The sequence below is a fragment of the Desertibaculum subflavum genome, assembly GCA_003576705.1.
GTDB classification, from domain to species: Bacteria; Pseudomonadota; Alphaproteobacteria; order Ferrovibrionales; family Ferrovibrionaceae; genus Desertibaculum; species Desertibaculum subflavum.
The window spans coordinates 1-57,031 of the sequence record QOZS01000036.1; the positions used below are offsets into that span (position 1 = coordinate 1).

The 57,031-nt window shown below is 68.6% G+C and carries 46 protein-coding genes (1 of these 46 cut by a window edge); 30 read left to right on the forward strand and 16 right to left on the reverse strand.

The features are described from left to right. Positions 1-217, forward strand: a 217-nt coding sequence (locus DT074_RS18205; protein ID WP_162914991.1) for a hypothetical protein, incomplete at its 5' end; no start/stop codon positions are given. 337 nt (positions 218-554) lie between these two features. Then, positions 555-3,224 (forward strand): alanine--tRNA ligase, encoded by a 2,670-nt coding sequence (gene alaS, locus DT074_RS18210; protein WP_119421291.1) that lies wholly within the window; start codon positions 555-557, stop codon positions 3,222-3,224. Positions 3,225-3,234: 10 nt separating this feature from the next. Here the strand turns inward: alaS and DT074_RS18215 are convergent, their stop codons facing one another. Beyond that, positions 3,235-3,954 (reverse strand): dienelactone hydrolase family protein, encoded by a 720-nt coding sequence (locus DT074_RS18215; RefSeq protein WP_162914992.1) that lies wholly within the window; start codon positions 3,952-3,954, stop codon positions 3,235-3,237. A 142-nt stretch (positions 3,955-4,096) separates the two neighbouring features. Here DT074_RS18215 and DT074_RS18220 point away from each other — a divergent pair, with 142 nt between their 5' ends. Beyond that, complete coding sequence (locus tag DT074_RS18220; RefSeq protein ID WP_162914993.1) at positions 4,097-5,500, forward strand: MFS transporter; 1,404 nt, start codon at positions 4,097-4,099, stop codon at positions 5,498-5,500. Here the strand turns inward: DT074_RS18220 and DT074_RS18225 are convergent. The 3 genes from DT074_RS18225 to DT074_RS18235 form a co-directional block, all read right to left on the reverse strand. Next, positions 5,497-5,931, reverse strand: coding sequence for an SRPBCC family protein (locus DT074_RS18225; RefSeq protein ID WP_119421294.1), 435 nt, complete (start codon positions 5,929-5,931; stop codon positions 5,497-5,499). The two genes, DT074_RS18220 and DT074_RS18225, sit on opposite strands and share 4 nt — an antisense overlap. 58 nt (positions 5,932-5,989) lie before the next feature. Beyond that, entirely contained in the window at positions 5,990-7,207 is a 1,218-nt protein-coding gene (locus tag DT074_RS18230; protein WP_119421295.1) for an NADP-dependent isocitrate dehydrogenase, read from the reverse strand. A 100-nt stretch (positions 7,208-7,307) separates the two neighbouring features. Further along, positions 7,308-8,231 carry a LysR substrate-binding domain-containing protein gene (locus tag DT074_RS18235; protein ID WP_119421296.1) on the reverse strand — a complete coding sequence of 308 codons (924 nt, stop codon included), beginning with the start codon at positions 8,229-8,231 and terminating at the stop codon, positions 7,308-7,310. Positions 8,232-8,306: 75 nt separating this feature from the next. On the opposite strand from DT074_RS18235, the gene DT074_RS18240 reads away from it, so the two are divergent. Beyond that, positions 8,307-9,092 (forward strand): 2-keto-4-pentenoate hydratase, encoded by a 786-nt coding sequence (locus DT074_RS18240; protein ID WP_119421297.1) that lies wholly within the window; start codon positions 8,307-8,309, stop codon positions 9,090-9,092. A 24-nt stretch (positions 9,093-9,116) separates the two neighbouring features. Next, positions 9,117-10,925 (forward strand): acyl-CoA dehydrogenase family protein, encoded by a 1,809-nt coding sequence (locus DT074_RS18245; protein WP_368744758.1) that lies wholly within the window; start codon positions 9,117-9,119, stop codon positions 10,923-10,925. 4 nt (positions 10,926-10,929) lie between these two features. Here DT074_RS18245 and DT074_RS18250 read toward each other — a convergent pair whose 3' ends face one another. Beyond that, entirely contained in the window at positions 10,930-11,547 is a 618-nt protein-coding gene (locus DT074_RS18250; RefSeq protein WP_119421298.1) for an LOG family protein, read from the reverse strand. Positions 11,548-11,789: 242 nt separating this feature from the next. On the opposite strand from DT074_RS18250, the gene DT074_RS18255 reads away from it, so the two are divergent. Then, a complete protein-coding gene (locus tag DT074_RS18255) occupies positions 11,790-12,233 on the forward strand; it encodes a c-type cytochrome (RefSeq protein WP_119421299.1) in 444 nt (147 codons plus the stop codon). A 73-nt stretch (positions 12,234-12,306) separates the two neighbouring features. Here DT074_RS18255 and DT074_RS18260 read toward each other — a convergent pair whose 3' ends face one another. Further along, positions 12,307-12,996 (reverse strand): cytochrome b/b6 domain-containing protein, encoded by a 690-nt coding sequence (locus DT074_RS18260; protein ID WP_119421300.1) that lies wholly within the window; start codon positions 12,994-12,996, stop codon positions 12,307-12,309. A 149-nt stretch (positions 12,997-13,145) separates the two neighbouring features. Here DT074_RS18260 and DT074_RS18265 point away from each other — a divergent pair, with 149 nt between their 5' ends. Then, entirely contained in the window at positions 13,146-14,354 is a 1,209-nt protein-coding gene (locus tag DT074_RS18265) for an MFS transporter (RefSeq protein ID WP_119421301.1), read from the forward strand. Positions 14,355-14,360: 6 nt separating this feature from the next. Here DT074_RS18265 and htpX read toward each other — a convergent pair whose 3' ends face one another. Beyond that, a complete protein-coding gene (htpX, locus tag DT074_RS18270) occupies positions 14,361-15,320 on the reverse strand; it encodes a zinc metalloprotease HtpX (RefSeq protein WP_119421302.1) in 960 nt (319 codons plus the stop codon). A gap of 74 nt (positions 15,321-15,394) precedes the next feature. Between htpX and DT074_RS18275 the strand changes: the two genes are divergently transcribed. Together DT074_RS18275 and DT074_RS18280 are read left to right on the forward strand one after the other, a co-directional pair. Further along, a complete protein-coding gene (locus DT074_RS18275) occupies positions 15,395-15,577 on the forward strand; it encodes a DUF1674 domain-containing protein (RefSeq protein ID WP_119421303.1) in 183 nt (60 codons plus the stop codon). Positions 15,578-15,640: 63 nt separating this feature from the next. Next, the gene (locus DT074_RS18280) at positions 15,641-16,960 is read left to right on the forward strand and encodes a Rieske 2Fe-2S domain-containing protein (RefSeq protein ID WP_119421304.1); all 1,320 of its coding nucleotides are present in this window, start codon (positions 15,641-15,643) and stop codon (positions 16,958-16,960) included. Between the two features lie 128 nt (positions 16,961-17,088). On the opposite strand, the gene DT074_RS18285 is transcribed toward DT074_RS18280, so the two are convergent. Together DT074_RS18285 and DT074_RS18290 are read right to left on the reverse strand one after the other, a co-directional pair. Further along, positions 17,089-17,493 (reverse strand): nuclear transport factor 2 family protein, encoded by a 405-nt coding sequence (locus DT074_RS18285; protein WP_119421305.1) that lies wholly within the window; start codon positions 17,491-17,493, stop codon positions 17,089-17,091. A gap of 79 nt (positions 17,494-17,572) precedes the next feature. After that, positions 17,573-18,409, reverse strand: a complete 837-nt coding sequence (locus tag DT074_RS18290) for a TauD/TfdA dioxygenase family protein (protein ID WP_119421306.1) — start codon at positions 18,407-18,409, stop codon at positions 17,573-17,575. 105 nt (positions 18,410-18,514) lie between these two features. Here DT074_RS18290 and DT074_RS18295 point away from each other — a divergent pair, with 105 nt between their 5' ends. From DT074_RS18295 to DT074_RS18305, 3 genes are all read left to right on the forward strand, one after another. Beyond that, positions 18,515-19,294, forward strand: a complete 780-nt coding sequence (locus DT074_RS18295) for a helix-turn-helix domain-containing protein (RefSeq protein WP_119421307.1) — start codon at positions 18,515-18,517, stop codon at positions 19,292-19,294. Positions 19,295-19,366: 72 nt separating this feature from the next. After that, entirely contained in the window at positions 19,367-19,618 is a 252-nt protein-coding gene (locus DT074_RS18300; RefSeq protein WP_162914994.1) for a type II toxin-antitoxin system Phd/YefM family antitoxin, read from the forward strand. A gap of 219 nt (positions 19,619-19,837) precedes the next feature. After that, a complete protein-coding gene (locus DT074_RS18305; protein WP_119421309.1) occupies positions 19,838-21,556 on the forward strand; it encodes a long-chain-fatty-acid--CoA ligase in 1,719 nt (572 codons plus the stop codon). Between the two features lie 171 nt (positions 21,557-21,727). Here the strand turns inward: DT074_RS18305 and gstA are convergent, their stop codons facing one another. After that, positions 21,728-22,339, reverse strand: coding sequence for a glutathione transferase GstA (gstA, locus tag DT074_RS18310; protein ID WP_119421310.1), 612 nt, complete (start codon positions 22,337-22,339; stop codon positions 21,728-21,730). 153 nt (positions 22,340-22,492) lie between these two features. Here gstA and DT074_RS18315 point away from each other — a divergent pair, with 153 nt between their 5' ends. The 6 genes from DT074_RS18315 to DT074_RS18340 all read left to right on the forward strand — a co-directional run bounded on the left by DT074_RS18315 (position 22,493) and on the right by DT074_RS18340 (position 28,660). Continuing rightward, a complete protein-coding gene (locus tag DT074_RS18315; RefSeq protein ID WP_119421334.1) occupies positions 22,493-23,461 on the forward strand; it encodes a Bug family tripartite tricarboxylate transporter substrate binding protein in 969 nt (322 codons plus the stop codon). 15 nt (positions 23,462-23,476) lie between these two features. Then, complete coding sequence (locus DT074_RS18320) at positions 23,477-23,950, forward strand: tripartite tricarboxylate transporter TctB family protein (protein ID WP_119421311.1); 474 nt, start codon at positions 23,477-23,479, stop codon at positions 23,948-23,950. Position 23,951: 1 nt separating this feature from the next. After that, on the forward strand, positions 23,952-25,439 hold the full coding sequence (locus tag DT074_RS18325; protein ID WP_119421312.1) for a tripartite tricarboxylate transporter permease: 1,488 nt from the start codon (positions 23,952-23,954) through the stop codon (positions 25,437-25,439). Positions 25,440-25,532: 93 nt separating this feature from the next. Beyond that, complete coding sequence (locus DT074_RS18330; RefSeq protein ID WP_119421313.1) at positions 25,533-26,018, forward strand: phasin family protein; 486 nt, start codon at positions 25,533-25,535, stop codon at positions 26,016-26,018. Positions 26,019-26,102: 84 nt separating this feature from the next. Next, the gene (locus DT074_RS18335; RefSeq protein ID WP_119421314.1) at positions 26,103-27,074 is read left to right on the forward strand and encodes a glycosyltransferase family 2 protein; all 972 of its coding nucleotides are present in this window, start codon (positions 26,103-26,105) and stop codon (positions 27,072-27,074) included. Further along, positions 27,071-28,660 (forward strand): ArnT family glycosyltransferase, encoded by a 1,590-nt coding sequence (locus tag DT074_RS18340; RefSeq protein ID WP_119421315.1) that lies wholly within the window; start codon positions 27,071-27,073, stop codon positions 28,658-28,660. The genes DT074_RS18335 and DT074_RS18340 overlap by 4 nt, the downstream gene beginning before the upstream one ends. Before the next feature lie 86 nt (positions 28,661-28,746). Here DT074_RS18340 and DT074_RS18345 read toward each other — a convergent pair whose 3' ends face one another. Both DT074_RS18345 and recG read right to left on the reverse strand, forming a co-directional pair. Continuing rightward, positions 28,747-33,267 (reverse strand): RIFT barrel domain-containing protein, encoded by a 4,521-nt coding sequence (locus tag DT074_RS18345; protein WP_119421316.1) that lies wholly within the window; start codon positions 33,265-33,267, stop codon positions 28,747-28,749. 573 nt (positions 33,268-33,840) lie between these two features. After that, positions 33,841-35,919, reverse strand: a complete 2,079-nt coding sequence (gene recG / locus DT074_RS18350; protein ID WP_119421317.1) for an ATP-dependent DNA helicase RecG — start codon at positions 35,917-35,919, stop codon at positions 33,841-33,843. Positions 35,920-36,077: 158 nt separating this feature from the next. Between recG and DT074_RS18355 the strand changes: the two genes are divergently transcribed. Genes DT074_RS18355 through DT074_RS18365 form a run of 3 tightly spaced genes read left to right on the forward strand, consistent with a single transcriptional unit; the run spans position 36,078 to position 39,216 of the window. Continuing rightward, on the forward strand, positions 36,078-37,121 hold the full coding sequence (locus DT074_RS18355; protein WP_119421318.1) for an N-acetylneuraminate synthase family protein: 1,044 nt from the start codon (positions 36,078-36,080) through the stop codon (positions 37,119-37,121). Next, the gene (neuC, locus tag DT074_RS18360) at positions 37,121-38,275 is read left to right on the forward strand and encodes a UDP-N-acetylglucosamine 2-epimerase (protein WP_119421319.1); all 1,155 of its coding nucleotides are present in this window, start codon (positions 37,121-37,123) and stop codon (positions 38,273-38,275) included. Before DT074_RS18355 ends, neuC begins: the two co-directional genes overlap by 1 nt. Beyond that, positions 38,275-39,216 carry a polysaccharide deacetylase family protein gene (locus DT074_RS18365; protein WP_119421320.1) on the forward strand — a complete coding sequence of 314 codons (942 nt, stop codon included), beginning with the start codon at positions 38,275-38,277 and terminating at the stop codon, positions 39,214-39,216. Before neuC ends, DT074_RS18365 begins: the two co-directional genes overlap by 1 nt. Here DT074_RS18365 and DT074_RS18370 read toward each other — a convergent pair. Beyond that, on the reverse strand, positions 39,213-40,607 hold the full coding sequence (locus tag DT074_RS18370) for an SDR family NAD(P)-dependent oxidoreductase (RefSeq protein WP_119421321.1): 1,395 nt from the start codon (positions 40,605-40,607) through the stop codon (positions 39,213-39,215). The genes DT074_RS18365 and DT074_RS18370 overlap by 4 nt on opposite strands. 191 nt (positions 40,608-40,798) lie before the next feature. Between DT074_RS18370 and DT074_RS18375 the strand changes: the two genes are divergently transcribed. The 5 genes from DT074_RS18375 (at position 40,799) to DT074_RS18395 (ending at position 46,607) form a co-directional block, all read left to right on the forward strand. Beyond that, positions 40,799-42,142: a surface carbohydrate biosynthesis protein gene (locus tag DT074_RS18375; RefSeq protein ID WP_162914995.1), complete on the forward strand. Its 1,344-nt coding sequence runs from the start codon at positions 40,799-40,801 to the stop codon at positions 42,140-42,142. After that, positions 42,139-43,203: a hypothetical protein gene (locus DT074_RS18380; protein WP_119421323.1), complete on the forward strand. Its 1,065-nt coding sequence runs from the start codon at positions 42,139-42,141 to the stop codon at positions 43,201-43,203. Before DT074_RS18375 ends, DT074_RS18380 begins: the two co-directional genes overlap by 4 nt. A 99-nt stretch (positions 43,204-43,302) precedes the next feature. Then, positions 43,303-43,548: an acyl carrier protein gene (locus tag DT074_RS18385; RefSeq protein ID WP_119421324.1), complete on the forward strand. Its 246-nt coding sequence runs from the start codon at positions 43,303-43,305 to the stop codon at positions 43,546-43,548. After that, positions 43,548-45,332: an HAD-IIIC family phosphatase gene (locus DT074_RS18390; RefSeq protein WP_162914996.1), complete on the forward strand. Its 1,785-nt coding sequence runs from the start codon at positions 43,548-43,550 to the stop codon at positions 45,330-45,332. Before DT074_RS18385 ends, DT074_RS18390 begins: the two co-directional genes overlap by 1 nt. Before the next feature lie 75 nt (positions 45,333-45,407). Continuing rightward, positions 45,408-46,607, forward strand: coding sequence for a hypothetical protein (locus DT074_RS18395; RefSeq protein WP_162914997.1), 1,200 nt, complete (start codon positions 45,408-45,410; stop codon positions 46,605-46,607). Positions 46,608-46,631: 24 nt separating this feature from the next. Here DT074_RS18395 and DT074_RS18400 read toward each other — a convergent pair whose 3' ends face one another. The 3 genes from DT074_RS18400 to DT074_RS18410 all read right to left on the reverse strand — a co-directional run bounded on the left by DT074_RS18400 (position 46,632) and on the right by DT074_RS18410 (position 50,784). Next, the gene (locus DT074_RS18400; protein WP_119421327.1) at positions 46,632-48,377 is read right to left on the reverse strand and encodes an ABC transporter ATP-binding protein; all 1,746 of its coding nucleotides are present in this window, start codon (positions 48,375-48,377) and stop codon (positions 46,632-46,634) included. Positions 48,378-48,457: 80 nt separating this feature from the next. Further along, positions 48,458-49,624: a CDP-alcohol phosphatidyltransferase family protein gene (locus DT074_RS18405; RefSeq protein ID WP_162914998.1), complete on the reverse strand. Its 1,167-nt coding sequence runs from the start codon at positions 49,622-49,624 to the stop codon at positions 48,458-48,460. Positions 49,625-49,833: 209 nt separating this feature from the next. Next, positions 49,834-50,784, reverse strand: coding sequence for an MBL fold metallo-hydrolase (locus DT074_RS18410; protein WP_119421335.1), 951 nt, complete (start codon positions 50,782-50,784; stop codon positions 49,834-49,836). Between the two features lie 303 nt (positions 50,785-51,087). On the opposite strand from DT074_RS18410, the gene DT074_RS18415 reads away from it, so the two are divergent. The 4 genes from DT074_RS18415 to DT074_RS18430 all read left to right on the forward strand — a co-directional run. Then, on the forward strand, positions 51,088-52,098 hold the full coding sequence (locus tag DT074_RS18415) for a calcium-binding protein (protein WP_119421329.1): 1,011 nt from the start codon (positions 51,088-51,090) through the stop codon (positions 52,096-52,098). An 87-nt stretch (positions 52,099-52,185) separates the two neighbouring features. Beyond that, positions 52,186-54,444, forward strand: coding sequence for a glycosyltransferase (locus DT074_RS18420; protein ID WP_119421330.1), 2,259 nt, complete (start codon positions 52,186-52,188; stop codon positions 54,442-54,444). A gap of 8 nt (positions 54,445-54,452) precedes the next feature. Further along, on the forward strand, positions 54,453-55,709 hold the full coding sequence (locus DT074_RS18425) for a glycosyltransferase family 4 protein (protein WP_119421331.1): 1,257 nt from the start codon (positions 54,453-54,455) through the stop codon (positions 55,707-55,709). Positions 55,710-55,772: 63 nt separating this feature from the next. Then, positions 55,773-57,031 carry the 5' portion of a hypothetical protein gene (locus DT074_RS18430; protein ID WP_119421332.1) on the forward strand. 946 nt of this gene lie beyond the right edge of the window, so only the first 1,259 of its 2,205 coding nucleotides appear in the window; its start codon is at positions 55,773-55,775; its stop codon lies off the right edge, out of view.

Here is a 57,031-nt window from a genome sequence, read left to right on the forward strand (position 1 = left end):
CGACTTCGCCGAAGAGCGGGCGGCAGAGGAAGAGGCTGCGGCAGAGCAGGATTCAGCGCCGATCGCCGCGCCCGCACCGCCGCGCATCGACGTCCTCGGCTTCGTCCGCCACCTGCTCGACACCGATCCCACGATGGGCCCGGTGATCGCCGACGTCATGGCCGAGATCCGCAACCTCCCGCCGCCGGAGCACGCCTTGGCCCAGGCCGCCGAGTGAAAGCCCTCCCCCGCGCCGCGCAGCGGTGTGGGGGAGGGAAGGGTGGGGGGGTTGTGTTTTGCCCATCCGTGGCGCAGCGGCGAGGAAAAACACAAAAGCCCCCACCCCCCGCCTCCCCCGGCTTTGCCGAGGGAGGAGCCATCTCCGCGTGCCTCCGCGTCCTCCGTGTTCTCCGCGGTGAACTTCTTTCCGTCGGGTCCTCCGCGGTGAATCAACCCGACCGACCCGCCCGGCTGGACGGGGGCAGGGGCGGTCGGTAGAACGCGGGGTTCTCATCGGCGAGACGAGAACATATGTAGGGGACAGGTGATCTGCCCCGGCAGTGAGGTTGAGGCAAATGGCGAGCGGCAACGAGATCCGCAAGGCGTTTCTGGACTATTTCGCGCGGCACCAGCACACGATCGTGCCGTCGAGCCCGCTCGTCCCCGCCAACGACCCGACCCTGCTGTTCACCAATGCCGGCATGGTGCAGTTCAAGAACGTCTTCACCGGCATGGAGAAGCGCCCCTATACCCAGGCCACCACCTCGCAGAAATGCGTGCGCGCCGGCGGCAAGCACAACGACCTCGACAATGTCGGCTACACCGCGCGGCATCACACCTTCTTCGAGATGCTCGGCAATTTCTCGTTCGGCGACTATTTCAAGGAGCGCGCGATCGAGCTGGCCTGGAACCTGGTGCACAAGGAATTCGGGCTGTCGAAGGACCGCCTCTGGGTCACCGTCTATCACGAGGACGAGGAGGCGCTCGCCCTCTGGAAGCAGATCGCCGGCCTGCCCGAGGACCGCATCGTCAAGATCGCGACCTCGGACAATTTCTGGGCCATGGGTGATACCGGCCCCTGCGGCCCGTGCTCGGAGATCTTCTTCGACCACGGCCCGAAGATCGCCGGCGGCCCGCCCGGTTCGCCGGATGCCGATGGCGACCGCTATATCGAGATCTGGAATCTCGTCTTCATGCAGTACGAGCAGCGCGGACCGGGCGACCGCGTGCCGCTGCCGCGGCCCTCGATCGACACCGGCATGGGGCTGGAGCGCATCGCCGCCGTGCTGCAGGGTCGCCACGACAATTACGATACCGACCTGCTGCGCAAGCTGATCGAGGCCTCGGCGCAGGCGACCGGCGTCGACCCGGACGGCCCGCAGGCGGTGTCGCACCGGGTCATCGCCGACCATCTGCGCGCGTCGTCCTTCCTGATCGCCGACGGCGTACTGCCCTCGAACGAGGGCCGCGGCTATGTGCTTCGCCGCATCATGCGGCGCGGCATGCGCCACGCCCACATGCTGGGCGCCAGGGAGCCCCTGATGCACCGCCTGGTGCCGGCGCTGACCGAGATGATGGGCCCGACCTATCAGGAGCTGGTGCGGGCCGAGCCGCTGATCCGCCAGACGCTCGAACTGGAGGAGACCCGCTTCAAGGAGACCTTGGAGCGCGGCCTCAAGCTGCTCGACGAGGAAATGGGCCGGATCGGCACCGATGCGCCGCTGCCCGGCGAGGTCGCCTTCAAGCTCTACGACACCTTCGGCTTCCCGATCGATCTCACCCAGGACGTGCTGCGCGGCCGCGGCCGCACGGTCGACACCGCCGGCTTCGAGGCGGCGATGCAGCGCCAGAAGGCGGAGGCGCGCAAGGCCTGGGCCGGTTCCGGCGAGCAGGCGACCGAGGCGGTCTGGTTCGAGATCCGCGAGGAGGCCGGCGCCACCGAGTTCCTCGGCTACGAGACCGACACCGCCGAAGGCCGCGTCGTCGCCATCGTCAAGGGCGGCCAGCGCGTGGACGAGGCGAAGGCGGGCGAGGACGCGCTGATCGTGCTCGGCCAGACGCCGTTCTATGCCGAGAGCGGCGGCCAGACCGGCGATGCCGGCACCATGTCGGCGCCCGGCGTCAAGGTCACCGTCAGCGACGCGCAGAAGAAGGCGGGCGAGCTGCACGTTCACGTCTCGCATATCGATCAGGGGACGGTGCGGGTCGGCGACGCGCTGGCGCTTGCCATCGATCCGGCGCGCCGCGACTGCATCCGGGCCAACCACTCGGCGACGCATCTGCTGCACGCGGCCTTGCGCCGCCGGCTCGGCGGCCACGTGACGCAGAAGGGCTCGCTGGTCGGCGCCGACGGCTTCCGCTTCGATTTCAGCCATCCGACGCCGCTCTCCGATGCCGACCTGCGCACCGTCGTCGACGAGGTGAACGCCCAGGTCCGCATCAACACACCGGTTGAGACGCGGCTGATGACGCCCGAGAAGGCGATCGAGGCCGGCGCCATGGCGCTGTTCGGCGAGAAATACGGCGACGAGGTGCGCGTGCTCGCCATGGGCCGCGACCTGACGGACGATGGCGGCGCGAAGCCCTATTCGGTCGAGCTCTGCGGCGGCACCCATGTGCGCCGCACCGGCGATATCGGCGCCTTCACCGTGCTCGGCCAGTCGGCCGTGGCGGCGGGCGTGCGCCGCATCGAGGCGGCGACCGGCGCCGGCGCGTTGCAGCATTTCGCGCGTGAGCACGAGGTGCTGCAGCAGATCACCCGCAGCTTCAACGCCCCGGCGGAGGAAGTGCCGGGCCGCATCGCCGCCCTGCTGGACGAGCGCCGCAAGCTCGAGCGCGAAGTGTCCGAGTTGCGAGTCAAGCTCGCGACCGGCGGCGGCGGTGGCGGCGCGGCGCCGGCGGCGCGCGAGGTCAACGGCGTGCGCTTCGCGACCCGCAAGCTCGACGGCGTGCCGGCCAAGGATCTGCGCGGCCTCGCCGATGCGGTGAAGGGCGAGATCGGCTCCGGCGTGGTCGCCATCGTCTCGGTCAGCGAGGGCAAGGCGGCGCTGGTCGTCGCCGTCTCGGACGACCTCACCGGCAAGGTCAGCGCGGTCGACCTCGTGCGCGCCGGCTCCGCCGCGCTCGGCGGCAAGGGCGGCGGCGGCCGCCCCGATTTCGCCCAGGCCGGCGGCCCCGACGGCGACAAAGCCGAGGAAGCCTTGGCCGCCATCGAGCAGGCGATCGGCCAACGCGCCGCGGCGTAAGCCGCCGGTGTCAGCTTCCGAACGCCTCGCCGAACAGGTCCAGCATCGCCTTCCAGGAGCGCTTGTCGGCGGCGGGGTTGTAGGCCAGCGCCGGGTTGCCGAGCTTGTCGGCATCCGGGTTGGTGAAGCTGTGCACCGTGCCGCCGTACATCTGCACCTGCCAGTCCACCTTGGTCTTGCGCATCTGCTCCTCGAAGGTGGCGACCTGCGCGGGCGGGATCATCGGGTCGTCGGCGCCGGTGCAGACCAGCACCCGGGCCTTGATGTTGGCGGAGTCCTCGGGCTTCGGGCATTCCAGCCCGCCATGGAAGCTGACGATGGCGGCGAGGGGGGCGCCGCTGCGGCCGAGCTCGATCGAGGTCGAGCCGCCGAAGCAATAGCCGATGGCGGCGAGCTTGGCCTTGTCGACGCCTTGCTGCGCCGCAAGCGCATCCAGCGCCGCCCGGGCGCGGGCGCGCCACACGTTGAGGTCGCTCCGCACCGCGCCCATCAGGCCGATCGCGCTCGGCAGGTCGTTCGCCGTCTTGCCGTCGCCATAGGGGTCGGCCGCCAGTGCGACGAAGCCGAGGCCGGCAAGCCGCCGGGCGCGCTCCATCACATGCTCGCCGATGCCGAAGGCCTCGGGAAACAGCACCACGCCGGGGCGGGCGCCGGTCTGCTTCTCGTCGCGGGCCAGGTAGCCTTTGCAGGTGGTCGCACCGTCGCGGTATTCGAGCGTGCCGGTCTGCATCTGCGTCTCTCCCGGAAATTTCTGCAAGGTCGCGGCGCCGAGATTGGCACAGCGGGGCGACCGCTGCGAGACCCTTGGCGGCAGCTTTTCGTGCCGGCACGCCGCTCCGGATTGTGCGTCCTGGAAAACAGCGGAGCGCATGGTGGCCGATAGCACACCGGTCGATCATCGCTGGACCGCGCTGGCGGCGCCGGCGCGGGCCGTGCCGCTCGCGGTTCTGCTCGGCGGCGTGCTGCTCTACGCGACCAATACGCTGCTCGTCACGACGGTGCTGCCCAGCATCGTGGGCGAGGTCGGCGGCGTCGCCGTGGTGACCTGGCCGACCATCGCCTTCGTTTCCGCTTCGATCCTGGCCTCGGCCGCCACCGGCCTGGTCACGGCGCGGCTCGGCGCGCGGCATGCCTATGCCGCCGGCCTCGTGGTCTTCGCCGTCGGGGCGCTGGCCTGCGGCCTGGCGCCATCCATGGCGCTGGTCATCGCGGGCCGCTTCGTGCAGGGCCTGGGCGGCGGCCTGATCTCCGCGCTCGCCTATATCCTGGTCCGCAACGTCTTCCCGGAGGCGCTGTGGGTGCGGGTCCTGGCGCTGATCTCGGGCACCTGGGGCGTCGCCGTCCTGCTCGGACCGATGATCGGGGGCGTGTTCGCCGGCCTCGGCTTCTGGCGTGGCGCGTTTCTTTCCGTCGCGGCTGTCGCCGTGCTGCTCGTGCCGCTCGCCTATGCGGCGCTGCCGCGCACGCCCGCTCGCGGCAGCGACGGCGCCGGCCTGCCGGGACTTCGTCTCGCGCTGGTGATCGTCGGCATCGTTGCCATCGCCGTCGCCGGCATCACCGCGGCGGCTCTCTGGAAGGCGGCTCTGATCGCGCTGGCGCTGGCGGTCTTCGCGGCTTTCCTGCGCCTCGATCGCGTCGCCGGCCAGCCGATATTGCCGAGCGATGCCTTCACCATCACCTCGCGGGTCGGTCTCGGCCTCTGGATGGTGCTGCTGCTCGCTGCCGCCAATACGCCGTTTCCGATCATCGGGCCCTTGCTGCTGCAGCAATTGCATGGGCTGGACCCGCTGACGGCCGGCTACCTCGCCGCCGGCGGCGCGATGTCGTGGACCGTCGTCGCCGCCATCGTCGCGAGCCTGCCCGCGGCGTGGCTCGGCTTCTTCCTGGTGGCGGGCCCGCTCGCCATGGTTCTTGGCCTGCTTGGCATCGGGCTCGTGCTGCCCACCGGTCCGGCCTTCGGCTTGCTCGTGCCGATCTTCCTGGTCGGCGGCGGCATCGGCGCCTGCTGGACCTTCCTGTCGCAGCAGGTGATGGCCGGGGCCCGGACCGGCGAAGGCGATACCGCCGCCGCCTCCATCGCGGCGGTGCAGATGACCGGTCTTGCGCTGGGCGGAGCGCTGGCCGGCCTGGTCGCCAATCTCGCCGGCTTCGCCGTCGGCCTCGATGACGACGCGGCACGCCGTGCGTCCTTTTGGGTGCCGGCCGCCTTCGTGGCGCCGGCCCTGCTCGCCGGCGCCTTCGGGATCGGGATGCGCCGGCTCGAAGGATGGCGCTAGAGGGCCTCCGCGCGCTGGCGCAGCGCGCGGTTCATCGCCTCGAAGCCGTGTTGGATGCGTTCGAACAGCGAGGCGGGGGTGATCGGAATCAGCAGCCCGGTGAAGCGCTCGGTCTGCACGAAGCGGACGCCGTCGGCTTCCGGCTCGATGCGGAAGGCATGCTCGCCGTCGAACAGGCCGGGCAGGATGAACTGGCCGCGCCAGCGGAACTCGCGCTCCGGGTCGGCGACCAGCACCAGCGGGCGGAAGCGGAGCGCCGTGCCGCCCGGCGGCTGGGCGCGGATCGACAGCCGCTTGCCGACGACAGGCGTGCCGGCGGCCGAGACGATGAAGGGATTCCAGGCGGCGTAGGCGGGGAGGTCGGTCAGCACCGACCAGACTTTCGTCGCCGGTGCGGCGATGCGGATGGCGGCGGCGATCTCGCGCGCCATCAGGCCACGCGCGCGCGCGGCACGGCGGCACCGGCACGGGGCCGGTGCCGCGGGGTCATCAGCCGACCGCCTTCTGCAGGTTCTGGTCGATCGCGTCCAGGAACTGCGTCGTGGTCAGGAAGGGCTGCTTCTCGCCGATCAGGATGGCGAGGTCCTTGGTCATCTTGCCGCTTTCCACCGTCGACACGCAGACCTTCTCCAAGGTCTCGGCAAACTTCGCGAGCTTCGGATTGTCGTCGAGCTTGGCGCGGTGCTTCAACCCGCCGGTCCAGGCGAAGATCGACGCGATCGGGTTGGTCGAGGTCTCCTTGCCCTTCTGGTGCTCGCGGTAGTGGCGGGTCACGGTGCCGTGCGCCGCCTCGGCTTCGACCGTCTTGCCGTCCGGCGTCATCAGCACCGAGGTCATCAGGCCGAGCGAGCCGAAGCCTTGCGCCACCGTGTCGGACTGCACGTCGCCGTCGTAGTTCTTGCAGGCCCAGACGAAGCCGCCGTTCCACTTCAGCGCCGCGGCGACCATGTCGTCGATCAGGCGGTGCTCGTAGATCTGGCCGACCGCTTCGAACTTCGCCTTGAACTCCTTCTGGTAGATCTCCTCGAAGATGTCCTTGAAGCGGCCGTCATAAACCTTGAGGATCGTGTTCTTGGTCGAGAGATAGAGCGGCCACTTGCGGGCCAGCGCGTAGTTCATGCAGGCGCGCGCGAAGCCGGCGATCGAATCGTCGAGGTTGTACATCGAGAGCGAGATGCCGGCGCCCGGCGCCTTGAACACCTCGCGCTCGATCACCTCGCCGCCGCCTTCCGGCTCGAAGCGGACCACCAGCCGGCCCTTGCCGGGGAACTTGAAGTCGGTGGCGCGGTACTGGTCGCCGAAGGCATGGCGGCCGATCACGATCGGCTTGTTCCAGTGCGGCACCAGCCGCGGGATGTTCTGGCAGATGATCGGCTCGCGGAACACCGTGCCGCCCAGGATGTTGCGGATCGTCCCGTTCGGCGACAGCCACATCTTCTTCAGGTTGAATTCCTTCACCCGCGCCTCGTCCGGGGTGATGGTGGCGCATTTCACCGCCACGCCGTGCTTCAGGGTCGCGTTGGCCGAATCGACGGTGACCTTGTCGTCGGTCTTGTCGCGATACTCGATGCCGAGGTCGTAGTATTCGAGCTGGATGTCGAGATAGGGCAGGATCAGCTTCTGCTTGATGAAATCCCAGATGATCCGGGTCATTTCGTCGCCGTCCATCTCGACGACGGGATTCTTCACTTTGATCTTATCGGCCATGTTCGACCCCGGTAGGAGGCAGGTGCGGGTAGGGAAGCGCGGAAACTAGCAAAGCGCCGCGCTGCATGAAAGCCGCGTCACGGTCGCAGGGGCTCGCGGGCTATGCCGTTCGGCGGCGTCTGGTGGTCGCTGCTGTGGCCGGTGCCGCTGCCGCCGCAGCCTGGCCCGAGATCCAGTCGGCGAAGGCGAGCAGCGCCGGGTCGCCCGCCAGCCGCGCCTCCGCCTGCAGCACGAAATGGCGCCGCGTCGGCCGCACCGTCTCGTGCGCGATCACCACGGCGCCGCGGGCAAGGTCGGGCGCCAGCAGCGCCTCGATCGCCAGCGCGAAACCGAGGCCGGCTGCGGCGGCCTCGATAGCGAGGCCGATGCTCTCGAAGCTGCTGCCGCCCTGCACCGGCACATGGCCGAGCCTGGCGTGGTCGAGCCAGCGGCGCCAATCCTCCGGCCGCGGCCGCGCATGCAGCAGCGGGACGCCGGCAAAATCCGGTGCGCCGCGCTTGAGCCAGCCCGGCGCGCAGACCGGCACGGTGGCGATGGGCAGCAGGGGAGAGGTGACGAGGCCGGGCCGCGGCGCCGCATCCGACACGGCGATCACCGCGTCGTAGCGGCCGGGGAGCATGTCCAGCGGGTTGAGGCTGGTATGCAGGTCGATGGCGAGGTCCGGATGCGTCTTCTCCAGATCCGGCCAGCGCGGCAGCAGGAAGCGCGAGGCGAAGAAGCCGTAGACGCCGATGGAGAGCCGGCGCAGGCGCCGCAGCCGGACGCCGCTCGCGGCATCGGCGATGCGGTCCAGCGCCTCGCGCGTTGCCGTCGCCAGCGCCTCGCCGGCAACGGTCAAGGTCAGGCCGGTGGAGCGGCGCAGGAACAAGGGCGCCTGCACCATCGTCTCCAGCGCCCGGACATGGCGGCTGACCGCGCCGGGGGTGACGTGCAGTTCCTCGGCCGCGCGGGTCACCGAGAGATGCCGCGCCGCCGCCTCGAAGGCGCGGACGGCGTGCAAGGGCGGCAGGCGGCGCCAGGACATGTGTTGAGTCTAGCTCAATGCCTGCCGCCGACAAATCGTTTGCTACGGCCTGAAACACAACGGAAAATTGGCGCCATGCAGTTCCCCACCCGGCTCGAAGCACTGGCGGACCAGCTTGTCGCGGCGCGTCGCGAGGCGCGGCAGATCGGTTCGCCGGCGCCCGACCTGGTCCCGCGCGGCGCCGACGAGGCTTATGCCGTCAACCGGGAGGTCGCCGCCCGGCTCGGCTGGGAGCCGCTCGGCTGGAAGATTGCTGGCACCACCGAGGCGGTGCGCACCAAGCTGAACATCGATGCCCCGATCTATGGCCGCACCTTCCGCCGCTTCGCCGTGCGCTCGCCGGCGCGGTTCCGTCGTGCCGATCTGCTCGACCCCCTGGTCGAATGCGAGTTCTTCGTGACCCTGGCGCGCGACCTGCCGGCGCGGCCGGAGCCCTGGCGCATGGACGAGGTGATCGCCGCGATCGAGAGCGTGCATGCCGGCATCGAAGTGGCCGAGTGCAGTTTCCCGAACGCGGCGCTGCCGCCGCTCGGCGCTATTCTCGCGGATGGCAGCGCCTCCGGACGCTACGTGTTCGGCGATCCGATCCCCGGCTGGCGTGACGGCCTGGCGGACATGCCGGTGGTGCTGGAAATCGATGGCGCCCTGCGTCGGCAAGGCCGCGGCGCCGACGTGATGGGCGATCCGCTGCGCCCGCTGCTCTGGCTGGCGGAGGAGCGCCGCCGCTGGGGCGACGGGCTGCGCGCCGGCGAGACGATCAGCACCGGCTCCACCACCGGCATGCTGCCGATCCGCGCCGGACAGAGCGTGCGCGCCACCTTCGGCGCCGATGCCGTGGTGGAGATCGCCTTCGACGCTTAAGCAAGATCCGATAGGAGGAAAATCATGACCGTCATGGGAACGATCCAGAAGCCGAAGGCCGAGCATGCGGCGCTCGCCACCCGGGCCGCTTCCGTCGCGCGTTCCGCCAATCTCGCGCCGACCTGCGCCGGGCTCAATTTCTTCGCCATCGACAACAGCCTGCGCACCTTGCTGCCGCAATACATGGAGCCGAAGCTGCTCAAGCATCTCGAGCCGCATCTCAGCGAACTGGGCGAGCTCGGCGGCGGGCGGCTCGGCGAGCTGTCGGATGCGGCGGAGAAGCACCAGCCGGTGCTGCACCCGCGCGACCGCTTCGGCCGCGACGAGGAATGGATCGAATTCCACCCGGCCTATCGCGGGATGGAGGAGATCGCCTTCGGCCGCTTCGGCATGCATGCGATGACGCATCGTGGCGGCGTGCTGGGCTGGCCGACGGCGATGCCGCCGATCGCGAAATACGTCTTCCACTATCTGTTCGCGCAGGCCGAATTCGGCCTGCTCTGCCCGGTCAACCTGACCGACAGCTCCTCCGAGCTGGTGCACCGCTTCGGCAGCGAGGAGATCAAATCCCGCTTCCTGGCCGATATGTGGAGCCAGGATCTGAACCGGCTCAAGCGTCTTTCCCAGTTCATGACCGAGAAGATCGGCGGCTCGGATGCCGGCGCCGCCGAGCTCACGGCGGTGCAGGATGGCGGCGCCTGGCGGCTTTGGGGCGAGAAGTGGTTCTGCTCCAATGCCGATGCCGATTTCGCCGTGCTGCTGGCGCGGCCCGAAGGCGCGGTCGCGGGCGGCAAGGGCCTCGGCCTGTTCCTGATGCCGAAGGTGCTGGAGGACGGCAGCCGCAACAGCTACCGGATCGTGCGCCTGAAGGAGAAGCTCGGCAGCAAGACCATGGCGAGCGGGGAGATCGTGTTCGAGGGCGCGCTCGCCTATCAGCTGGGCGAGCTCGACCAGGGCATGAAGCAGATGCTGGTGATGGTGAATTCCAGTCGCATCTCGCACCTCGCCCGCGCCGCGGGGATGATGCGCCGCTGCCTGAACGAGGCGTTCCAGGCGGCGCAGCACCGCAATGCTTTCGGCCGGGCGGTGATCGAGCATCCGCTGATGCGCCGTCAGATGCTGAAGATGATGGTGCCGACCGAACAGGCGCTATCGGCACTGATGTACGCCGCGGCCATCACGGGTGAGGCCGGCAGCAGCAAGCGCGCCGAGCAGGCGCTCCGCATGCTGACGCCGATCGCCAAGTACCGCGCCTGCCGCGACAACGTCACCGTCGCCACCGGCGCCATGGAGGCGCGCGGCGGCAACGGTTATATCGAGGACTGGCCGAATGCGCGCCTCGTCCGCGATGCCCATCTCGGCCTGCTCTGGGAAGGCACCAGCAACATCAATGCGCTCGACGCGGTGCAGCGTGCCGTCGGCAAGGTGAAGGCCCACATCGCGCTGCGCGAGGATCTGGCCGAGCGGTTGGACGCCGCCCCGGGCCTGCCGGGCCAGTTCCGTAACCGGCTGGAAAGCGGCATCGCCAATGCCTTCCGCTTCGCCGAGGAGGTCGCCTCAGTGCCGGAGAACGAGCGGTTCTGCCGCGTCGCGGCCGGTCTGCTCTACCACGCGACCACGGCGTCGCTGCTGGCGGAGGAGGGGCTGCGCGCCGGCGCCGAAGGCGGCGACGCGCGGCGGCTGCTGCTCGCCCGTTTCGTGCTGGAGCACAAGCTCCGGCGCGACGCGCCGATCGCGCTCGACGCGCTGCGCTGGGAGGAGGCGGCAACGACGCTGCTGCTGTCCGACGAGCCGGTGCCGCTCGACAAGGCGACCGAGCTCGCCCTGGCGTAGGACCTCAGAGCTTCTCCGGGTGGGCGGCGAGCTTCGGTGCGGGGCTCGCCGCCAGCGCCGGCAGCACGTCTTCCACGCTCTTGACCACCTGGAACAGCTGGCGCGTGCGCTCGCCGGCGAAGCCCGAGGCCACGATGTGGTCCACCATGCTGACGAAGGGGGCCCAGTAGCCGCCTTCGTCGACCACGATGATCGGCTTGTCGTGCAGGCGGAGCTGGCGCCAGGTGATGATCTCGAAAGTCTCGTCCAAGGTGCCGACGCCGCCCGGCAGCACCACGAAGGCGTCCGACCGGTCGAACATGAGCTTCTTCCGCTCGTGCATGGTCTCGACGATGTGCAGCTCGGTCAGGTTCTGATGCGCGACCTCGACCTCGTGCAGGATGCGCGGGATCACGCCCACCGCCTTGCCGCCGGCGGCGACCGCCGCATCGGCGCAGAGACCCATCAACCCGACCCGGCCGCCGCCGAAGACCAGGGTGATGCCGTTCTCGCCCAGGATCTGGCCGAAGCGGCTGGCCGCCTTGCGGTGCCGCTCGGCGACGCGGCCGCTGGAGCCGCAGAACACGCAGACCGCGTCGAGCGGCGTGGCTGGATTATCTGAGGGTTCGGAATAGACGTTCATGTCAACTTTTCGCAACAGGTGGCCGCCCGGCCGTGAGGGGCGGCGTGCCCGACCTAGGATACGGGACCGAGGGTAGCCGACCAAACCCTAAGAGTTCGCGGGACGGCAGGTTCCGGGAATAATCGGCCGCGATCAAGCGTTGGTGACTTGTTCCCGGGTCTGTCGGCCCGGCATAGAGACCGGTGTCGGCGGCCCATGACGGGCCGTGGGGTCGGGCGAGGACGAAGGAGGGAGATCGGGGCATGCAGCGGTTCACCAAGATCATCGCGGCGGCGGCGGGCCTGGCCGTGGTCGGGGCATTCGGCATGGCGCTGGCGCAGGGCGATCCGATCGCCAACCGCAAGGCCAATTTCAAGATGATGGCCGACGCGATGAAAGCCACCAAGGCCGTCATCGATGCCGGCGGCCCGACCGCCAAGGCGGTCCCGGAAGCGGAGAAGATCGTGCAGGTCGCGCGCGTCAATCCGGGTCATTTCCCGACCGGCAGCGACAAGGGCGACACCAAGGCACTGCCCGAGATCTGGACCAACAAGGCCGATTTCGAAAAGAAGTTCGCCAATCTGGAAGCCGAGGGCGCCAAGCTCGTCATGGCGGCGCAGGGCGGCGACGCGAAGGCGCTCGGCGCGCAGTTCGGCAAGGTCGGCGGCGCCTGCAAGGCGTGCCACGACGTTTATCGCGGCAAATAAGCTTTCTGGGTGAGGCTCACGCAAGCGCCCGGGGCGGTCTGCTCCGGGCGTTCGCGTTTCCGGCCCAGAGCGGTCAGATCAGGCTGACGAAGGCGATCCAGGCCCCGGCGACGATCATCAGCAGGATCAGCGCGCGCAGCGGCGAGGCGAGGGCCGGCGCCGGTAGTTGCGGCGGCAGCGGCCTCGAACCGGTCACCATCGGGCCGATCAGGTTCTCCTTCTTCACGAACAGATAGAGCAGCGCCGCGGCCACGTGGATCACCGCCAGCACGATCAGCACGTCGAAGGCGTAGTGGTGCACGGTGGTCATAAGCGAGGCGGTCTTGCCCGACACCAGGTGATAGAGCGGGCCCTCCACCACGATGTCGTCGGTGGTGAAGAGGCCGCTGCCGGCCTGGGCCAGGATCGCCAGCAGCAGCGCGATCACCATCAGCCCGCCGAGCGGATTGTGCCCGGCGACCGGCAGCGGATGCGGGGTCAGCAGGCTGCGGGCATAGGCGAGCACGGCGCCGGGCCCTCTCAGGAAACCGCCGAACCTGGCGGTGTCGCTGCCGACCAGGCCCCATAGCACCCGCCAGATCACCAATACCAGCACCGCCTGGCCGAGCTTCATGTGCAGGTCGAGCCACCCGTACTCCCCGGTCAGATAGAGCGCGACCAGCAACGCCACCAGCACCCAGTGGAACAACCGTACCGGCAGGTCCCAGACGCGGATCTTGCGCAAGGTTGCCACCGCGCCTCGATTCGACCCCACCTCGTTCATGCGCCTCTCCACGCCTGCCGCTGCCATGCCCTGCTCGTGCCATGCCCTGCGCGGCAGGGAGGCATTCACCTCTCGCTTGTACCGTCACCGGCGGAGCCTGTGTACCTTGCTCGCGCCAACGTGAGGCCAACGGGAACATGCCCCTGCGAATGTCGCGCCATTCCGGCTTTGCCACCACCGCCTTCGCCAGCGTGGCGCACACCTATTCGCACTTGTTCACGCTGCTCTACGCCACCGTGGTGCTGTCGCTGGAGCGCGACTGGGGCATGGGCTATGCCGAGCTGATCGCGCTCTCCATTCCGCTCAGCGTCATGTTCGGCCTGGGCGCGCTGCCGGCCGGCTGGCTGGGCGACCGCTGGAGCGCCTCCGGCATGATCGCCGTGTTCTTCCTCGGCACCGGCGCCGCCTCGATGCTGACCGGTTTCGCCACCGGCCCGGCCGGCATGCTGGCCGGCCTGACGCTGATCGGGCTGTTCGCCTCGATCTATCACCCGGTCGGCATTCCCTGGCTGGTCAAGCGCGCGGTCAATCGTGGCCGCGCGCTCGGCATCAACGGGGTGTTCGGCTCGATCGGCACCGCCGGCGCGGCTTTGGTCGCCGGGCTCCTGATCGATCTCTCCGGCTGGCGCGCCGCCTTCCTGGTGCCGGGCGCGGTCTGCCTCGCGACCGGCATCCTGTTCCTGTTCGCCATGCGGGGCGGCCTGATCGTCGAGGGCGCCGAGGATGCAGCGCCGACGCCGAAGCCGGAGGCGGGCGACGTGAAGCGCGCCTTCTTCGTGCTCAGCGTCACCATGCTCTGCACCGGGCTGATCTATCAGGTCACCTCGGTTGCCATGCCGAAGATCTTCGAGGAGCGGCTGGCCGGCACCTTGGGCGACGGCATCGCCGGCATCGGCGTGCTGGTCACCGTGGTCTATGCCGCGAGCGCCGTCGCCAACATGATCGGCGGCGAGCTCGCCGACCGCTACGACCTGAAGCGCGTCTACGTCGTGCTGCAGCTGGTGCAGATCCCGGTGATCGTGATCGGCTTCATGCTGGTGAGCCAGGCGCTGGTCGGCGTCGCCGCGCTGATGGTCGGCATCAACACCGCGGCGGCGCCGGCGGAGAACGCGCTGCTTGCCCGCTACACGCCGGCCAAATGGCGCGGCCGCGCCTTCGGCGCCAAGTTCGTGCTGTCGCTCGGCATCGGCGCCTTCGGCGTCGCCCTGGTGCCGGTGCTGCACAAGCTGTTCGGCCACCTCGACGCGCTGTTCCCGGTGCTGGCTGTGCTGGCGCTCGGTGCCGGGCTCGCAGGCCTGTCGCTGCCCGGCCGCCGTGCGCGGCAAGCGGCGATCCCCCTCACCGCGCCGGCGGAGTAGACGAACTCAGCCCCAGGGGCCGCGGCGGCGCCCGCCGGCAGCGGTCGCCCAGGCGTTCTGCCGCGGCGCGGGCGAGGGCCGATAGCCGCCGCCCCGCATCTCGCCCGGGCCCATTTGCGAAGCCAGGGCCTGCAGCGCTGCGATGCGGTTTTCGGTCGCCGGATGGGTCGAGAACAGGCTGTCCATGCGCTCGCCGGCCAGCGGATTGATGATGAAGAGATGCGCCGTCGCCGGGTTCTGCTCGGCGCGCGGGTTGTAGACGCCGCGCGCCGCCTCGTGGATGCGCGCCAGGGCGCTGGCGAGGCCGAGCGGGTTGCCGGAGATCTCGGCGCCCATGCGGTCGGCGGCGTATTCGCGCGACCGGCTGATGGCGAACTGCACCAGGGCGGCCGCCATCGGCGCCAGGATCATGATCAGGAGGCCGCCGATCATGCCGATACCGGACGACCGGCCCTCGCTGTCGCGCATGCCGCCGCCGAAGAACATGGCGAAGTTGGCGAGCATGCCGATGGCGCCGGCCAAGGTCGCCGTGATGGTCATGATCAGGGTGTCGCGGTTCTTGATATGCGCCAGCTCATGCGCCAGCACGCCCTCGATCTCGTCGCGGCTCAGCGCGCCGAGCAGGCCGGTGGTGGCGGCGACCGCCGCGTTCTCCGGGTTGCGGCCGGTGGCGAAGGCATTGGGCTGGGCGTTCTCGATCACGTAGACGCGCGGCATCGGCAGGTCGGCGCGGCTCGCGAGCGTCGCCACCATCCGCCACAGGTCCGGCGCCGAGCTCTGATCGACCTCCCGCGCGCCGTACATGCGCAGCAGCATCTTGTCGGAGTTCCAGTAGGCGAACAGATTCATCGCGCAGGCGATGCCGAACGCGATCAGCATGCCGCCGGTGCCGCCCACCAGATAGCCGATGCCGACGAACAGGCCGGTCATGGCGGCGAGCAGGATGGCGGTACGCAAGTAGTTCATCTGACGACTCGTCCAAGGCGACCCGGTGCGGCCGCACCGGTAAGATGTATGTAGCAGCAAGGACGGTTCAAGACATGACCGAGACGAAACCTGGGCCGGAGCCCGATCCGCAAGACCCGACGGTCAAAGGAAAATTCAAGAAGCCGAAGCCCGCGACCGTGCAGGAGCAGGCGCCCGGCGAGGTCGGCGGGCCGCAGGGCCCGGAACCGACCCGCTACGGCGACTGGGAGAAGAAGGGCATCGTCAGCGACTTCTGAGCTGCCTATCATGGGTTGTGGCAACCGCCCCTATAGAGGGCGGCGCCCGGCAGGAGGAGCCCCATGACGTCCAAGCGCGACAGCGAGATCCTGGTCCATACCGGCCCCGGCACGCCGATGGGCGAGCTGATGCGGCAGTACTGGATCCCGGCCTGCCTGTCCTCGGAACTGGCGGCCGACGGCGCACCGCTCCGCCTGATGCTGCTCGGCGAGCGCATGATCGCGTTCCGCGACAGCCAGGGCCGGGTCGGCGTGATGGACCATCGCTGCCCGCATCGCTGCGCCTCGCTGTTCCTCGGGCGGAACGAGCAGGGCGGCATCCGCTGCGTCTACCACGGCTGGAAGTTCGACGTGACGGGCCAATGCGTCGACATGCCGAACGTGCTGCCGCACGAGGATTTCAAGCACAAGGTCAAGGCCCGCGCCTTCCCGGTGGTCGAGCGGGCCGGCCTGGTCTGGGCCTATCTCGGCGCCCGCGCCGTGCCGCCGCCGCTGCCGGAGTTCGAGGCGGCGCGGCTGCCAGCCGACCAGCTCCGCGTGTTCTGCGTGCAGCGCGAGTGCAACTGGCTGCAGGCGCTGGAAGGCGATATCGACAATTCGCATTTCGGCTTCCTGCATGGCGGCCTGGTCAAGCCGGAAGACTACGCGCCCGACAATCGCGGCCGCTACATGGCCACGCACCGGGCGCCGACCTATGGCATCACTGATACGCCCTGGGGCACCATGTACGGCGCCCACCGGCCGGCCGAGCCCGGCCAGCGGCATTACCGCTTCGCCCATTTCCTGTTTCCGTTCTGGACCATGCCGCCCGATGGTCCGTTCGTGGATCACATCGTGATCCGCGCCTGGGTGCCGATGGACGACACCCATACGATGATGGTGCAGATGGTGTGGAAGGGGACCAGCCCGCCCTTCTCGCGCACGGCGAAGGACGGGACGCCGCTGCCCGGCACCCAGCCGAACGACGCCTTCCTGCCGAACACCTCCGACTGGTTCGGCCGCTGGCGCCGCGCCAGCAATCCCTCGAACGACTACCTGATCGACCGCGAGGTGCAGAGCCGGTCGAGCTATACCGGCATCCAGGGTGTCGACAACCAGGATCAGGCGGTGACCGAAAGCATGGGGCCGATCGTCGATCATGCGTTCGAGCATCTCGGCCCGAGCGACCGCATGATCACGACGACACGCCGCCGCCTGATCCGCGCGGCGAAGGCGTGGAAGAGCGATGGCGCGGTGCCGCCCTGCCTGGACGATCCGCAGGCTGCGCTCGGCGCCCGCAGCGGCGACTTCGCCGCGCCGGATACGGTCGACTGGCGCGAAGCCTACGACCGCGAGATGGCGGCCGGCATTTTCCCGACGGTCGCGGCAAGGGCGGCGGAGTAGCAGCCTTCGCTCCTCCCCCGGCCGCAGGACGGGGGAGGCTGGGAGGGGGCTTTTGTGTTTTTCCTCGCCGCGGCGCGGGCGGCCAAACCCCACCCCGACCCTCCCCACGCTGCCGCGCGGAGAGGGAGTCACAAGCGCATGATCGGCTCGAGCGGCTTGCCGCTGTGGGCGGCGCGGAGCGGCGCCGTGTCGGTATAGACGCGCTCTTCCAGGATGCGACCTTCCTGCAGGCGGAACTTGTCGACGCCGCGCCAGTGGAACGGCTTGCCGTCGAATATGCGCGTGGTCTGCCATTCGATGACGACGACGTCGCCGCGCGAGGTCCAGTCGAGCAGCTGCCAGATCGCGTCGGGTGCCGCCTGCTTCTGGCGCTCGTTGAGCAGGCCGAGCTCGCGCCCCGCCACCGGCCGGTCGACCAGCGGCGTGGTCAGCACGCCGTCGGGATGCCACAGCGCGAGAAAGGCCTCGCTGTCGCGCGCCGCCCAGGCGGCGGCGAACCGGGTCACGAATTCCTGCATCTCGGCATCGGTCATCACATCGCTCCGTCATGTCTGGAGCGACGCTACCTTGCAGCCAAAGTCTGTCTCGCGGGAAGCGGACGCGACGGTTGGACTAAGCCCGCAAAAACGGTTTGTCGCCGCACACGGTCACGCGGTGGCCGTAGCGGCGGTGCGGGTGGTAATCGAACATTGCATGGTGCTGGGTGCAGCGGTTGTCCCAGAAGGCGATCGAGTTGGGCCGCCACTTGAAGCGGCATTGGAACTCGGGCGTCTCCACGTGCCGGTACAGCATCTCCAAGAGCGCGTTGCTCTCGTGGCGCTTGAGCTGCGGGATCTTCAGGGTGAAGCCGCGATTGACATAGAGCGCCTTGCGCCCCGTCACCGGGTGCGTGCGCACCACCGGATGCTCGGCATTGGGGAACTGGATGTCGCTGCGGTCGGTCGCCTTGACGCGATAGTAATGTGCCTTGCTGCTGTCGTGCAGCGCGGTGAGGGTTTCGAGGAAGCGCTGCATCGGGGCCGACAGCGCGTCATAGGCGGCGTACATGCTGGCGAACAAGGTGTCGCCGCCGCCATTCGCCGGCACTTCGTGCATGTAGAGGATCGAGCCCATCGGCGGCTCGATGTCGCACGAGACGTCGGAATGCCATTCCTCGCCGGCCACGTGCTTGGACTTCTCGTCCGCCTTGATGACCAGGATCTCGGGATGCTCCGGCAGATCGATCGGCGCGTTCGGGTGCACGTGCAGCTTGCCGAAGCGGCGGCCGAAATCCTTGTGCTGGTCGATCGTCAGCTTCTGGTCGCGGAAGAAGATGACCTGGTTCTCCATCAGCGCGTCGTGGATCTCCTGGAACTGCTGGTTGCCGAGCGGCCCGCTCAGATCCGCGCCGAACACCTCGGCGCCGATGGTGGGGGTGAGCTGCTTCACCTCGATGGTCTGATAGGCCATGGCCGGCTTCCTCTCCCGTTGTGACGGAAGAATAGGCGCATCGGCGCGGGCTGCGCCTGTCCGCGATGGCGTAATTCCGTATTACGGAATAAGCTGCGGGCGCCCATGCCGCTCGCCGTGCCCGCCGCCATCGAGCCCGTGCGCCGCAGCTTCGCGGTGCTGGAGGCGCTGAACCGTCGGCGCAGCTCGACGCTGGCCGAGCTCGCCGCCGAGACCGGCCTGCCCAAGCCCACGCTCGCGCGCCTGCTGGAGACCCTGATCGCGCTCGGCTATGCGACCCGCGTCTCGCGCCAGCTCGGCTATCGCATCACCGACCGCGTGCTCGGCCTCTCGGGCGGCATCCGCTTCGTCGACCACCTGGTCGATGCCGCGGCGCCGCATATGCGCCGCTTCACCCGCGAGCAGGGCTGGCCGCTCTATCTCGGCACCCTCAGTTCGGGCGCCGTGGTGGTGCGCTTCTCCACCGCGCCGGAAAGCCCGATGGCGCTCGACACGGCGGGCTACGCGCTCCGCCTGTCGCCCTTCACCGGCGCCATGGGCCGCGTCTACCTCGCCTTCTGCCCGGAGGCGGAGCGGCGTGACATCCTCGCCGCCAACGGCATCCCGGACGGCGACCTTCTCAAGGCCGGCCGCCGCGGCCTCGCGCTGGCTGCCGCCTTCGAGCGCATCCGACGCGACGGCCATGCCTTCCAGATGCCGCCCAAGCCGCGCCGCACGCATGGCATCGGCGTCGCCATCCGCCATGGCGGCCACGTGCTGGCGGCCATGTCGCTGCGCTTCCCGCGCTCGGCGATGACCGAGGGGCAGGCGGCAGAACGATTCGCGCCGGAACTCGGCCGGTTGGCCGAGGCGATTGCGGTCGATGTAATGCAGGCCGGTGGATGAGGCCGGAGCTTCATTTTCCGCCCGACAATGCCAAGATGTTGCAACGTGGAACTTAGGTGCTGCATGCGCGAAATGTCGGTGCGCGAGGCGAATCAGAACTTCTCGCAGGTGATCGCCGCCGCCGAACGCGGCGAGACGATCATCATCACGAGGTACGGCAGGCCGATTGCCAAAATCACGCCCCAGCCCTTTGATCGAAGCAAAGACCCCCAATGGTGGGCGGCCTATAATGCGCTGGCCCAGAGCCTGAAAGCCAAGCGGCCCACCGGATACCGCGTCGGCCGGGTCACCGAAGAGGACAAGCAGGGCAGTGGGCCGGCGTGACCCGGGTCGCGCTCGACCGCAGTATTCTGGTCTACGCCGAGATTCAACCCGAAGCCGCCAAGGCCGGCAGCACTGAGCAAACCTTAGTCCAACAATCCAGCGGCCGGGCCGCTTTGCCGGATCAAGGCGTTAACATTGATTCCCCAGGGGCCGGGCCATAGTCTCGCGACGGACGCGCCGCGAGCCGCAAAGACGGGGGATTCGGCGCCGGGAGGTTCTATGCCGCACGTCTGGGAAAAGACCTATCCGCCGGGCATCCGGTGGGACATGAAGTTCGAGCCGACCTCGCTCAATGCCTTCTTCGACCATGCGGTGAGCCGCTGGTCGTCCCATGCCTGCCTGGACTTCATGGACAAGAAGTACAGCTACAGCGATGTCGCCGACCAGGTGCACCGCATGGCCGAGGGGCTGCAGAAGCTGGGTGTCGGGCCGGGCGTGCAGGTCGGCCTGTTCCTGCCGAACTGTCCGCAATACGTGATCAGCTTCTTCGCCGTGCACAAGGCGGGCGGCCGCGTGGTGAACCTGTCGCCGCTCGATGCCGAGCGCGAGCTGCGCCACAAGATCGACGATGCCGATATCGACTTCATCGTCACGCTCGCCCTCAACGCGCTCTATCCCAACGTCGCCAAGATGCTGGGCTCGACGCGCCTCAAGAAGGTGATCGTCTCCGGCCTGGAAGAGGTCCTGCCGTTCCCGAAGAACCTGCTGTTCCCGCTGGCGAAGAAGAAGGAGATCGCCAAGTGGCCGCGCGACGACCGGCACGTCGCCTTCAAGGACCTGCTGAAGACCGCCGGCAAGCCCAGGGAATATCCGGTCAAGGATCCGAAGACCGAGGTCGCGCTGCTGCAGTACACCGGCGGCACCACCGGCGTGCCGAAGGCGGCGATGCTGACGCATGCCAACCTGACCTGCGCCCTGCAGATGTTCGATGCCTGGACCGCCGGCGGCAATAAGCCGCTGCTGGAGGAGGGCAAGGAGCGCTGCCTGGTCGTGCTGCCGCTGTTCCACATCTATGCGCTGACCGCGGTGTTCCTGCGCAGCTTCTCGACGGGTGCGGAGATGGTGCTGCATCCGCGCTTCGAGCTGAAGGCTGTCATGCAGGACCTGGCGAAGAAGAAGATCACCGTGTTCCCCGGCGTGCCGACCATGTTCGCGGCGATCAACGCGGCACCGGATGTCGGCAGCTATGACCTGCGCTCGCTGAAATATTGCGGCTCCGGCGGTGCGCCGCTGCCGGTCGACGTGCTGGAGAAATTCGAGGGCATGACCGGCTGCAAGCTCTCGGAAGGCTGGGGCATGACCGAGACCTCGCCGGCCGGCACCAGCCAGCCGCTCTACGGGGAGCGGCGCAAGGGCTCCTGCGGCCTGCCGCTGCCCGGCGTGCTGATCGAGATCGTCGATGTCGACGAGCCGACCAAGCTGCTCGGTATCGGCGACACGGGCGAGATCTGCATCTCCGGCCCGAACGTGATGCAGGGCTATTGGAAGAACCCGAAGGCGACCGAGGAAGCCTTCGCCGGCGGCCGCTTCCATACCGGCGATGTCGGCAAGATCGACCAGGACGGCTTCGTCTTCATCACCGACCGCAAGAAGGACATGATCCTGTCCGGCGGCTTCAACGTCTATCCGCGCAATATCGAGGAGGCGGTCTACGAGCATCCCGCGGTGGCCGAATGCACGGTGATCGGCGTGCCGGACGACTATCGCGGCCAGAGCGCCAAGGTGTTCGTCAAGCTGAAGCCTGGCATGACGCCCTTCACCTTCGACGAGCTGAAGACCTTCCTCGGCGACAAGCTCGCCAAGTACGAGATTCCGGTGGCGCTGGAGATCCGCCCCGAACTGCCGAAGACCATCATCGGCAAGCTCTCGAAGAAGGAGCTGGTCGAGGAGGAGCGCCGCAAATACGAGGCCGCCAAGGCGGAAGGCAAGGGGCCGTAGGGCGGCGGTCTCCGGATTGGCTTCCCCCTCCTCGCGCGGAGCGCGGGGAGGGTCGGGGTGGGGTTTGGCCACCCGCCCTGCGGCTGCCAAAAAAAAGCCCCCTCCCATCCTCCCCCGTCCTTCGGCCGGGGGAGGGGCTCGTGCGCTAAGCTGCCGGCCTGCCGGGGGAAGCTACTTGATCAGCCCTTCGGCCTTCAGCGCTTCCTGCACCTTCGGCCGCGCGGCGACGCGGTCGAAATAGGCCTTCACGTTCGGCCACTGGCCGATATCGACCTTCTGGAAGTTGTTCCAGTTGGTGACGGTGAAGAGATAGGCGTCGGCGACGGTGAACTGATCGCCCATCAGGTATTTGTTGCCGGCGAAATGCTTGTCGAGCATCGCGTAGCGCGCCGCGAGGTTCGCCTTCGCGATGGTCTTGTAGTCGTCCGGCGTGTCGGGCCGGAACAGGGGGCTGAACCCCTTGTGGATCTCGGACGTGACGAAGTTCAGCCATTCCTGCAGCTGATAGCGCTCGAACGTGCCGGCCGCGGGGGCGAGGCCGGAGCCCGGCTTCTGGTCGGCGACGTACTGCACGATGGCCGGGCCTTCGGTCAGGCGCTTGCCGTTGTCGAGCTCGAGAACCGGCACCTGGCCCTTCGGATTGATCGGCAGATAATCGGCTTCGGTCTTCTTCAGCTTCTTGGCCTTGAGGTCGACCTGCTCCAGATCGAAATCGAGGCCGGCTTCACGCAGCACGATGTGCGGCGACAGCGAACAGGCGCCGGGCGAGAAGTACAGTTTCATGGATATCCCTCCACCGAATTGTGGCTTTCGGTGCAGCTACACATAAAGCGGCAAGATCACGCTTTCCAGGGACAACGGCAAGTTCGCGCCGATGTGACTTTCGCGCCGCCGAGCGGTAATGTCGCGCATCCGCAGAATCCCGGGGAGGACATCATGATCGACCGTCGCGGCCTGCTTGCCGGCGGTATCGCCGTTGCGACTCTGGCCCAATTGCGCGGCGCCATCGCCGCCGAGATGGTCGATACCTTGAAGATCTTCGTGCCGGCCAATCCGGGCGGCGGCTGGGACCAGACTGCGCGGACGATCGAGGCGGTGGCGCGCGCCGGCGGCCTGATCAAGTCGGCGCAGGTGACCAATCTCGGCGGCGCCGGCGGCGTCAAGGGCCTGCCCACCTTCGTCAACCAGTGGAAGGGCCAGGGCGGCAGCATGATGGTCGGCGGCATGGTGATGGTCGGCGCCATCGTCACCAACAAGTCGCCGGTGACCCTGAAGCAGGTGACGCCGCTCGCGCGCCTCACCGGCGAGTACAACGTGATCGTGGTGCCGGCCTCCTCGCCGATGAAATCGATCGGCGATCTGGTCGCGGCAATGAAGAAGGATATCGCCGCAGTGTCGATCGCCGGCGGTTCGGCCGGCGGCACCGACCACATCCTGATGGGCCTGATCGCCAAGTCGATCGGGGCGGATGCGAAGAAGGTCGCCTATGTGCCGTTCTCCGGCGGCGGCCCGGCCCAGGCGGCGCTGCTCGGTTCGCAGGTCACCGCCGGCACCTCGGGCTGGGGCGAGTTCGAGGAGCAGATCAAGGCCGGCAAGCTGCGCGCCATCGCCGTGTCGTCGCCGAAGCGCCTGCCGGGCATCGACGTGCCGACGCTCAAGGAGAGCGGCGTCGATGTCGAGCTCGCCAACTGGCGTGGCGTGTTCGCGCCGCCCGGCCTCAGCGAGGCGGACAAGAAGAAGATGCTTTCCTTCGTCGACGCGCTGGCGAAGAGCCCGGGCTGGAAGGCCGAGCTCGCGAAGCGCGGCTGGACGGACGAGTATCTCGCCGGCGACGCTTTCGGCAAGTTCCTGGCCGAGGACATCCAGCGCATCGAGGCGGTGCTGAAGGATATCGGCCTCGCCTGAACCCAGGGGCTGGCGATGCGGCATGCGGCGGCGCGCGAGGAAACCTGGCTCGCCGTCGCGGTGCTGGTGCTGGCCGCGCTGATCGCGATCGGCGCCTGGGCTGTGCCGACCCCGCCGCCGCATGTGAAGGTCGGGCCCGCGGTGCTGCCGGCCGCGGTCGCCGTGCTGACGCTGCTGATGGGCGCGGGCCTGCTGGCGGCGGCGTTGCGTGGCGGCTGGCTCAGCGATGAGGAGCGCGCGGAGCAGGTATCCTATCTTCAGCTCGGCTGGGTGCTGCTCGGCCTCGCCGCCAATGTCGCGCTGATCGGCCTGGCCGGCTTCACCATCGCCTCGACCGTGCTGTTCGTCTGCGTCGCGCGCGGCTTCGGCAGCCGCCGGCCGCTGCGCGACGCCGTCATCGCCGTGGTCTTCGCGGCGCTCGCCTATCTCGGCTTCGATACCGTCCTCGGTATCCGCATCGGCGCCGGCCCCCTCGGCGGCGTGATCTGAGATGGAGACCCTCGGCGCGCTGCTCAACGGCTTCGCCGTCGCGCTGACGCCGGCCAATCTCGGCTTCGCCGCGCTCGGCGTCACGCTCGGCACCGCGATCGGCGTACTGCCGGGGCTCGGGCCGGCGCTGACCATCGCGCTGCTGCTGCCGATCACCTTCAAGGTGGATGCGTCCGGCGCCTTCATCCTGTTCGCCGGCATCTATTACGGCGCCATGTATGGCGGCTCCACCACCTCGATCCTGCTCAACACGCCGGGAGAGAGCGCGACCATCGTGACCGCGCTGGAAGGCAACCGCATGGCGCGGCGCGGCCGGGCCGGCCCGGCGCTCGCCACCGCGGCGATCGGCTCCTTCGTCGCCGGCACGGTCGGCACCGTCGGGCTCACCTTCCTCGCGCCGCTGGTCGTCGCCTTCGCGCTGCAGTTCGGGCCGGCGGAGTATTTCTCGCTCGCCATCCTCGCCTTCGTCACCGTCTCCGCGGTGCTCGGCGGCTCGGCCTTGCGCGGTCTCACCAGCCTTGGCTTCGGCATCTGGCTCGGCCTGATCGGCTTCGACGAGATCTCGGGTCAGCAGCGCTTCACCTTCGGCCTGCCCGAGCTCTATGACGGCGTCGGCGTGGTGGTGGTGGCGGTCGGCCTGTTCGCGGTGGGCGAGACGCTCTACCTCGCCGCGCGACATCGCGCCGAGGGCGAGGTGCTGGGCATCACCGGCTCGCTGCTGATGTCGAGGGAGGACTGGGCGCGGAGCTGGAAAGCCTGGCTGCGCGGGGCCGGCATCGGCTTTCCGATCGGCGCCCTGCCGGCCGGTGGCGCCGAGATCCCGACCTTCCTGTCCTACTACATGGAGAAGAAGCTGAGCCGGAAGCCGGAGGAGTTCGGCCACGGCGCGATCGAGGGCGTGGCCGGGCCTGAGGCCGCCAACAATGCCTCTGCCGCCGGCGTGCTGGTGCCGATGCTGGCGCTCGGCCTGCCGACCTCGGCCACCGCGGCGATCATGCTCTCGGCCTTCCAGAGCTATGGCATCAAGCCCGGGCCGCTGCTGCTCGAAGAGCAGGGCGATCTGGTCTGGGGGCTGATCGCCAGCCTCTATATCGGCAACGTCATGCTGCTGGTCCTGAACCTGCCGCTGGTCGGGCTTTGGGTGAGGATCCTGAAGATCCCGACGCCGCTGCTCTATGGCGGCATCCTGGTCTTCGCCACCATCGGCACCTATGGCATCTCCGGCTCGGCGATGGACCTCGTGCTGCTCTACCTGATCGGCGGCGTCGGCTATCTGATGCGGCGGTTCGATTTCCCGACCGCGCCGGTGATCATCGGCATGATCCTGGGGCCGATGGCCGAGGCCGAGTTCCGCCGCGCCATGATCATCGGCCAGAACGACCTGACCGTGTTCCTGACCCGGCCGCTCTCGGCGGCGCTGCTGGCGCTGGCGCTGCTCGCGCTGCTCGGGCCCTGGGCCTGGCGGATGGCGCGGGCCGGCCGGCGATAGCCGGAACGGCGGCGCTTCCGCTATCGTAAGACTTTGGTTACCGGCGGCCGCTAGCCGTTCGTCGGAGCTGTTGCCGGGTGGGGGGCGAAGGCCATGCGCAAGCAACCGGATGGGCGCGACCAGGGCGCCGGGGGCGGCATGCCCTATGAGCGGATGATCGCCGTGCTGCGCTATCGCGGCCTGGACGCCGAGGCGATGCGCGTGGCGCAGGAGCGCCAACTCGCCATTCTGCGCGAGGCGGCGGAGCTCATGTCCCGCACCATGCAGGAGATCGGCGCCCGCCAGGCAACCTTGATGCGCGAGACCGTGCAACGCATGGTCGGCAGCATCCCGGTCGCCGACGGCGAAGCCTCGATGGCCGATCTCACGCGGCGCCAGATGGAAGCCTCGCGCGAACAGGTCGAGGCCCAGCTCGCCGCCTTCCGCGCCATCGCCGACCTGATGTGGGATTGCGGCAGCAACGCGTTCCACCTGATGAGCCGCACCATGGCGGAGCAGATCGGGACGGTGGCGCAGGGCGAAGCCGGGCAGAAGGGTCAGGCCGTCCCGCCGGGACCGGCAGCGCCCGAACGCCCCTAGGCGGGGTCATCGGCTTTGCGAACCGGTTGAGGCTGTCTACGCTCGACAGCGCGCGAGTCGTTCAACGAGGGCTGGAAATACCAGATGGAGATTGGGCGCGAGCTGGCCGTTGCAGTGCTGATCCCGTGCTTCAACGAGGAAGCCGCGATCGGCACCGTGGTGGCGGACATGCGGCAGGCGCTGCCGAACGCGACGATCTATGTCTACGACAACAACTCGACCGACCGCACCAGGCAGCTTGCGCGCGAGGCGGGTGCCGTGGTCCGTACCGAGCCCCGGCAGGGCAAGGGCTATGTCGTGCGCCGCATGTTCGCCGACATCGAGGCCGACATCTATGTCATGGTCGACGGCGATGCGACCTACGACGCGCGCGCAGCCGGCAGCCTGGTCTCCAAGCTGGTGACCGAAGGGCTCGACATGGTGAACGGCGCCCGCGAGGAGACGGCGGACAGCGCCTACCGCGTCGGCCATAAATTCGGCAACAAGCTGCTGACCGGGCTGGTCAGGGCCATCTTCGGCAGCGAGTTTCACGACATGCTCTCCGGCTACCGCGTGTTCTCGCGGCGGTTCGTGAAATCGTTTCCCGTCATGTCCGCCGGTTTCGAGATCGAGACGGAGCTGACCATCCATGCGCTCGGCCTCGAAATGCCGAGCGCCGAGGTGCGGACCGCCTTCAGCGAACGGATGGCCGGCTCCGCGAGCAAACTGCGCACCTTCGCCGACGGGTTCCGCATCCTCTGGACCATCGTGAAGCTGCTGAAGCAGGAGCGGCCGATGGCCTTGTTCGGCGCCGCGGCCGCCATTCTGATGGTGGTCTCCGTGGTGCTGGCCTATCCGATCTTCGTCACCTTCTTCGAGACCGGGTTGGTGCCGCGATTCCCGACGGCGATCCTGGCGACCGGCCTCATTCTGCTCTCGTTCCTGAGCCTCGCCTGCGGGCTGATCCTCGATACGGTGACGCGCGGCCGCCAGGAGGCCAAGCGCATGTGCTACAACGGCATCCCGGGGGTGCATGCGGCGGCGGCGTCAACGCTGACTTCCAGCCGCGCCGCATGACGACGAAGCCCTTTCCGGAAGTGACTTCTCGACCTGTCGCAATTGCTGCCGTTGCCTGGATCGCGGTGCTCGGCGGCATCGCCGCGTTGCTGGCGTGGCGCTGGGTCGGGCTCCAGGGCAGCGACGACAACACCTACATCCAGACCGGTCTCGACTGGATCGCCGACTTCCCTTCGGTCGGGAACAGCCATTGGGCGCTGCGCTACCCGATTGTGCTGCCCCTGGCGGCGTCGCTCGCCGTGTTCGGCGAGAGCTTCTTCAGTGTGGGGGTGGTGACCGCCGGCTACTACGCGGGCACCAACATCCTGTTCGTCTGGTTCATCGCGCGTCATTTCGACGGCCTGACGGCGATCATCTGGGTGCTGCTGATCAACCTGCTGCCCAACTTCCTGGTCAGCGCGACCTACGTGAACACCGACGTGCCGGAGCTGTTCTTCGTAAGCGCCTCGCTGCTCACCTTCGCGCATTACGCTCTGCTGCCCGAAGCCGAGCGATCGCACCGATGGCTGATCCTGTCCGGGATCGCCGCCGGCCTCGGCTTCCTGGTGCGTGAGACGACGCTGGCGCTGTGGCTGTTCCTCGGCCTGTGCTTTCTGGTGCGGCCGATGTTCGCGCGCTGGCGCTATTTCGTGCTCGGCGCAGCCGCGGTGGCCGTCGTGGCGTCACAATCCGTGTATCTCGGCCTGATGACAGGGAACTTCCTGTATCGCCAGCAGATCTCGCTGCATCACGATGCGGTCGACAGAAGCGCCGAGCTGCAGCGGGTGGCGCAGGGGGGCGAACTCGTCGATACCGAGGGGGTCCTGTCCGTCAATGTCTTCCTCGATCCGATCCTCTTGCTGTTCGTCTCCCAGAAATTCGGATTTCTGTTCTATCTCATCCTAGGTGCGGCGATCGCCCTGGCGCTCGGTGCCGGCAGATCGCTGTCGCCGCCGCAGCGACGGGCGATGGCCCTACTCGGTTTCGCGGGTCTCCTCTGGTACGGATTCATCAGCCTGGCGGGTCCGATCCTGTACCTGGTTCCGCGATATATGTTGTTTTCGGGGGCGGCGCTCGCGGTCATGCCGGCCTGGCTGGCGGCAGCGATGCTGCGCCGCGGGGGGCTCGCTCGGCATCTCGCGGCGCTCGGCCTGATCGGCTATGCCGCCACGTCCTGGGCGTTGCTCAGTGTCGAGAACGTCGAGCCGTATTTCGCCGCGCGTCGGATTCCGCAGATCGCCGGGTCCGTGCAGGAGAAGGTTCACGTCGATGCGAGGCTGTTCGCGCGCGCCCAGCTGGATCTGCGTTTTTCAGGCCTGCAGAACCGGGTGACGACAGCGCCGCCGGGGCCCGGGGACCTCGTCGTGGGCCAGCCGGATCTCGTGCGCGAATGCGAGCGCAGCAAGTACTGCACGGTCACCGACGAGATGCGGCTCTATCAGCCGCGCCCCGATTGGCAGGAGATCTTCCGTGTCGAGCCGGAGCGGCGCTGGATCGGGCGGCTGCTCCAGGCCATCGGGGCAGATCGATGGATGCCCCGGCCGATCTTCCGGAAGATCGACAACCCCAACGATCCGGTGATCCTGTATCGAATTCCTAGGGCCTGAAGACGGCCCGCTTCAAGCGGCGCGGGGCGCATCAAGCCCCGGCCAGGGCGCCGAGGCGGCCGGTGGGCCGCCTCGGTCACACTGCGCTACTGGATGACGAACATGTCGTCCGTCAAGCCCGACTTCGAGATGTTGAACAACGTCACCTGATCGCCGTTGCCGAAATCGATCACGGCGTTGCCCGAGCCATCATCGTGCGCCAGGGCGCGGATGGCAGCCGCGCTGGTGACGCCGCTCGGCAGCGCCGACGCCTTGAACACCAGCTTGTCGAGGCCCTTCTCGAAGTCGTCGACGACGTCCTTGCCAAAGCCCATGGCGTCGAACACGAACTGATCGGCGTCGTCGCCGCCACGCAGGATGTCGTCGCCCGTGCCGCCGATCATGGTGTCGCGACCGTCGCCGCCGAACAGAGCGTCGTTGCCCGCGCCGCCCTCCAGCTTGTCGTCGCCGGCCCCGCCGTAGAGCGCATCGGAGCCATTGCCGGCCTGGATCACGTCGTTGCCGCCGGCGCCGACGAGCACGTCAGCCCGCGTCGAGCCGGTGATGAGATCGGCGCCGCTGGTGCCGAGGCGATAGTCGGCCATGTCGACTTCCTCGCCGCCCATTCCCACCCGGAAGGCGAGCGAGAAGCGCGCGCCGTCCTCGGTATAGGCCGTGTGGATGTTCGGCGTGTTCTCGACGATGAAGCCGAAAGCCTCCATGCCGTCGACATTGCCGACGCGCGACAATGCGGACATCGCTGACAACGCACCGCCGCCGTAACCGGCCGGTCCGTTGTTCTGGAAGGTCGTCGGATCTACGCCGCCATTGATGAGGTCCTTCGTCAGGGCATAAGACTCGCCCCACGTGGTGATCGTGTTGCCCGCCGCGTCGGTCATGACCTGCCGATACCCGGCACCGGCCAGCGGGTTGAACCCTTCGTCGCCGTGCAGGAAGCGGCCGGCCGAGTAGTTCGCGGCCCAGTTCATCAGGGCAAGGGCGTCGTCATAGCCCTGCTCCGCCAGAACGCCGAACTGGGCGATCAGGTAATCCTGCTGCCACGGCGCCATGATCTTCTCGACGCGCGAGCCTTCCTGCCAGGGATCTTCGAAGAACCCTTCCATCTCGCCGTATTTGTCCATCGCGCCGTCGGTGATGTAGGTCTTCACCAGGTACTTCAACGTGGCGTCGATCGACTTCTCGAAATAGGCCTTCAGCGGATCGCCGTCCGGCAGCACATAGGCGAGGTTGCCGACGTCGCGCAGCGCCCAGGCCGTCGCGCGGATCTGCGCCAGCACCAGCAGCCCGGTGTCGAACTGGCGCGCTTCCGGCCAGTAGGACGCGATGAGCCAGGACGCTTCCGCCTTGGCTTCCTCGAGGTAGTACTGCGAGCCGGTGAGCAGATAGGCCACGTAAGCCAGCGAAGGCTGGTGCGCCTGCTCCGGAATGATCGGCGAGGTGTTGCCTTGGGTCGAGTGGCCTGGCGTCTCGTAGCCCTGCCAGAACGCGCGCTCGTCGAGCCACAGCTTGGAGTGCTGATCGACACGGACCCAGTTGCCGGTGCCGTCGTCGCGCCAGTGCCAGGGCACGGCACCCGACGCATCCGCGTTGGCGAACATGACGGCGGCTGCACGCGGATCCATGGTCTGCAGGTAGTCCGCGGTCCATTCCGGAAGCGGGCCGATATCCGCGCGCATGCCGGTGCCCGGCATGTACTTGTAGATCGATGCGCTGCCGGTGAGGCTGGTATCCGAGCCCAGCAGACCCGAATAGGCCGAGGCGACAGAGGACGCGCTGGCGCCGATCGAGTAGTCGGCAGCCGGGATCGCCTGCGCCTCCGACAGATAGCCGGTGTCGAACTTGCCGTACAGGTTCTGCGCCGTCGCGTTGGAGAAGACCTGCTTGTGCCAGGTCGTCTGCGCCGCCATCGACACGTTGGACTGGCTGTACACCGTCGCGCCCTTGTTCAGGACCGAGACGCTGTAATTCGACGTCGGCTGGCTGCTCGTGAAGGTCCAGTCGTTGTGCATCACGGTGTCGACGGCATAGGAGCCGTCGGCATACATCCGGATGTTGAAGTCGAACTGGAGCTGGTCGGAGATCTTCACGCTGGCGGTGAACTCGCTGGCGGAAGGACCGGAAAGCCAAGTCTTGACCGTGCCGTTGGCCACCGCCTGCTGCAATGCCGTCTTGGCATCCAGCTCGAGATGGCCGCCCGACACGCCGGCGAGGCCGTCGAACACCACCTTGACGTCGAGATTGCTGTTCAGGACGGTGTTCACGGTGATGTTGGCGCCGGCCGGGTGGCTCTCGCCGCCGACACCCAAGGTCAGGTCGACCTTGCCGCCGGCAGCGATCTGCGGCGTCTTCACGGTGAGAACGGCGTGCTTGATCGAGCCGTCCGGCCAGGTGGTCTTCACGTCCACCTGCAGCGGCACGGCGCTGCCGTTGATCATCGCGTGCAGTTCGTTGCCGCTCGGGAAGTCGCCTTCCTTGAACGCATGGCCGAAGGTCCAATAGCCGGCGGGGTTGGCCGTGCTGCCGGTATTGGCGATCGACAAGCCGACGAAGTCGCTGCCGGCCGGCGTCGGCGCGTTGTAATGCAGGATGGTGCCCGAAGGCGCGGACGGATTGGGCAGCGGGGTGGGCGCGGTCGAGCTGTCGCCGCCCGTGCCGCCGGAGCCATCGCCGGTGCTGGGGCCGGTCGGCGTGCTGGGTGCAGGCTCGGTCGGGGCCGGCTCGGTCGGCTCCGGCTCGGTCGGTGCCGGCTCGGCGCTCACGCCGAGCGTGGCCACGTCGATCGTCTTGTCGCTGAACTTGAGGAACTCGACATTGCTGAGCGCGTCGATGCCGTCGGGGCCGGCCATCGCCTTGACGGTGACCTTGCCGTCGGCGTCCTTGGTCAGCTGATAGGCGCTGGAGTCGAGGCTGAACCAGGCGGTGTCCGTTCCGCCGCCGCCGTCGATCTGGTCGTTGCCCGGACCGGCATGGATCACATCGTCGCCGCTCGAGCCGATGATGTTGTCGTCGCCGCCATAGGCGGTGATGAGAGAGATGCCGTTGAGCTTGACCCCGGAGAAGTCGAGCGTCTCCGACTCCGACGTGCCGGCGACCACGACGTTGGCGTGGCCGTTGGCGGTGATCTCCTCGATCCCGCTCAGCGCATGCGAGAACCCGCCGCCCAGGCCGATGATGGTGCCGACGCCGCCCGCCACAACACGGTCCCAACCCATCGCGCCGCTGTCCCGGTACCTGTCGTAGCCTTCGCTGTTGCCCCAGACTAGATAGGTATCGTTGCCTGCGCCACCGTCGAGATGGTCCTGCCCGGGCCCGCCGCAGATGGTGTCGTCACCCGCGCCGCCATTGACGCTGTCGTCGCCGCCATAGGCGGAGAATTCGTCATTGCCGCTGGTGCCGTTCAGGGTGTTGGAATCGCCGGTGCCGTTGATCGTCTTGCCGGCGACCGGAGTCGGCTCGGGTTCGGGCGTCGGCTCAGGCGTCGGCTCGGGCGTCGGCTCAGGCTCCGGCGCCGCCGCGGGATCGACGACGACGCTGATGCTGGCCGATTTGGTCGCGCTGCCGCCGGCCGACTCGGTCGAGGTGGCGGTCACGTTCAGCGTGAAGTCGGCATCAGAGCCGGACGGCGGCGTGATCTTCAGGCCGTTGAGCTGTGCCGGCGTGAGCTTCCAGGTCCCGTTGCCGAGATTGGTGCCGGCCGACAGGCTGGCGCCGTTCGGCACGCCGGAAATGGTGACGCCCAGGGTCTCGGAGCCGTCGATATCGGTCAAGGCTGCCTGAATGTCGAGCGCGATCGCCGCATTCGCAGTGCCCTTGGCATTGCCGACCGCGAGCGTCGGCGCGTCGGCCGCCGCATTGACCGTGACGGTCACGCTGGCGGTCTGGCTCGACTTGGCGCCGCCGTTGCTCTCGGTCGAGGTGGCGGTGACGGTCAGGTTGAAATCGGCGTCGGAATTGGCCGCCGGGGTGATGGTGAGGCCGGCGAGCTGGGCCTTGGTCAGGGTCCAGGTGCCGTCGCTGTTCTTGGTGCCTGCCGAGAGGCTGGCACCGGCCGGCACGCCGGCGATGGTGACGCTGAGCGTCTCCGAGCCGTCGGTATCGGTCAGCGCCGCGCTGATATTCAGCGCGATCTTCTGGTCCTCGTTGCCGCTCGCATGGCTGACCGACAGATCCGGCTTGGACGCCGTCGTGTCGGCAGGGGTGGTCGGGGGAGTCGGGGGGACCGGCGTCGGCTCAGTCGGCTCCGTCGCCTTCGGCGCCAGGATGTCGAGGCTTACCACCTTGTCCTTGAAGCGGATGAACTCGATGTTCCACAGCACGTCGCCGGTGCCGTCCGCCCCGGCCTTGTTGAGGCCGAAGACCTTCACCGAGCCGTCCGCCTGGCGCTCGAACTTGTAGTCGGAGGCCCTGCCGGCATACATGGCAGTGTCGACGCCGCTGCCGCCGTCGATGATGTCCGCGCCGTTGCCGCCGTTGAGCAGGTCGTCGCCGTTGCCGCCGGTCAGCGTGTCGTCGCCGCCGTAGCCATACATCACGCTGCCGCTGTTATTGCCGACCAGCTTGTTGTTGCTGTTGTTGCCGGCGAAGATCGACTTGCTGAAAACGAGCATCTCTAAGACCTCAATCTGCAAAATTCACAAAGCGGGCTACGGTCCTGCCGCGGACTGGGCGATCGATGGCGCGCATCCGAGGGGGCAGCACTTGAGCCATCAGGTGTCCTTTCGGCAAAAACGTCGCTCCGAGAACGCTGGGGAGTATCGAGGCCAATCTCTTACGAAGGCATGAATACTGGAAGTAAACGGTTGGTTAATTTCTTGTGATTTTTTTTAGATATGAAGCATAAAATTTTTCACAAGTTTGTCATTACTGGTATTTGCGAGATATTTGCTCGGCAAGAAATTCCTATTTTTGCCTGTTTACATGAATTTGCAGGTTTTGTTCTGCAATCGGTTCTTTCTCTTGGCTGAAGTGTGATGGTGGTCACAGCAACAATCCCGGCGAATTCTGTGGGCTAGAGTTGGCGCCCCGCGCACAAATTGAGTTTCTCGATTTGTCGTCGACGGTATTCGTCCTGCCGGCTGCCGATCGGCGGAGGCGGAGCGGAATCCGACCTATGCCGGATGTGAGAGGCAAACTCGTGACGGGGCGCGCTGGGGTGATCGAGGCGGCGCGGTCGCGCCACGTCAGCCGCGCTGGAACAGCCGGGCCGCCGTGTCGCGTTCGAACAGGTGCAGCAGGACGCGCAGTGCCGCACCGCGCGGCCCCTCCAGCCCGCCGTCGCGTTCCAGAACCAGCCGGGCGTCGTCCCGGGCGATGGCCAGCAGATCGGAATCGGTGTCGAGGCTGGCGATTCTGAATGGCGGTACGCCGCTCTGCCGGGTGCCGAGCAGGTCGCCCGCGCCGCGCAACCGAAGATCCTCTTCGGCGATCCGGAAGCCATCATCGGTTTCGCGCATCAGGGTAAGGCGTGCCTTGGCCGTCTCGCCGAGCGGGCCGCGATAGAGCAGCAGGCAGGTGCCCGGCTGCGCCCCGCGGCCGATCCGTCCGCGCAGCTGATGCAGTTGGGCGAGGCCGAAACGCTCGGCCTGCTCCACCACCATAACCGTCGCCGCCGGCACGTCGACGCCGACTTCGATCACCGTGGTGGCGACGAGAAGCGGCGTTTCCCCACCGGCGAAGCCGCGCATCGCGCTGTCCCGCGCCGCTGCCTTCATCGAGCCGTGCACCAGGGCGGCGCGTCCGGGAAACCGCTCCGCCAGCACCCGATGCCGTTCTTCGACCGCGGCAAGGTCGACCTTCTCCGACTCTTCCACCAGCGGACAGACCCAATAGGCCCGGTTGCCGTGTTCAAGCGTGCGGCCGATGGCGGCGATCACCTCCTCCAGCCGCTCCAGCGACACGAGGCGCGTGTCGACCGGCTTTCGCCCGGCCGGCTTCTCGTCGAGTCGCGAAACGTCCATGTCGCCGTACAGCGCCAGGGTCAGCGTGCGGGGGATCGGCGTCGCGGTCATCGCCAGCAGGTCGACGCTCTGCCCTTTGCCCGCGATCTCGACGCGCTGCTCGACGCCGAAGCGATGCTGCTCGTCGACCACCGCCACGGCGAGCGCCCGATAGACGACATCGGCCTGCACCAGGGCATGGGTGCCCACCACGATGTCGATCCGACCCTCGGCCAGGTCGGAGATGATCCTTTCCCGCGCTTTGCCCTTGTCGCGGCCGGTCAGCAGCGCGAGGCGGATGCCGGCGGCCTCCGCCAGCGGCGACAGCGTGGCGAAATGCTGGCGGGCCAGGATTTCGGTCGGCGCCATCAACGCCGCCTGGCGTCCGCATTCCACGGCCGCCAGCATGGCGAGGAAGGCCACCACGGTCTTGCCGCTGCCGACATCGCCTTGCAGCAGGCGGCTCATCCGGCGCGGCGCGCGGAGATCGGCATCGATCTCGGCCAGAGTGCGATTCTGCGCCTCGGTGAGCTGGTAGGGCAGGGCGGCGATGGCGCGGCGCCGCAGCCGCCCATCGCCCTCCACGGGATGGCCGCGCCGCTGCGCCCGCCCGCGCACCAGCAGCAGCGCGAGCTGGCTCGCCAGCAGCTCGTCGTAGGCCAGGCGCCGCCGCGCCGGCGTGCCCGGATCGATATCGGCCGCCGCAACCGGCGCATGCAGGGCCGTCACCGCCGGCTTCCAGGCCGGCCAGCGCTCGCGTGCCAGCAGCGCCGTGTCGTTCCATTCCGGCAGGTCCGGCAGGCGGCCGATGGCGGCGGCTGTGATCTTCGCCATCAGCTTGGGCGACAGGCCGGCCGTGAGGGGATAGACCGGTTCGACGGGCGGAATGGAATCGGCGCGCTCCGGCGGCACGATGTGGTCCGGATGCGTCATCTGGACCTCGTCGCCGTAGAGCTCGACCTTGCCGCTGACCACCCGGTCGCTGCCGATCGGCAAGGTGCGCAGGAGATAGTCCTCACGCGCGTGGAAGAAGACGAGCACCAGCGTGCCGCTCGGGTCGGAACAGACGATCCGGTAGGGACGGCCGGGCGCCCGGGGTTTGAGATGCTCATCGACACGGACCGCGATGGTGGCGATCTCGCCGTGCCTGGCAGCGGCCACGGTCGGCCGTGCGCGCCGGTCGATCAGCCCGATCGGGCGGTGCCAGAGCAGGTCCACCACGCGCCGCAGCCCCAGCTTGCCGAGCAGCCGGCCAACCTGCGGACCGACGCCGGTCAGCGCGGTCACCTCGGCGAACAGCGGGAACAGGAGTTCGGGGCGCATGGTTCCGCGCCAAGCTGCCGCAACCGGCGCGGCGCGGCAATGCCGCCCGCTGGCTCGGCTGCCGCCGGCCTGCAAGCCGGCCCCCCGCCTTTGACTTGCCGGGGAGCGCGCGCTAGCGTCCGCGCGCTTTTTGGCCGCCCAGCGCGGATTCCCCCGGTATGTCCCATTGGCTTCGCGATCCGATTCCGGGTCGCCCCTGCAGCGTGATCGGCGAAGTTGCACAGGCGCATGACGGCAGCCTGGGCATGGCGCATGCCTTCATCGATGCGATCGCCAGGGCCGGCGCCGACGCGGTGAAGTTCCAGACCCATATCGCCGCCGCCGAGAGCACGCCGGCCGAGCCCTGGCGGACGCGGTTCAGCCCGCAGGACGATACGCGGCTGGACTATTGGCGCCGGATGGAGTTCACGCCCGAGCAGTGGGCCGGCCTCAAGCGCCATGCCGAGGAGAAAGGCCTCGTGTTCCTGAGCTCGCCGTTTTCGCCGGAGGCGGCGGATCTGCTCGACCGCCTCGGCATGGTCGCCTGGAAGGTGGCGTCCGGCGAGGTCACGAATTTGCCCCTGATCGAACGCATGGCGGCGACCGGCAAACCGGTCATGCTGTCGACCGGCATGAGTCCGCTGGCGGAGATCGATCAGGCGGTGGAGGCGGTGGTGCGGCATGCCGCGCCGCTCGCCGTGATGCAATGCGCCTCGATGTATCCCTGCCCGCCCGAGGCCGTCGGTCTCAACAACCTCGGCCTGTTCCGCGAGCGCTACGGCGCCGCGGTCGGTCTCTCCGATCATTCGGCGACGATATTCCCCGGCCTCGCGGCTGCCACAATCGGCGCCGAGGTTCTCGAGGTGCACGTCACTCTGTCGCGCGAAATGTTCGGCCCCGACGTCGTCGCCTCGCTCACCACGGCGGAATTCGCCGAGATGTGCCGAGGTGTGCGCGCCATCGAGGCGATGAAATCGCATCCGGTCGACAAGACCGCGGTCGCCACCCAGGCCGAGCCGCTGCGCGACATCTTCATGAAGAGCCTGGTGGCCGCCGCCGATCTTCCAGCCGGGCGGGTACTCGCGGCGGCGGATCTGGCGGCCAAGAAGCCGGGCAGCGGGATTCGCGCCAGCCAGCTCGGCAGCCTGATCGGCCGCCGCCTGAAGCGCGCCGTCCAGCGCGACCAGCTGCTTTCGCTCGACGATCTCGAGCCGGCCGCCTGATGGCCCGCCGGATCTGTGTCGCCATCACGGCGCGGCCCAGCTATTCGCGCATCCGCTCCGCCCTGGCTGCCATACGCGCACATTCCCGGCTTGAGCTGCAACTTGTGGTCACGGCCTCCGCGCTGTTAGATCGCTATGGCAATGCGATTCGCGTGATCGAGCAGGAGGGGTTTCGGATCGATCGCCGGGTCTACATGATCCTGGAGGGCGAAAATCTGGTCACCTCGGCGAAGTCGACCGGCATCGGCATGGCGGAGCTTGCGACCGTCTTCGACGACCTGCAGCCTGATGCCGTCGTCACCATCGCCGACCGGTTCGAGACCATGGCGACCGCTGTCGCCGCCGCCTACATGAACATTCCGCTGATCCACGTGCAGGGCGGTGAGATCACCGGCTCGATCGACGAGAAGGTGCGCCATTCGATCACCAAGCTGGCCGACCTGCACCTGGTGGCGAACGACCGCGCGCGCGAACGCGTCATCCGCATGGGCGAGCGGCCCGAGGCGGTGATCGTCACCGGCTGTCCATCGATCGACGTCGCCCGCCTCGCGGTGGAGCGGCCGGAGCTTCCGTTCGACCTGTTCGAGAAGTACGGCGGCGTCGGCCGGCGCTTCGACATCTCGGAGGGCTATCTCGTGGTGCTGCAGCACCCGGTGACGACCGAGTATGGCGACACGCGGCGGCAGGTGAACGAGACGCTGCACGCGATCGACGAGCTCGGTCTGCCAACGCTGTGGTTCTGGCCCAATGTCGATGCCGGCTCCGACGGCACGTCCGGCGGCATCCGCGCCTATCGCGAGGCGCATGCGCTGCCGCATGTGCATTTCTTCAAGAATCTGCCGCCGGAAGACTTCCTGCGCCTGCTGATGAAGGCGCGCTGCATCGTCGGCAATTCCAGCGTCGCTATCCGCGAATGCGCCTATCTCGGCGTTCCGGCCGTAAACATCGGCAGCCGCCAGGAAGGGCGCGATCGCGGCCGCAACGTGGTCGACGTGCCCTATGACCGCAACGCGATCAAGCAGGCGGTGCTGCGGCACCTGAAATCGCCTCGCCCGGCGCCCGATCCGATCTATGGCGAGGGCGATGCGGGCCTGCGTATCGCCGACGCGATCGCCGACGCCAAGCTCACCATTGAGAAGCGGCTGACGTATTGATGCCGAATCGAAGCGTTACCCTCGTCACCTATCACTATGTCCGGCCGCTGGCGGGCAGCCAGTTCCCGACGCTCAAGGCACTCGATCTCCGGGCCTTCGAGGCACAGCTCGACTATTTCGCCCGGCACTATCAGTTCGTGACCATGGACACGGTGATCGCGCTGTTCAACGGCGAGCCCGTCGAGCTGCCGCCGAACCCGGTGCTGCTCACCTTCGACGACGGCTATGCCGATCACTTCCGCTATGTGTTTCCGCGCCTGTTCGACCGTGGCGTCTCCGGCGCCTTCTATCCCGCCGCGGTCACCGCCATCGACCGCCAGATCCTCGACGCCAATCGCGTGCATTTCGTGCTGGCATCGATCGGTGACCCGGACACCTTGATCGAGATGATCGAGGCGGGCATCGAATCCGAGCGCGGCGCCCATCAGCTGTGGTCCACCGAGCAGTACCGCGCCGAGTTCATGACCGCGTCGCGCTTCGACGAGCCGCGCGTCGCCTATGCCAAGCGCATGCTGCAATTCGTCCTGCCGGACCGCCTGCGCCAGTCGATCGCCGACGCCGCGTTCCAGCGCTTCGTGACCAGGGACGAGCCGGGCTTCGCCGAGGAGCTCTATATGGGCGCGGCCGAGCTTCGCACCATGCGGGCCAACGGCATGCATATCGGCCTGCACAGCGACCGGCATGTGTGGCTCGGCAAGCTCAGCCGGGAGGAGCAGGCGGCGGAGATCACCGGTTCGTTCCGCGTGCTCGAAATGCTGGGCAGCCCGCGGCAGAACTTCTCGTTCTGCTTCCCCTACGGCAACTACAACCGGGATACCTTGTCGCTGCTCGACGGCTTCGGCTGTGCGCTGGCGTTGACGACGCGGTCTGCGGTCGCGTCGCTCGGCGATGCGCGGCTGGAGGTTCCGCGGCTCGACACCAACCAGCTGCCGCGCGCCTAAAGCACGGCCAGCAGCGCGTCTGCCGCATCCGCCCCGTCGCTGCCGCCGACCTGGGCGGTCTGGTCGGTTCTCAGCCGCCCGAATCGAGGCTGGAGCAGCCGAACCTTCCGTCCGCCCGTGCGGATCCGTTCGGCCGCCCGTTCGGCCGCCGCCTCGCCGGCCGACTTGGCTGCGGCATATTCCGTGAAGCCGGCCTCGGGCCGGTCGATGTAGACCGTCGAGGGGACCAGCAGCGTCACTTCGCCGGCCAGATGCGGTTCCGCCGCCGCCAGCAGCTGCTCCAGGCCGCGGACGAAAACCTCGGCATAGGTGGCGCTCAGCCCGCTGTCGAAATCGGCACTGCCCTTGCGGATGCGCGGCGCAGCGCAGAAGAGGAGGTGGGTGAACGGTGCGCCATCCATGGCCGGCACCCGGTCCGGTGCGGTCACGTCGAGCCGCATCGTCGCAGCGCGCCCGCCCGCTTCGTTGATCTCCGCCGCTACCCGTTCGGCATCCTGGCGGCCGTCGCGATAGGTCAGCGTGACCCGCGCGCCGCCGGCCGCCAGCAGCTTTGCCCCCGCCTCGCCCAGGCCCCGGCTGCCGCCGACGATCAGCGCCGAGGCGCCGGCGAAACGGCCGGACGCCACCTGCGCGGCGATATCGGCGAAGCGTCTTTGACCGACCGGCGCCGGCCGCAGCAAGGCCGTCGCCTGCCCCTCGCCGCCGCCCGAGAGCGCGATGGTGGCGAGCTGGAACCGGTCATCCCAGTCGAGGGTGCGATAGTCCAGCCCGGCGACCGTGGTGGCGGGATCGAACGACGCCTGCAGGCCGGTGAAGATCGAGTGCAGGCCGGGCACCCGCATGCCGACGATGCGCGTGCTGGCCAGCAGCCAGGCGGCCTGCCGCGCGGCGAGGCCGCCCAGCGCCGGAAACAACGCGGCGAATCCAGCGGCGTCGTAGCCGAGCGGCACCGACCCGGCGGCGGCGGCGATCGCCGCCGAGCCGAGTTCGCGGCAAGGCTCCGGTGCGGGCGGGCCGGGGTTCCGCCAGGACGCGGGCGCCGCGTCGAAGGCAAACCGCAGGCGCACCGCGCCGCGCCGGGCCGAGCGCAGGCGAACGCCGACCGCCCCGGTACCGATATCCGCCGGCTCCATCGTCACCTTCTCGTCCACCAGGATGGCGGAATCGAATTTCGCCTCCACCCGGCTCAGCGCCTCGGGCCGGTGTCCTGCGGTGGACAGCCGGTCGAGGCTCCACAGCACGAGGTGCATGCCGTGCACGACCGGCGCGCCGAACAGAAGGCGGCGGGCCTGCACCGGATCGACATGGATCGGATTACGGTCACCCGACAGCGCGGCGAAGGCGAGCTGGTCCTGCAAAGTGAAGTGGCGGCTGGTCGCGGCGCTGGTCATCCTGATTCCGGCAGGGCTGCCTTCCTGTGCGGGCGCCCGTTCTACCCGATTTGCGCCGCGCCCGGGCCAGTGTTAGAAGCCGTGGCCTCGGCGGCAGGGCTTGGCCGGCCGCGGGCGGGCCAGCATCGCAGCGAGAAGGGCAGGGGCCGCGCATCGGGTCGCGATGCAGGGGCCGGTGCGGAATCCAGCAGGTGAACGTTCCTCTCATCATCCCGGCCGAGAACCAGATCCGCGAATTCGATGCCAAGCTGCTGCTGGGCTGCGTTGCGGCCGAACGCGGCCACCCGGTCGTGGTCGGATCGCGCACCGAGATGCACTGGCACATCGCCTCGCTGCCGCGCGGCATCTACATCGCCAAGGATTTCCGCGGCAGCTCGCGGCGCATGTTCCGCATCCTGCAGGACCTGGGCAACGACATCGTCGCCTGGGACGAGGAGGGCCTCGTGCATGCCTCGGACGAGCGCTACTACAAGCACCGGGTGGCGCCCGACCTGTTCGATCAGGTCCGCCTGTTCCTCGCCTGGGGGCCGAACAATGCGCGCACGCTGCGCGCCTATCCCGGCTACAAGGGTACCGCGGTCGAGGTCACCGGCAATCCTCGCATCGACATGATGCGTCCCGAGCTGCGCGGCTTCTTCGATGCCGAGGCGGCGGCGCTGAGCGCCCGCTTCGGCGACGGCTTCATCCTGGTCAACACCAATTTCGGCCGCATCAACCACATCCAGCCGAGCCTGATGGCGCCGGGCGGACCGGCGGCGCCGAAGGACGACTACTGGCGCGCTTCGAATGCGTATTTCCAGGGCATCTTCGATGCGATGCGCCGGCTGCTGCCGCGCCTCGCGGCGGCATTTCCCGACCGGTCGGTCGTGCTGCGCCCGCATCCGTCCGAGGCGCATGCGCCGTGGATCGAGGCGGCCGCCGGCCATCGCAACGTGCATGTGGTGTTCGAGGGCGGCGTGCTGCCCTGGCTGATCGCGTCTTCGGTGCTGGTGCACAATGGCTGCACCACTGGGATCGAGGCGGCCGCTCTGGATCACCCCGTCATCGCCTTCCGGCCGCAGCGCGACGAGCGCTACGACTTCCCGCTGCCGAACGATCTCAGCGCCGATGCGGGCAGCGAGGAGGCCGTGATCGAGCAGGTCTCCACCGTGCTCAAGGGCGGCTCGCTCCGCTATGGCCGGTTGAGGCGCGACCTGATCGAGACGACCTTCGCCGCGCTGCAGGATCGCCTCGCCTCCGATCGCATCATCGACGCTGTTGCCGCGCACGCAGCGCAACGCCCGCGGCCGGTGCCGCCGATGCGGCGGCGCATGGCCGGCTGGGCTGCGGCCGAACTCCGCGGGCTCAGGAAGCGCCTGGTGAACCAGCACATCCCGGGGCACAAGAACGACAAGTCCTATCAGCGGACGCGGTTTCCCGGCCTGGGCATCGACGAGGTGCGCCACCGCGTGACCCTGCTCGGACGGTGTCTCGGCCGCTTCGACCGGGTGCGCGTGCATCAGCTGGCGCCGAACGTGTTCGAGATCACGGCGTGACCGCGGCATTGCACGACCGGTTCCCCCTGTCGCTGTGGCCGCTGCTCGACGATTTCCTCTGCCGTTGCTACGGCCGGCGTTACGCGCTGCGTGACCAGGCTCTGATGCGCTGGCAGTTCGGCGGTGCCGAGGACCCGGCCTCGCTGTCCATCATGTGGTACGGCGACGAGGGCGGCATCGTCTCGATGCTCGGTTGTCGTCCGACGGCGCTGTTCTGGGGCGCGTTCGACCAACCGGTCGCGGGCGGCTGGCTCAGCAACTGGATGAGCGATCCGGGCCAGCGCTCGGGCGCGGGCGCCGTGCTGATGCGGCGTGCGCAGGAGAGGTTCCCGGTCGTGCTCGCGCAGGGCGCCAGCGCCGCCAACAAGCCGATTGCCGAGCGGCTGGGCTTTCGCATCTTCGAGCCGATCGATCGCCTGCTCGCCGTGTTCGACCCGATGCGCGCTGCCCGCTTCCTCGCGCCCGACGCGGCGGTGAAGCTCGAGCCGATGCTGCCGGCCGTGCCGGCCGGCGCCGTCGAGCGCGGATTGCCGGCCGACTACGCGCCCGACTGGAGCCGGTATCCCGCCTGCATGGCATTCGGCGCCGTGCGCAGTGCGGCGCATTTGCGTTGGCGCTATCTCGGCCATCCGGTGTTCCGCTACGAGATCGACCTGGCGCCCGGCCCGTCCGGGCCGGCGGTCTGTATCTGGCGCCTGGAGCGCGCCGTGGGGGAGGTGCACGACACGGTCGGCCGCATCGTCGATTTCTTCCATCCGGCCGATGGCGCGGCGCAGGGGCGCGCGGCGTTGTCGTCGGCACTCGGCCGCATGCAGGATGCGGGTGCCGCATTCGCCGATCTGCTGTGCTCTGCCGGACCGTTCCTGGCCACCGCCCGGGCCGCCGGCATGGTGGACGCCACGACGATGCCCCTGGCCTTCCGCCTCAGTCCGACCGAGCGGCGGCTCCGGCTGCAGAATGTCGAGTTCTGGGCGGCACCGGGGCTGCCGCGGCCCGCCGGCCTGGCCGATTGCCTGGTGAGCAAGGGCGACGGCGACCAGGACCGCCCCAATCACCCCTAGCGCGACGATGCCGGGCCACCCGGCGCGCGCGTTGCGTGGCCGCAAGTCGGGTGTTAGTCACGTGCAACGCACCCGCGAAGACCGGACCGGGAATCGACCATGACAGCCGCCGAGGCGCTCGCCACCATCGCGCCGGTGATCCGGGAGGTGCTCGACCGCCCGGATCTGGAGATCACACCGAGCCTGACGGCGCGCGACGTGCCGGAATGGGATTCGCTCGCCAATATCACCATCATCATCGAGGTCGAGCGCGCCTTCGCCATCAAGTTCACCAGCGACGAGCTCGCCGCCTTCGCCGATACCGGCGCGATGGCGGCCGCCGCCGCCGCCAAGCAGGGGGGCTGATGACCGAGGGGTTCGGCCCGCATCTCGGCATCAAGCAGCTCAACGTGCTGCACGAACGGATGTTCGGCGCCGCCGCGCCGCCGCCGGCGCTGCCGCGCTCGGTCCGCGTCGCCGTGCTGGCCAATCATGCGACGGCCTTCCTCGAGCGCGGCTTGCGCCTGGCGCTGGCGATGCGCGGCTATCGGGCGGAGATCTACGCAGCGCCGTACAATCAGTGGCAGGTGGAGCTGCTCGCGGGAGATTCCGGCGCCGCGGCGTTCCGCCCGGACGTCGTCCTGCTGACCCTCACCTCGCAGCTGCTCGCCTATCGCGAGGCCGGCGATCCCGAAGCCTTCGCGGCCGATCTTGCGCGGCTGGTGTCGGGGGCGGCGGAACGGCTGCATGCCAGGTTCGTGGTCACCTTGCCGGAGCCCTTGGCCGAGGAGGCGGAGCCGACCGGATGGGCGCGCAACTGGCGCCGGCGCCTGCTGACCGCCGTGGAGACGCAGCTCGGCGGGACGGCCGTGCTGCTCGATCTCGACCCGCTGGTGACCCGGATCGGTGCCGAGCGCTGGTACGCGCCGCGCTTCTTCGTCAACGCCAAGCTGATCGCGCATCCGGATGCCACGGCGGCATTTGCCGATCACGTCGCCGCCGCGATCGCCGGCTCCATCCGTCGGGCGGTGCGCCTCGTCGCGGTCGATCTGGACGACACGCTGTGGGGCGGCGTGGTGGGCGAGGTGGGATGGCAGGGAGTCGATCTCGATATCGAAGGCCGCGGCTTCGGCCACCTCCGGCTGCAGCGGTTTCTGCTCGGCCTGCGCGAGCGCGGCATCGTGCTCGCCGCCGTCTCCAAGAACAACGAGCGCGACGCGATGGAGGTGTTCGAGCGGCGGCCGGAGATGCTTCTGAAGCCCGAGCACTTCGTCGAGATGCGCATCAACTGGGAGCCGAAATCCGGCAACCTCGCCGACATACTGGACAGCCTCAACCTGACGCCCAGCGGCACCTGCTTCCTCGACGACAGCCGGTTCGAGCGCGAAGAGGTGCGGCGCCTGCTGCCCGAGGTGCTGGTGCCGGAATTCCCCGACGACATCGCCGACCTGGTGCCGGCCCTGGCGGCGAGCGGCGACTTCTCGGTGCCGGTGGTGACCGCCGAGGACCGGGCGCGGAGCCGCATGTACGACCAGGAACGGCAACGCCGCGCGGCGCGTCCGGCGCTCGGCGATCTCGACGACTACTACCGCTCGCTCGAACTCCAACTGACGCCGGCGCCGCTCGGCCCCGGCAACGAGCAGCGTGTGCTCGACCTGATCGCCAAGACCAACCAGTTCAATCTGACCGGCCGGCGGCATGGCCGCGAGGCGCTGGCCACTCTTGCCGCGGGCGGAGCGGAGGTCTGGGCCTACGATCTGGTCGACCGTTTCGGCGGCTACGGCACGATCGGCGTCGCCATCCTGCTGCGCGAGGGCGACACGGCACGGATCGATACCTGGGTGCTGTCCTGCCGTGCCATGGGCCGCACCGTGGAAAGCGGCATCCTGCAGCATTTGGCCGAGCGCGCGCGGGCGGGCGGCGCGCGAGCGCTGGTCGGCGAGTATGTCGCCGGCGCGCGCAACCAGCCGGTGGCCGGTCTCTATCCGCGGCTCGGCTTCACGGATGCCGCGGCGGCGGCTGAAAGCCGCCGCTACTGCCTCGTGCTCGACGGCGCCCTGCCGGCCAGCCGTTTCGTGACCGTCCGCGACGCCGCGCCGGCAGCGCCCGTGCGGCGGGCACCGCGGGCGATAGGCGTCGCGCCGGCGTGACCCACCAGGCATGACGTGAGCGAGAAGGCATCACGCCGGGCGCCGGCGGTGCAAGCCGGCCGCGGCAGGGGCAGCGTGAAGCTGCTGCTGCTGCTGTCCGACAATTTCATGCGCCCGCGTACGCGCCGGCACTGGGACGGGCTCGAGGATATGCTGGCCCACGGCGTGCATGCCGACCCCTATATCGGCCTGTTCGTGGCGCTGCTCGAAGATCCTCGCTTCACCGCAACGGCGGTGGACGTGGCCGCGCTCTATGTCGATCGCGGGCCGGCAGGCGTGGTGCCGGCGCTGGTGCGAGCAGCTGGCGACGCGGCGCCCGACTATGTGGTTCTCAATATCGGCAATCAGCCGTTCTGCCTGTCGCGGGCGCAACTCGCTGCCCTCAAGGCGCGCTGGCCGACCGCCTGCTTCATCCTGCTGACCACCGACGAGGCGATCGATTTCCGCAAGGTCACCTGGTGCTATGCGGAGTTTGCCGACCTGATCCTGAGCCTCGACGGCGCAATCGGTTGGGGCACGCGCTATCGCGAACGCTGGTGCTTCATGCACCTGGTGTCGAGCGAGCTCTATCGCGCGGCCGGCACGGCGCCGCCGCAGGCAAGGCCTGTCGCCGTCGGCATGTTCGGCCGGCCGAAAAGCGGCCGGCACGAACTGATCGCCGCCTTGCGAGCGGCCGGCATCGAGGTCGACACCAATATCGACGACGAAACCAGCTGGCGCCGCCTCGACGACAGCGAATATGTCGAGCGCATGCGGCGCACGCGGTTCGCTCTGGTGCCGCTGCGCATCCATGGGCGCAACGAGTTCCATCTGATCGGCCGGCTCTACGAGGCGGTCTTCGCTGGAGCGATCCCGGTGGTCGAGGCCTGCGACCTGCTCGGTCCCTACGAGGCCGCTTATGGGCGCTTCCTGACCTATCGCACAGCGGAGGACGTGCTGCGCGTCGTCGCCGATCCGACCGCAGCCTCCACCTGGAGCGAGATGGCTTCGGCGACCGGATTGCAGGAGAGGGCGCGGGACCTGGGCCGTGAGGCCTTCTTCGATCTGCTGGCGGCGCGCGTATCGGCCGTCGAAATCCGCCGCCGGCTCGGCGCCGGAGCGCTGGCGGAGGCGGTCGCCGGGATCACGCCTCAGCGCCCGTTGCGCCTCGGACGTCTCTACTGGGAACGCGTCGGCTGGCTCTGGAAGGCGCTTCGCCGGTTTCGGCTGCGCGATGCGGCGGCGGAGGTCGCCGCCATTCTCGGCCTGCTGCGCGCCTACTTCACCTATCGGTAGCCGTGCCGGCCGTGGCAGCCGCGCTCAGGCGTTGACCGCCTTCGGCTGGTGTTCGATCCGTTCGACCCGGCCCTGGCCGACACGATAGACGATGTCGGCCGCGTCGACCCAGGCGCGCTGATGGGTGACGGCCAGGATCGTCAGGTCGCCGCTGAGCTGGCGGATGCGGCTGCAGATCTCGGCCTCGGTCACCGGGTCCAGCGCGCTGGTGACTTCGTCGAGCAGCAGCAGCTTCGGCTTGCGCACCAGGGCGCGCGCGATCGAGATGCGCTGGCGCTGGCCGCCCGACAGCAGGGTGCCGCGCTCGCCGACCACGGTGTCCATTCCCAGCGGCAACTGCTCGACGAACGCCCACGCGCCGGCTGCCTCGAGCGCGGCGCGGCATTCCTCCGGCGTGACATGCGGGTCGCCCAGGGTCACGTTGTTCATCACGGTGTCGTGGAACAGGAACAGCTCCTGCGGCACATAGCCGACCAGCTCGCGCCATTGCTCGAGGTCGAGCTCCTCGAGCGGCACCCCGTCGACCAATATATGGCCGGAGCGCGGGCTGACCAGGCCGAGCAGAACATCCGACAGCGTCGTCTTGCCGGCGCCGGACGGGCCGATCAGCGTGGTCAGCTTGCCCTTGGGGAAGCTGACATCGATGTTCTCCAGCACGACCTTGTCGTCGTAGGCGACGGTGATGTCGCGCAGCTCGATGGCGCGGTCCAGGGTCGGGATGCGGCCGCCGCCAGGATTCTCCCGGGCGGCAGTGGTCTCTTGGATCACCCCCTGCACCAACCAGTAGGCGCCTTCGCACGCGGCCATGATCAGCAGCTGCTGCTGCACCCGGTTCATCGAGTTGACGACCTTGGCCAGCAGCGCGCTCAGCACCAGGATCTGGCTGAACGGCAGCTGGAACACCGTGATGGCGAAATAGAAGCCGCTGACCAGCACGAGGCCGAGGATCGGCTCCTGGAAGTTCTTCAGCGCCTGCTTGTAGAAGACCTGCTTCTTAACCGACTTGTTCAAGGCGCGGATGCGCTGGTTCAGCACGCCCGAGACGCGCGAATGCCGGCCCATCGCCTTCAGCGGCTTGATGCCCGACAGCACGTCGGTGATCTGCGCCACCAGATCGCCGGTGAAGCGGCTCTGGCGCCGGCCGGCCGCGCGCGAGCGCCGCACCATCCGGTTGAGCACCAGCGACATCAGCGAGCCGACCACGATGGAAGTGACGGCGAGTTGCCACGACACCAGGAAGGCGAGCGCGATGTAGAAGGCGGTCTGGATGATCTGGCTCAGCACCTGCGAGGAAGAGAGATAGGCCTCGGCCGCGCGGGTCGCCTCGCCGCTGACCGCATTGGCAAGGCGGCCGACCGGCTGGCGGGTGAAGTAGCCCCAGTGCACGTCGAGCAGCCGCTCGATCAGGACGCGGCGAATGTCGGTCGCAACTTCCGCGACGGCATATCCGACCTGGTTCATCGCGTAGAGCACGATGGCGCCCTTGACGACGGTGCCGGCCACCATGGCGATGCACAGCGTCAGGAGATCGGGCGTCGCGCCGAAGGCGGCGAATGCGTCGCGCACCATCTGGTCCAGCATGCTGGGCTTGGCCCGGCCGACTTCGCCGGTCGCGATCGCGACGAGGGGCAGCATGCTCGCCAGCCCGATGCTCTCGGCGACGCCGCCGAGCACGAGCAGGAACAGCACCCAGTATTGCCGACCGTGTCCGCCCCGGAAGAAGATATGGAACACGGCGCGCAGGCCGGCCGGTGTGGAAGTCGACTTCATGCGGTTAGAGGGGCCACGGTTTTCCGATACGCAACAAAGGCATCACTAGCATAGTTCGCAATCTGCGACAGCGCCGGATGTCAGGTTGCCGCAACCACCCGCGGCCGGGTGGCGGCGAGCCAGGCGGTGCGGCCGGCATGCCAGGCGAGGGTCGCGCCGGCCCAGACGGTGACGACGTAGAAGGCCGCGACCGGCGCGCCGAGCGCGAGGCCGAGAGTGAAGATCAGGAGATTGACGTTCCGCCGCGAGATGACGGTGCGCACGAGGCTGTCGATGCGGTCCATGGCGTGCAGGCCGCGGCCCCACAGCGCCTTGGGGACCGCCAGCACCAGCCGGTCGGCGACGTAGAAGCCGCAGAGCCAGATCGCCGCGATGAAGGCCGGATGTTCCAGCGCACCGTCCGACAGCCACCAGGCCCAGCCGAGATACCAGAGCGGCGGGTGCACGATATCGAGGCCGTGGTCCAGAAAGTTGCCGATCGCGGATTCGGTCATGGTGACGCGCGCGACCTTGCCGTCCACCGAATCCAGCACGGCCATGACCCAGCACATGACAATGCTGGTCCACACCCAGCCCGCCATGAACAGGGGCACGGCGGCAAGCGCCAGCACCACGCCCGCCAGGGTGATCCAGTTCGGATGCAGCCGGATCGCCGTGGCCAGCCGGGTCAGCGGCCAGACCGCCAGCGGGAACACCCAGCGCGTCAGGAAATCGGTCGAGCCCTTGTAGTTCGACCAGAACAGGAAGCGCTCATAGGCGCGGCGCGCCGCCGCATCCGGCAGGCGCTCCAGGTGATAGGGCAGGTCGCGCCGCAGGCCCATCACGAAGGTCGGGAACTCGGTCGGCTCGAGCCGGCGGGCCGCGCCGCCGGTCACGGCGGCATCGGCGATCTCGCCCAGGCCGGCGGCATCGTCCGGCACCGCGGCAAGGGCCGCGGCGGATCCAATCCGCATCGCCGCGGCGCGCCGCGGGCCCTCGCCGCCCGTGACCGCGACCGAGCCGTCGCGCGCGGCAAGGAAGGGGAGCAGCCGGCTGTCAAACACCCCGGCCCCGTCCACCGCCAGGATCGGCTCCGGTCCGCCGGCGGCAAAGGCCTTGAGCCGCCGGCCGGCCGCGCCGGGGCCGCGGTCGACCGTCACCTGGGCGGATGGTATCCGCCGGGTTAACCGTTCGATCCGTTCCACCAGGGAGAGCCCGAAGACGCGTGCCGAGGCCTGGGCCGGCGCGGCGTCGATCCATATCCTCATGCGGCTGCTGCCGAATTGCCTTGCCGGCCATCCCTTAGGCAGGTTTGCCGGCCCCGTCCAGGGGGCCGAAAAAACTTCTCGCCGAGTGACCTGGATCACCGATTGTTAAGACATGGCGGTCTACAACAGGATCGTCTCTCCCCGAGACATATCCCCTTGAGACCCACTGGCCCCCGGGTACCCCCCGGGGGCTCTTTTTTGTGCCGCTCTCAATCGGCGAGGGCGTTCCACATCTCGCGGTCGCGCTTGGCGGTCCAGATCCGCGGGTCGTCGTGGCCGGTCAGCTCGTCGTAGCAGCGCGACACGTCGAACGGCATGCAGTGCTCGAAGATCGCCCATTGGCCGAACTTGGGCAGCATCTTGCCGCGGGTCGAGCTGAAAATCTGCTTCAGCGCCTGCTTGCGCTTGACCCCGCTCTGCACCCCTTGCACCAGCACGCGCAGGAAATCCTGGGTGCCGGCGATCGCCGCCTCCGTCTCGCGCGGCGTCTTGCAGGCATCGCCCCGGCCGGGGATCAGCATGCGCGGCTTCAGTGCGCGCAGATTGTCGAGCGTCTTCGGCCATTCGCGCAGGTAGGCATCGCCGGTATAGGGCGCGGCGCCGCGCTCCACCAGATCGCCGGAAAACAGCACTTTCTGCTTGGGCAGCCACACGATCGTATCGCCCTTGGTGTGGCCGCGGCCGACCTGCATCAGCTGCACTTCCAGCTTGCCGAGCCAGATCCGCATGAAGCCGCGGAAGGTGAGGGTCGGCCAGGTCAGGCCCGGAATGCTTTCGACCGCCTGGAACAGGCGCGGGAAGCGCTCGGTCTCGGACTTGAAATCCTGCGCGCCGCGCTCCTTGATCAGGTCGTAGGTGTCCTCGCTGGCGATGATGTGCTCCGCCTTGTAGGCGGCGGCGCCGAGCACCCGCACGGCGTGATAATGCGTCAGCACGACATACTTGATCGGCTTCGTCGTCACCTTGCGGACGCGATCGATCAGGTCCTGGGCGGCGACCGGCGTGGAGCGCGTGTCGATCACCATCACCGCGTCGTCGCCGATGATGACGCCCGATGTCGGGTCGCCTTCGGCCGAATAGGCATAGGCCTCGTCGGTCAGCCGTTCGAAAGTAACCTTCTTCTCTACAAGATCGCCCCGCGAGGCGAAGGCCCTGGCCATTTCCACATCCTCCCCGATGACGTGCGCCGCGATGATATCCGCCCCCGGCCGGGCGTCCAGAAACTGCGACTCCCGCCGCAACCCGTTGGCTTCCAACGGGATTCCATCCGGTAAATAGAACATGAACATATAAATCGAACAATCTAAAATTTTGCGGTCTTTTTATTCAGACGTTACGCGAATCATTCTCTAGTCAATTGTATCCGTAACCATCAATTCATTTGACGATTATGGGTGTTCAAGTAATTCTCCGCCCCGTTGCGCCGAGGGCGACGAGCGGCGCTGGCACGACAGGAGAGTGGCATGGCGACAATTCCGGGCAGCGCCTTTCCGGACAATTTGAAGGGCACTGGAGTGGACGATTTCATCGATGCCGGCGGCGGCAACGATCGGGTCAAGGGGGGCGGCGGCAACGATCGCATCCTGGCGGGCACCGGCAACGACAAGGTCGATGGCGGCTCCGGCAACGACCGTATCCTTGGCGGCGACGGGAATGACCATCTTGAAGGTGGCAGCGGGAACGATTCGATCTTCGGCGGCGCGGGTAACGACAAGGTCGAGGGCGGCTCGGGTGACGATCTGCTGACTGGCCTGACTGGCAACGACAAGATCGATGGCGGGTCGGGCAGCGACAAGATCTTCGGCGGCGACGGCAACGACAAGCTGCGCGGCGAGGCGGGCGATGACCTGGTAACGGGCGGTGCCGGCGATGACCATGTCGATGGCGGCTCGGGTAACGACATCGTCGGCGGTGGTGACGGCGACGACCACGTGTTCGGCGGCACCGGCGACGATCGCGTCTGGGGTGGCGCGGGCGACGATCGCCTCGACGGCGGCAGCGGCGACGACGTGATATCGGGCGGCGCCGGCGACGATCACATGAACGGCGGCACCGGCGACGACGTCTTGAGCGGCGGCGATGGCGACGACAAGCTGCTCGGCGGCTATGGCGACGACAAGCTGTTCGGCGGAGCGGGCGACGACAAGTTGCTCGGCGGCAGCGGCGACGACTTCCTGAGCGGCGGCGCCGGCGATGACGTGCTGCAGGGTGGCTGCGGCGACGACGTGTTCCAGTTCAATGGCGGTGGCGGTCAGGATGTGGTCCTCGACTTCCGTGCCGGCGAGGACATCCTGCGCATCGCCAAGGACATCAACGGCACCGGCATCACGTCAGCCGCCGATGTGGCCGCTTTCGTGTCGGAGGACGGCTGCAACACCGTCATCGATTTCGGCAATGGCGACATGGTGACGTTGCGCGGCGTCAATGCCGACGACGTGGTGAACGATCCGAGCCACTACTTCAGCGTCGTGTGACGATGACCGGGCGCCGGCGGGACCCCCGCCTGCCGGCGCCCGGATTCTTCGCGTTCGGGCGGATCTGTTTTGTGATGGTCGTGGTCCATGCTGCATCGAAGACTTGATCTGAAGATCACGCCACCACGCGTCTTCGGCGTCGCCCGCGGGGTGGCGCTTTTCGTTTGGGATCAGTCGCACGCGCTCGGCACCGAGCGCGGCCAGGTGCGGATCGGCGGCGAGCCGCTGCCGGCGCCGGTCGCGCGCGCCGTGTTGCCGACCCGATGGAACCTCGACCGCTCGGTGCTGGCGGCGCGCTGGCCGCTGGCCACCGAAGATCGCCGGATCGAGATCGCGAATGCGGATGGCGAAGTGCTCGGCGCCGCCGAGCTGCCGATGGCGGCCGAGATCGAGGATTTCGCGATCGAGCCTCTGGTGGCGGGTTTGTCTCCGGAAGGCCGGCTTCGCCTGGCGCGCTTCCTGCTCGACACCTGCCGCGTGAGCTTCGGCATCGGATCGGATGCGGGCTATGCCGCGGCGATGGGCGCGCTGGTCACGACGCTGAGCACCAGCCCCGGCCCGCTGCATGCGCGGCTCCGCCTGCCCGGCGGGGCGCTGCTCTGCGCGACCGGCCTGCCGGCGGCGGCGGGCCGCATCCTCAGCGCGCTCGCCATCGGCGACCGGCGCGTAGTCGAGCTGCCGGTGAAGCCGGAAACGGATGCGGGACGCGCGCGGCAGGGGCGGATGCCGCTGCATCTGGTGATGCCGCGCCTGCCCGGCGCCTCGCTCCGTCTCGCACTGATCGCCGAAGGCGGGCTGCTGATCCGCCAGCTGTCGGGCGACGCGGCGGTGTCGCCGGACATGCCGACATGGCTCGCCGGCAAGCCGGCCGAAGCCGAGCGCGCGGTCGCCGTCCGCTATCTGCAGGATCGCCGCGCCGCCGGCGACGCGGCGGCGGGCGCGCTCGCCGCGGAGATCGGCCTGTTCGCGCCGGCGCCTGCCATCGCGGTGACCGATCCCGCGCTGCCGGTCGGCGCCGAGATCGATCTCGCCATCGACGACACCAGCGGACATGCCTTCCTCGCCGGCTGGATACGGGATCCGCTGGGGCTGGTCGAACGCATCGATGCCGGCGTCGCCGCCGTCGTGCATACGATGCCGCGGCCCGATCTGGCCGACCGGTTGAGGCTGCGGGCGGGCGCCGATATCCGGTCGCTGCAGGGCTTCGTGATGCGCCTCGGCGCCAGCGCGCAGCTCGCCGAGCTCGCGCTGCAGCTGCGCTCCGGCACGCGGCTCCGCCTGCGGCCCGAGATGCGCGCCCTCGGCCCTTCGGCGGCACGCGACGCGGTGCTGGGCGCGCTGCCGGCCGATTTCGCTGCCGATCATGTACTCGCCGACACCGTGCTGCCGGCGGCGCAGGCGCTCAACGCGGCCCATCTGGCCCGGCGGGCGGCGCCGGAGGTCATCGATCTCGGCCCGCGTCTGGCAGCGCCGGTGGCGTCGATCGTGGTGCCGCTCTACCGCAATCTCGATTTCCTGCCGTTCCAGATCGCCGCCTTCGCGCTCGACGGCGGGCTCGGCGATGCCGAGCTGGTCTATGTGCTGGATTCGCCGGAACAGCGTGCCGAGGCAGAGATCGCCCTCCGGCATCTTGCCGCGAACTATGCCCGCCCGATCCGCCTCGTCGTGCAATCCGGCAATTTCGGCTACGCGGCCGCCAACAATGCCGGCGCGGCCGTGGCCCGGGGCGAGGTGCTGGCGCTGCTCAACTCCGACGTCGTGCCGAAGCGGCCGGGCTGGCTGGCGGCGCTGAGCGAGCCCCTGGGCAGAGCCGGAATCGGCGCCACCGGCGCCCGGTTGCTGTTCGACGACGGCTCGCTGCAGCATGCCGGACTCTATTTCGCCGCCGACGACCGCGGCGCCTGGCGCAACCGCCACTTCTTCAAGGGGCTGCCGCGCGATTTCGCGCCGGCTGCCGAAGCCCGCCTGGTGCCCGCCCTGACCGGCGCCTGCCTGGTGATGCGGCGCGCGGCGTACGAGCGGCTCGGCGGCTTCGACGAAGGCTATCTGGTCGGCGATTACGAGGATTCCGATCTCTGCCTCCGCCTCGCCGCGGAGGGGCTCGGCTGCTGGTACGAGCCGCGCGCCACCTTGCTGCATCTCGAGCGCCAGTCGGTGCCGCTGCACGGCGCCCATGCCCGCGGGCTCGCCTCCGAATGCAACAGGCTGCTGCATGCCGCGCGCTGGCAGGCGGCGATGGAGGCGGCGATGCGCCGCTTCGCGGCCGGCTCGGCGCCCGCCGGAACGATTGCGGCCGAGGCCGCGCCGGAGCAAGCCAGCCGCGCTCGACGCAAGGGCCGCAAATGATGAGCCGTATGCCACGCATCCTCTTTCTCGCCCATGGTCACCCGCATCTGCATGCCGGCGGCACTGAGATTCTGGCGCACGATCTGTTCCGGGCGGTGAAGGCGGAGGGCGCGGAGGCGCTGTTCGTCGCCGCGGTGAATGCCGGCGAGCGCGAGCGCAAGAACGGCACCGAGTTCCAGACCATCGGCGGCGCGCCCGACGAGGTGCTGCTGTGGAGCGAGGATTTCGACGCCTTCAACCTGATGCGGCGCGATGGCCTGGCGATCGGGCCGGATCTGCGCGAACTGCTCATCGCCTTCCAGCCGGATGTCGTGCACCTGCATCACCTGCTCGGCATCGGCGTCGAGACGCTGTTCCTGCTGCGCCGGCTGCTGCCGCAGGCGAAGCTGGTCATGACCCTGCACGACTACGTGCCGATCTGCGCCAATGACGGCCTGATGGTGAAGCGCGGCTCGGGCGAGCTTTGCGGGCGCGCCTCCGCCGATGCCTGCCACGGCTGCTTCCCGGAGATCCACCAGAGCAAGTTCGTCCTGCGCCGCGGCCATCTGCTGCGCCACCTCGAACTGGTCGACGCCTTCGTCACGCCGAGCCGCTTCGCCCGCGACCGCTTCGCGGCTTTCGGCATCCCGCCGGCGCGGATCGAGCACATCCCGAATGCGCGCCCCCCGGTGCAGGTGGCCGAGGCGGCCCCGCGGAGCGCGCGCAACCGCTTCGGCCTGTTCGGCAACCTTGCGCCGCACAAGGGCGTCCGGGTCGCCATCGCCGCGGCACAGCAGCTGGCGCGCGAAGGCGGCGTGGAATTCGAGCTGCAGCTGCACGGGTCGCTGCGCCATCAGGCCGCCGAGTTTCGCGATGAGGTGATGCAGGCGGTGGCGGCGGGCGAGGGGCGCATCACCTGGGCCGGCGGCTATGAGCCGGATGAGCTCGCCGCCCGCATGGCCGGCATCGACTGGGTGCTGGCACCGTCCACATGGTGGGAGAATGCGCCGCTCGTCGTGCTGGAAGCCTTCGCCCATGGGCGGCCGCCTATTGTTTCCGGCATAGGTGGATTGGCTGAGCAGGTGCGGCATGGGGTGGATGGTTTGCATCTGAGGCCCAATGACCCGGCCGCTCTTGCGAAGCTTCTGCGCGAGGCTGCAACGGATACCATCCTCTGGGATCGTCTTTGCGCGGGAAGGCCAGAACTGCCGTCGTTGCGCGAAATCGCCCGGCGCCATTTGGCGCTGTATGGCGGGCTCGGAGAGGCCGGCCGCGCTGCCGCTTAAGCGCGCATTAACCAGATGGCAAGCCGACCGCCATAGCGTCGGCAGCATTGATTTGGGGCCGAAATGAACGCGTCTTCGCCCGGCGATCGCTTTGATCTGGCAGTGCTTCTCGACGAGCAGACGCTGGTCCTACTGGGCCGGTGCGCGGCTGCCTTGCCGGCGCGCGCGCGGGTCCGGTTCGCGGAGGGCACGAGCGAGGGCGCCTTCCGGGCGCTGTCCTGGGTCGGCGAGGACGGTGCCGGCGCGGCGCTCGCGGTGATCCGCGCCGACGGATTGGCGTTGGTGCGCCCTGCCGATCTCACCCTGGTGGACGAAGAAGGTGCCGCCCGTCCCTTGCCGGCGGTCGGCCGGGTGGAGCTTGGCCCGTCGACGGTTCTCCGCACCTTGGTCGCGACCGCGCCGGGCGCGCTCGCGGCCGCATTCGATTTCCTGCTCGGGGCGCTGCTCGATGCCGAGCTGGGCGCGCCCAGCGCCCGCACGCGCCGCTTCCTGCATGCCTTCCTGCGGGAGATCTCCGAACAGGGCGGCTTCGTCGAAATCTTCGGACGGCCGGAATGCGGCGGTCTCTTTGTCCAGGGCTGGTCGATCCATCTGGCCGCCGGCGCGGCCGAGCTCTGGATCGAGACCGACGATATGGATCGCTTCCCCGGCGTGATCGGCCATTTCGCCCGTCCCGACCTGCTGGACCAGGCGCACGGCATGGTCGGCTTCATGCTGTCGGTGCGCGACATCGATCCTGCGGCGGTGAAGCGCATCTACTTCCGGTCGACGACCGGCTACCACCACCTCACCATCGTCGATCATCCGACCCGGTTCGAGGGCGCCGATGCGACGCGCCATGTGGCGGAGATGCTGCCGCGCATCGAAGCGCCGGTCGACATCCGCCGCTCGTTCAAGCGGATCTGCCGGCCGCGCTTCGAGGGCCAGGAGACGGTTTCAACCCTGCACCGGCCGGTGCGGGCGGCGCTCGACTGCGCGATCCGGGCCGAGGGCGCCGGCATCTTCGTCACCGGCTGGATGCTGGATCCCGCGCGGCAGGTCAGCCGCGTCCTGCTCAAGAGCACGGGCGGCGTCTACGAGCGGATCGACACCATCTGGTCGCGCTTGCCGCGGCCCGACGTGTCGCACGGCTTCGAGGCGGATTCGATGATCGGCCCCAAGCTGCGGGTCGGTGATCACGGGCACGGCTTCGTCGTCTTCGTACCCCAGGAGATGCGGGGAACGCGGGATGACGAGCGCTTCTATGTGGAGATCGTGATCGAGGACGAGGAGGCCGGATTCCTGCCGCTGGCCTGGACGCAGCCGGCCGCCACGACGGTGAT

What these genes read in the sequence shown, in the direction of transcription:
- alaS (WP_119421291.1), top strand. Translation starts at nt 555, where the DNA reads ATGGCGAGCGGCAACGAGATCCGCAAGGCGTTTCTGGACTATTTCGCG.
- DT074_RS18215 (WP_162914992.1), bottom strand. Translation starts at nt 3,954, where the DNA reads ATGCAGACCGGCACGCTCGAATACCGCGACGGTGCGACCACCTGCAAA.
- DT074_RS18225 (WP_119421294.1), bottom strand. Translation starts at nt 5,931, where the DNA reads ATGGCGCGCGAGATCGCCGCCGCCATCCGCATCGCCGCACCGGCGACG.
- DT074_RS18230 (WP_119421295.1), bottom strand. Translation starts at nt 7,207, where the DNA reads ATGGCCGATAAGATCAAAGTGAAGAATCCCGTCGTCGAGATGGACGGC.
- DT074_RS18235 (WP_119421296.1), bottom strand. Translation starts at nt 8,231, where the DNA reads ATGTCCTGGCGCCGCCTGCCGCCCTTGCACGCCGTCCGCGCCTTCGAG.
- DT074_RS18240 (WP_119421297.1), top strand. Translation starts at nt 8,307, where the DNA reads ATGCAGTTCCCCACCCGGCTCGAAGCACTGGCGGACCAGCTTGTCGCG.
- DT074_RS18245 (WP_368744758.1), top strand. Translation starts at nt 9,117, where the DNA reads ATGACCGTCATGGGAACGATCCAGAAGCCGAAGGCCGAGCATGCGGCG.
- DT074_RS18250 (WP_119421298.1), bottom strand. Translation starts at nt 11,547, where the DNA reads ATGAACGTCTATTCCGAACCCTCAGATAATCCAGCCACGCCGCTCGAC.
- DT074_RS18255 (WP_119421299.1), top strand. Translation starts at nt 11,790, where the DNA reads ATGCAGCGGTTCACCAAGATCATCGCGGCGGCGGCGGGCCTGGCCGTG.
- DT074_RS18260 (WP_119421300.1), bottom strand. Translation starts at nt 12,996, where the DNA reads ATGAACGAGGTGGGGTCGAATCGAGGCGCGGTGGCAACCTTGCGCAAG.
- DT074_RS18265 (WP_119421301.1), top strand. Translation starts at nt 13,146, where the DNA reads ATGTCGCGCCATTCCGGCTTTGCCACCACCGCCTTCGCCAGCGTGGCG.
- htpX (WP_119421302.1), bottom strand. Translation starts at nt 15,320, where the DNA reads ATGAACTACTTGCGTACCGCCATCCTGCTCGCCGCCATGACCGGCCTG.
- DT074_RS18275 (WP_119421303.1), top strand. Translation starts at nt 15,395, where the DNA reads ATGACCGAGACGAAACCTGGGCCGGAGCCCGATCCGCAAGACCCGACG.
- DT074_RS18280 (WP_119421304.1), top strand. Translation starts at nt 15,641, where the DNA reads ATGACGTCCAAGCGCGACAGCGAGATCCTGGTCCATACCGGCCCCGGC.
- DT074_RS18285 (WP_119421305.1), bottom strand. Translation starts at nt 17,493, where the DNA reads ATGACCGATGCCGAGATGCAGGAATTCGTGACCCGGTTCGCCGCCGCC.
- DT074_RS18290 (WP_119421306.1), bottom strand. Translation starts at nt 18,409, where the DNA reads ATGGCCTATCAGACCATCGAGGTGAAGCAGCTCACCCCCACCATCGGC.
- DT074_RS18295 (WP_119421307.1), top strand. Translation starts at nt 18,515, where the DNA reads ATGCCGCTCGCCGTGCCCGCCGCCATCGAGCCCGTGCGCCGCAGCTTC.
- DT074_RS18300 (WP_162914994.1), top strand. Translation starts at nt 19,367, where the DNA reads ATGTCGGTGCGCGAGGCGAATCAGAACTTCTCGCAGGTGATCGCCGCC.
- DT074_RS18305 (WP_119421309.1), top strand. Translation starts at nt 19,838, where the DNA reads ATGCCGCACGTCTGGGAAAAGACCTATCCGCCGGGCATCCGGTGGGAC.
- gstA (WP_119421310.1), bottom strand. Translation starts at nt 22,339, where the DNA reads ATGAAACTGTACTTCTCGCCCGGCGCCTGTTCGCTGTCGCCGCACATC.
- DT074_RS18315 (WP_119421334.1), top strand. Translation starts at nt 22,493, where the DNA reads ATGATCGACCGTCGCGGCCTGCTTGCCGGCGGTATCGCCGTTGCGACT.
- DT074_RS18320 (WP_119421311.1), top strand. Translation starts at nt 23,477, where the DNA reads ATGCGGCATGCGGCGGCGCGCGAGGAAACCTGGCTCGCCGTCGCGGTG.
- DT074_RS18325 (WP_119421312.1), top strand. Translation starts at nt 23,952, where the DNA reads ATGGAGACCCTCGGCGCGCTGCTCAACGGCTTCGCCGTCGCGCTGACG.
- DT074_RS18330 (WP_119421313.1), top strand. Translation starts at nt 25,533, where the DNA reads ATGCGCAAGCAACCGGATGGGCGCGACCAGGGCGCCGGGGGCGGCATG.
- DT074_RS18335 (WP_119421314.1), top strand. Translation starts at nt 26,103, where the DNA reads ATGGAGATTGGGCGCGAGCTGGCCGTTGCAGTGCTGATCCCGTGCTTC.
- DT074_RS18340 (WP_119421315.1), top strand. Translation starts at nt 27,071, where the DNA reads ATGACGACGAAGCCCTTTCCGGAAGTGACTTCTCGACCTGTCGCAATT.
- DT074_RS18345 (WP_119421316.1), bottom strand. Translation starts at nt 33,267, where the DNA reads ATGCTCGTTTTCAGCAAGTCGATCTTCGCCGGCAACAACAGCAACAAC.
- recG (WP_119421317.1), bottom strand. Translation starts at nt 35,919, where the DNA reads ATGCGCCCCGAACTCCTGTTCCCGCTGTTCGCCGAGGTGACCGCGCTG.
- DT074_RS18355 (WP_119421318.1), top strand. Translation starts at nt 36,078, where the DNA reads ATGTCCCATTGGCTTCGCGATCCGATTCCGGGTCGCCCCTGCAGCGTG.
- neuC (WP_119421319.1), top strand. Translation starts at nt 37,121, where the DNA reads ATGGCCCGCCGGATCTGTGTCGCCATCACGGCGCGGCCCAGCTATTCG.
- DT074_RS18365 (WP_119421320.1), top strand. Translation starts at nt 38,275, where the DNA reads ATGCCGAATCGAAGCGTTACCCTCGTCACCTATCACTATGTCCGGCCG.
- DT074_RS18370 (WP_119421321.1), bottom strand. Translation starts at nt 40,607, where the DNA reads ATGACCAGCGCCGCGACCAGCCGCCACTTCACTTTGCAGGACCAGCTC.
- DT074_RS18385 (WP_119421324.1), top strand. Translation starts at nt 43,303, where the DNA reads ATGACAGCCGCCGAGGCGCTCGCCACCATCGCGCCGGTGATCCGGGAG.
- DT074_RS18390 (WP_162914996.1), top strand. Translation starts at nt 43,548, where the DNA reads ATGACCGAGGGGTTCGGCCCGCATCTCGGCATCAAGCAGCTCAACGTG.
- DT074_RS18400 (WP_119421327.1), bottom strand. Translation starts at nt 48,377, where the DNA reads ATGAAGTCGACTTCCACACCGGCCGGCCTGCGCGCCGTGTTCCATATC.
- DT074_RS18405 (WP_162914998.1), bottom strand. Translation starts at nt 49,624, where the DNA reads ATGAGGATATGGATCGACGCCGCGCCGGCCCAGGCCTCGGCACGCGTC.
- DT074_RS18410 (WP_119421335.1), bottom strand. Translation starts at nt 50,784, where the DNA reads ATGGCCAGGGCCTTCGCCTCGCGGGGCGATCTTGTAGAGAAGAAGGTT.
- DT074_RS18415 (WP_119421329.1), top strand. Translation starts at nt 51,088, where the DNA reads ATGGCGACAATTCCGGGCAGCGCCTTTCCGGACAATTTGAAGGGCACT.
- DT074_RS18420 (WP_119421330.1), top strand. Translation starts at nt 52,186, where the DNA reads ATGCTGCATCGAAGACTTGATCTGAAGATCACGCCACCACGCGTCTTC.
- DT074_RS18425 (WP_119421331.1), top strand. Translation starts at nt 54,453, where the DNA reads ATGCCACGCATCCTCTTTCTCGCCCATGGTCACCCGCATCTGCATGCC.